This is a genomic window from Lentzea californiensis (genome assembly GCF_024648825.1).
GTDB lineage: Bacteria > Actinomycetota > Actinomycetes > Mycobacteriales > Pseudonocardiaceae > Lentzea > Lentzea californiensis.
The window spans coordinates 397,896-454,117 of the sequence record NZ_JANBBE010000007.1 but is presented as its reverse complement, the minus strand read 5'-3'; the positions used below and the strand labels follow the sequence as shown (position 1 = coordinate 454,117).

Below are 56,222 nucleotides of genomic sequence, written 5' to 3'. Positions count from 1 at the left end.
ACGCCCGCCGCTACTCCGGCCCCGCGATCACCGAGATCAAGGAGTTCCCGAACCGGCCGCACTTCGTCATGGGCACGGCGGGCTGGGAAGAGGTCGCCGACCACGCCCTGAACTGGGCCGAGAAGTTCTAGCTGTCGAGGTCCACCGGCTCGCCCCTGATCGCGGTCACGGAACCGCCGGTCTGCGCGGCGAGCCAGACCTCGAAGTCGTCCGGGTTCTTCGTCAGCACGGTGAAGGTGACGTCATGGCCGTACTCGGTGTCCGCGACGTGGTACCCGGCCGCGCGCAACGCGTTCTCCAGCTTCCCCGCCTGATCGTGGTCAACGGCCAGAAGCACGCTCTCGTGGCGTTCACGGGTGAGCGTGCCGAGCGCGTCGATGGCCTCCGACACGGCCCGTCCGTACGCCCGGACCAGGCCACCGGCGCCGAGCTTGATCCCGCCGTAGTAGCGGGTGACGACGACGGCGGTGTCGACCAGATCCCGGCGCGTCAGCACCTCCAGCATCGGCACACCGGCGGTCCCGGCGGGTTCGCCGTCATCGGACGAGCGCTGGGTGTCGCGAGTGCGGAACGCCGTGCAGTTGTGCGTGGCCTGCCAGTGCTCCTTGCGGATCCGGGCGAAGAACTCCGACGCGTCCTGGTCGGAGGTGACGCGGGCGACGTGGCACAGGAACCGCGACCGCTGGATCTCGATCTCGTGCGTGCCGTCCCGCTTGATCACCTTCACGACTCGATTGTGCGCCTGCGCTGCTCTGCTTCACCGAACAGGGCGTCCAGTTCGGCGGGTGGCACCTCTTCCAGCTGCTCGTACGTGCACTCCAGAGGCGTCTTGTCCGCACGGAACCGCACCAGGCGTGCCGTGTGCCGGAACCGTCCGCCCTGCACGTGCTCGTACCGCACCTCGGCCACGCGCGTCGGTTGGAGCAGCACGACCTGAAGCTGCTTCTCGGGGTTCCACCGGCTGTTCATACCAGGACCCTCGTACGTCGCCCACGCGCTCCACGGGTGCTCGGCCGGGTTCAGCAGCGGCTTCAGCTCCTCGACCAGTTCCCTCCGCCGCGCCGCGGTGAAGCTGCTGGCCACGCCCACGTTGTGCAGCTCGCCGTCCTGGTAGAGCCCGAGCACCAGCGACCCGACCGTCTCGCCGTCCTTGTGCCACCGGTAGCCCGCGACCACGCAGTCGGCCGTGCGCTCGTGCTTGACCTTGAACATCACGCGCTTGTCCGGCTCGTAGACGCCGTCCAGGGCCTTGACCATCACACCGTCGAACCCCGCGCCCTCGAACCGGGTGAACCAGTCCTGCGCCACCTCGGGGTCCGCTGTGGACGGTGTCAGGTAGACGCCGGGGACCTCGGTGACGACCTCCTCCAGCATCTTGCGGCGTTCTGCCAGCGAGAGCCCGGTGACGTCGTCATCACCGCAGGCCAGCAGGTCGAACGCGACGAAGCTCGCCGGCGTCTCGACGGAGAGCTTGCGGACGCGCGACGCCGCCGGGTGCAGTCGCAACTGGAGCGTGTCGAAGCTCAGCCCGGCGGGCGTGACCAGGATGATCTCGCCGTCCACCACGCACCGCGGCGGCAGCGCCTGCTTCAGCAGCTCGACGACCTCGGGGAAGTACCGGGTCAGCGGCTTGTCGTTGCGCGACCCCAGCTCCACCTCGTCGCCGTCGCGGAACACGATGCAGCGGAAACCGTCCCACTTGGGCTCGTACGCGAGTCCGTCCCCGCGCGGCAGCGAAGGCACGGACTTCGCGAGCATCGGTTTCACCGGCGGCATCACGGGCAGGTTCACATGGGGACCATAAGCTCAGCGGAGTGCCGCCGCGAGCTTTTCGAGTTCCCGCACGTCGGCGTCCATGCCGTCGTCCTCGGGGATCGCGAGCGCGATCGGCCGCCGCATCGTCACGGCCCCCGACCTGCGCGTCTCGAGCCCTGCCCGCAGCCGTTCGGACAGTGGCAGCTCGCCGGGCGTCTCCGCGACGTACGGGCTGATCCGCACCAGTCCGTCCCGGCACTCGATCACGCGCCGGTAGTAGCGCCGGTGCACGCCTCTCAACGACACCGCGTCACGGCGGGACGGCACGCGGTGCAGGGCGTCCTCGGGGAACGACTGGTGCAGCAACGTCCACAGTGGAGCGAGGCGGTGGTACGCGCGCAGGTGCCGCAGCCACAGCCTCGTCGCCGCGAACCGCATCGCGGCGATCGGGTAGATCACGCCGACGACGCACAGGAGAACGCCTGGCAGCAGGAACCACACGGCGGTGGTCAGCAGCCAGCGGGGGAGCGGTTCGCCGAAGTAGCGCGAGACGTTGGAGGACACGAAGATCGCGTCGGCGGGCACCAGCAGCGCGAGCCCGGTCGAGGTGATCAGCAGGCCGCGGCGCAACCGGGGCTCGGCGCCGCGGGCGTACCGCCGCGCCCACACGAACATCGTCGCGAAGCCGTAGAGCAGATAACCGTTGCCCAGCGCGTAGAACACCGTGATCGCGAGGACGCCGGTCGGGCCGCCGCCCAGCGAGTTCGGCACGCGCGCCGCCGCCACCCTCAGGTCGTCCGGGATCGCGAGCACCGCCCACGTCATGGCGCTGATGCACAGCGCGAGCGGTGCGAGCTGGAGCAGCGCCTGCCGCCGCGCGCCGGTGTCGTCGAGCGCGGAGAAGATGAAGAAGCAGATCAGGCCGTACACGCCGACCTGCAGCATCGAGTGCTGGATCAGCTGGCAGACCATCGGGTCGAGCCCGAGGAACCACCGGCCGGCGGCTGCCGAGCGCCCGAACGGGTAGCCGATCGCCCAGCCCGCCACCAGGACGGTGACGCTGCGCAGACGCGGGTCGGAAGGTCTGCGCGCCAGCAGGTAGAGCACGACCGCCAGCGCGGAGAACGCGACGATGCCCTGTGTTTCCTTGAGGTACTCCACCTACAACCACCCCAGACGGTCCGCGAGCGACTTCGACATGCGGCGTGCGGGGCCCTCTGAGGCCCGCGGCGCGACCTTGTCCAGCACCGACGCCCATTCCAGAATGATCGTCGCGACCGTCTCGGCCTCGCGCTCGTGGTCGGAGTCGTAGGAGGTGCGCCGCAACGCCCGCCGCACCGCGTCCGGTTCGAGGTCGGGGTAGAGGCCCGCGAGCAGGTCGTCGTCCTGCTGGTCGCTCGTGTGACCGGCCAGCAGGTGACCGAGCTCGTGCAGGATGATGTGGTTCTGGTGCGCCTTCGACGTCTCCTGCTGGTACAGGATGTAGTCGGCCTTGGAGGTGGCGATCCACACGCCGTACGGGCCGGGTACCGGGATCGGGTGCGCGATCAGCCGGATCGGCTTCCCGCGCTGGTCACCGACGCGGCGGCAGAGCTCCTCGACGTCGAGCGGCGGCTGGATGTCCAGCTCGTTCAGCAGGCGGCGGCACCGCTTGCGCAAATCTCGTTCGGCCACGAGTCATCCTTCGCCGCGCTCGGCCTGTTCCTGTCGGTAGACCACGTCGAGCAGTTCCATGACCAGGCGGCGGCGGTCCGGTGACAGTTCCCCCGCGCGCATCGCCATGAGCTGCGCGTCGCTGCCCGAGGCGATCTCGTTGAGGCGCGACTGCTCGTCCTGCAACGACTTCAGCTGCTCGTCGACCCGGTCGGTGACCTCGTCGTCGAAGAAGTAGCTCACGGGCACACCGAAGAAGCCTGCCAGTGCCTGCAGGTGCTTGAACGTCGGGTTGTCCTTCTTGGCCTTGCGCAGCTGCCAGATGTAGCTCTGGGAGATGGTCACGCCGGTCTCCGCGATGGCCGCCGCGACCTGTTCGTTGCTGTACTCCTGGCCTGACCTGGCGGTGTGCCGGGCGAAGAGGTGGTTGAGCTTGTCAGCCAGGGACCGTTCCCCCGCCATTGCCGCCTCCCCGTCGCACGCAGTGAGCGTCTCCACTCATGGAAAGGGCTATCTGGGTGAGTGGATTTTCACCAGTTGAAAGCCCTCCAATGGCCAACATAGACTCACGACCGTGCCTGCCTCAACTTCGGAGGATCTGGGAGATGGCGCTTGCTGAACGACAGGGGTCGTTCCACCGCTCGGTGATCGACGTCGTCTACAAGACCATGGACCAGCTCGCCCGGACCGACTCGCCTCACCAGGTCTTCGAACTGCGCGAGCAGCTTCGCGACGCCCTGCCGTGGTGGCGGGGGCTGCTGCGGATGCACGAGCCGAACGAGCGGAACCGGTGCAAGTCGTGCCGCGCCTGGTACGGGCGGCACCGCGCGTGGCCCTGCCCGGTGTGGCGGGACGCGGTGCAGGCCCTGCACCAGCTCAACGACATGTACGGGTTCCTCGGCGCGACGCACCCGACCGACCCGATGCCGGGGGAACGGGTGGTCGTGAGCGGTTCCGGCCGCCTCGACGACCAGAACCGCCCACGGTCCTCCTAGCCGATCGGCACGATCAGCCGATCTTGAAGCTCTGCGCCGCCGACCCGTTGCAGGTCGCCTGCACCAGCTGGACGCCGTCGGCGGAACCGGCCGGCGCCGACAGGCACTTGTCCGAGTGCCGGGCCGTGATCGTCGAGTAGCCGTCCGCGCCCGTGGTCACCCGCCACTGCTGGTTGGTGCCGCCGCCGTAGGCCCAGAGGTGGATCCCGGCGTTGTCGGCGGTGGACACGTTGCTCACGTCCAGCACCTTGGCCGAGTCGTTGCGGTACTCGACGCGGAAGTAGCCGTCGGTCGTCGCCACCGCGCGGAAGTTCTGCGCCGTGGTGCCGTTGCACGCGTACTGCTGGATGACGGTGCCGTTGTTCAGGCCCGCGGCCGCGGCGTCGACGCACTTGCCGTTGCCGCGGTTGACGACCGTCTTCCACTCGCCCTGCGGCGGCGGGGTGCCGCCACCGCCCAGCCACAGCAGGCTGTCGACGAGGAAGTTGTTCTGGGTGGCGCTCGCGAACGTGGACGACAGCGGCCGGTTCGCCGCGTAGTCCATGGCGTTGTGGCCGAAGTTCGCGTAGATCATCTTGTAGTTGTCGTTGGTCCACATGATCGGGTAGTAACCGCTGCGCCACGTCTGGTTCGGGTCGGTGCCGAGCGGGAAGCTCGACGGGTCGACGCTCGCCAGGATCTGGATGTCCGGGTTCTGCCGCAGGTCGCGGTCCCAGCTGTACCACTCGCTGACCGCCGACGTGAACTTCTCCGGCAGGCGCAGCGTCGAGGGGTGGGTGCGGGTCTCGACCTTCAGCACCGCGGTGGTCGGGCCCCACGTGTTGCTGACGAAGTTCCCCTTGGCCAGGAACGTGTTGTGGTACCACGGCCACTCGTTCGCGTTCTGGGTGAACGCGCTGACGTGGAAGCCGAAGAACCCGCCACCGGCCTCGACGTAGCGCTGGAAGCCGGTGCGTGCCGCGGCCCCGGTGGGCGCGTCGTCGAGGAAGACCACGACCTGCGCCTGGGCCGGGGTGAGGGTGGTGAGCCGGTTCCAGTCACGGGTCGACTCGTAGGTGAAGCCGTTCTCCTGGCCCGCGCGGGTGAGCCAGGGGTTCGCCTCGTTGACGAACGCGATGTGCGCCGCGTCCCAGGTCCCGTTGTAGAAGGCGAGGACTTTGAACGGTGCCGCCTGTGCCGTGCTCGTCGCCGTGACAGAGACCGGGACGAGCGTGGCGGCGAGCATTGCCAGCAATGCCAACAGTTTTCGAGCCATTCGGGTACACACCTCCGTATAGCAGGGGTTGCGCGCCCGAAGATCATCGTAGGGAAGGTCTAGACCTGTTGGGGACCGGGACGTTCACAGAATTCTTCTGCGCCACAACAGGAACCCGCCGAGCACGGCGAGGCCGCCCAGAGCGGCCACCACCGCCGATATCCCGAACCTGGTTGCGCTCGAAGGAGGTTGTTCGGCACTCGACGCAACGGGAACGGGTCGCGGGATGCTCGAGCTCGCGGCGGACGGCTTGGCCGACGGTGCCGCGGAACTGGTCCGGACCGGCGCTTTCGCAGGTGGCGCGGCGACGGCGGGTGCGGGCTGGGCCGCCGGTGGTGCGGGCTTCGCGAGTGCCGCGATCTCCACGTCCGTGCACGAGTAGTAGGTGTCGGGCGTGTCCGTGTTCTGCCAGACCGTGTAGATCAGATGGCGCCCGGTGCGGTTCTTCGGCAGCTGCACCTTGAACTCGTAGGAGCCGTTGACGAGCGGGGGAGAGGGCACGTTCAGGAACTGGTCCAGGTCCGCCCACCGCAACGGCCGGCTCGGCGTGTAACCGTCGCGCGTCACGTAGAACCGGAACGAGCCCTGGTGCGGGATCGTCGCCTTGTACGTGAAGTCCGTGCTCTTCAGCTTCGTCGCCGGCCAGTCGGCGGACGGCAGGTCCAGCCCGCCGTACCTCGCGAGGCCCGCGCTGCACAGAGCGCCGTCCGGAACCTTCTGCGCGTCCTGGCCGCGCACGTCCGGGAGCCGGATGTTGTCCCACTCCTTGGACGGCAACCCCGCCGCGATGGCGCTGCGGCAGGGCGGGGATGATGCTGTTGGCTGACCTGGCGAACACAGGAAAGCCCTGCTCGCGGGGTCGGTCGGCGCGCCATGGGCGTGCGCGGGAACCACAGAGAGCATCATGAGCAGCGATAGCACGCCCAAAAGGCGAAACACCGGTACCTCCCCTGTCCTTCTAGGGGTACGCGTGCCAGACCCAAGTCGTTCACGGAAGATGTATTGACATGTCCTTCGCTGATGAGGTGTCCGCGGCCGCAGCCCGGCTCGGTGGTGTCGCACGCACGACGCCGCTGGAGGTCAACCAGCGGTTGTCCGAGAGGACCGGCGCGCGCGTGTGGTTCAAACGCGAGGACCTCCAGGTAGGCCGCTCGTACAAGCTGCGAGGCGCGTTCAACCTGCTGTGCCAGACCGAGTTCGCGTTCGGCGGCGCGGTCTGCGCGTCGGCCGGCAACCACGGTCAGGGCATGGCGTACGCCTGCCGCCGCCTGGGCATCGAGGGCCGCGTGCACGTCCCGCGGACCACCCCGCGCCAGAAGCGCGACCGCATCCACGCCCTGGGCCAGGGCATGGTGCAGCTGGTCGTGGACGGCGACACCTACGACGACGCGGCCGCGCTGGCCAAGGAGTACGCGCAGAGCACGGGCGCGACCCTGGTCCCGGCCTTCGACGACCCCCGCACGGTCGCGGGCCAGGGCACCGTCGGCCTGGAGATCGTCCAGCAGCTCGGCGGCGCCCCCGACGTGGTCGTGGTGCCCATCGGCGGCGGCGGCCTGCTCTCCGGCGTCGGCACGTGGTTCAAGGAACGCTTCCCGCGCACCCGCATCATCGGCGTCGAGCCGGCCGGTGCCGCGAGCATGATCGCCGCCATCCAGGCGGGCGGCCCGGTGACGCTGCCCGAGGTCGACTCGTTCGTCGACGGCGCCGCGGTCCGCCGAGCCGGCGACGTGACGTTCCCGATGGTCCGCGACAGCGGCGCGGAACTGCTCACGGTGTCCGAGGGCGCGGTCTGCACGGAGATGCTGGAGCTGTACCAGATCGACGGCATCATCGCCGAGCCCGCGGGCGCCCTGGCCTCGGCCGCGCTGCTGGAGGAGATCTCCGTCGCGCCCGACTCGACGGTCGTCTGCCTGCTGTCCGGCGGCAACAACGACGTGTCGCGCTACGCCGAGATCGTCGAGCGTTCGATGATCCACCGCGGCCTGAAGCACTGGTTCCTCGTCGAGTTCCCGCAGGAGCCCGGTGCGCTGCGCCGGTTCCTCGACGACGTGCTCGGCAAGGACGACGACATCGTGCAGTTCGAGTACATGAAGCGGGACAACCGGGAGACCGGGGCCGCGCTGGTGTGCGTCGAGCTGGGGCGGCGTGAGGACTACGACCTGCTGTGGGGGCGGATGAAGGAGTCCCCGCTCAAGATCCAGCACGTGGAGCCGGGGTCCACGGCGTACCGCTTCCTGATCTAGGCGGTGCTCACGCGGTGCAGCACCGCGCCGGTCGCGACGTCGATGATCTCGACCAGGTGCGGTGACCGCTGCACCGCCACCCACGGCAGCTCGTGGTGCGGAACCAGCGGCCCGGCGAACTCGACGACTGTGCGCGCGGCCTCCGTGGTCCGTGCCCGGACGACGTCGCCTTCGCGGGTCAGCAGCGCCGGTCCACCAGCGATCTTCATGAGCTGCAGCACGTTCTCGCCCGGCGGGACGGGGATGAGCGTGTCGGCCCAGTCCGTTCCCGTCGCCTCCCACGCGCCGCCGCGGTCCCACGCACAGGAATGGCCCGGCCCGCGCAGGCCGAGGCCCGCACCGTCGAGCTTGGTGTGGAAGGTAAAGCGGTCAGGCTGGTGGAGCTTGGAGTTCGACGGTTCGAGCAGCACGTGGCCGGGCGACCAACGCAGCTCCCACCACTGGCCGGCGCGGCGGAAGTAGACGCGGACGTCCCAGAACTCCACCGAGTGGAGGTAGAGCGGCGACAGGTCGTGCTCCGCCTCGCCGGCGACGCTGAAGTCGATCGGAGTGCGCAACTCGACCAGGTCCGTGTGCCCGTCGCCGACGAGGTGCACCAGCAGTTCGCCGTCGGCCTCGATCAAGGCGATCAGTGCGTTCAGGTCTGACTCGGACACGTAGGTCGCGGCCAGCGGCTCCGTCCGAGTCCTCGGCCACGGTTGCGATGCGCTCGCGGGGCTGCTTCTCGCCCTTGAGGAAGGTGAAGCCGGGACAAGGCTCTTCCCGGGACAGCAGCCACCCGTGCTCCGGCAGGTACCCGGAATGGTTGGTGACCGGGACGGGGTGCACGCTCCTGCCCACTCGCTCCAGCGCGACGAGCACCGCCAGTCGCATCAGGTCCAGCCGCGCCGACGAGTCCGGCAGGGCGTCGAGGAACACCGGGACGTGCGGGTAGCGCGGCTTCGGGAGCACCGCGGCGATCGCGTCTACCGCCGCGTGGAACTCCGGTCCCAGGTCCACTCCGGACAGTGCGTGCAGCTTCATCGTCGTCCCCCCAGACGTCGTGAGGGACTGATCTTCCCAGAACAGGGGCGTGCCGGGCACCCCGTTCGCGGAATGCCCGGCACCTAGCGGGTACTACGACTTGGGCGGGTACTACGGCCTGGGAGGACAGACCTTCCACGCGAAGTGGTAGGTCGTCTCGATGGATCCGTCGGTCGAGTCCATCGCGATGAAGCTGGTGAGCTTCTTGTCGGACGTGCCCGCCATGACGCGCAGCTCCGTGTTGATGTTGAAGTTCCGCTTCTCGCCGCAGGGGTGGTAGACGATGGCGGCCACGTCGGTCGTGTCCGTCGCCTGCCAGTCGTCGCTGAACGGGCCCTTGTAGTTGTGCTGCTTGTACTCGGTCTGCGACATGCCCTGGAAGTAGTAGTTGGCCTTCTCCAGGGCCGTGGCGCCGCGTTCCAGGTGCGCGAAGCCGCGGTAGTCGGTGGACGCGATGCCGTAGGTGAAGCCGGACGGCACGTTGACGCGCAGGTTCAGCTGGCAGTTCTTGCGGAAGTCGGTCGGCAGGGCCTGGGGGCCGACCTGCGCCATGAACTCGCTGTAGGTGACGGTGAACGCCTTGTTGTCCGGGCTGACGGCGACCGCGGCCGTTCCCGCCCGGCAGCCAGAGCCGTTGATGGTCACGACGTCGATGGTGATGTTCTCCGGGGGCGGGGTGTCGCCGGGGGCGCCGCCGGGCGGAATGATGATCGTCGACATCGCGAGCGCGGCCGCGGCCAGTGTGTTGAGCATGGGGCACCTTTCCGTCTGGACTTCAACAAAACGAACGGGCGGCGGCAATCGGTGCCTGGGTCAGCAGCGCTTCCAGGAGAACTGGTACTTCGTGCTCACACTGCTGTCCGTGGAATCCATCGTCATGAAGCTGTTCGCCTTCGACGCGGTTCCCGCGTTCACGCGCAGTTCGGTGTTGATGTTCAGGTGCCGGACTTCTCCACACGGCGCGTAGACGATTTCCGAGACCGTCGCGCGGTCGGTGGCCTGCCAGTTGTCGCTCTTCGGGCCGGCGAACGTGTGGGTGCGGCTCGCACCCTGCGACATGCCCTGGAAGTAGTAGTTGCCCTTCTCCGTGCCCGTGGCGCCCTGCTGCAGGTTGGCGAAGCCGCGGTAGTCCGCCTGGGCGATGCCGAACGTGAAGCCCTGCGGGTAGCTCACTCTGATGTTGAGCTGGCAGTTCTTGCGGAAGTCGGTGGGGCCGGAGCCCTGTCCGGCCTGCGCGAGGTACTGGCTGTATGTCACCGTGAACGCCGTGCGGTCGTCTCCGGCCGCGACGGCCGCGGTGCCGGCGGGACAGCCGGAACCGTTCACGGTGACGACGTCGATCGTCACGAAATCAGGAACATCGGATGCTGCGTGGGCGGCCGGCGCGGTCAGGACCGCGGACAGCGCGAGGGCAGCAGCCGCCACCGTTTTCAGCATGGCCAGCCTTTCTAAACATGACTTCGGTAGCGGCGGCGGATTTCAGACGATATCGGAAACCCTGTGTGGTGACGGGCCGCCGATTGGGTGACTACATTCGCCGGGAGCGAATTAACGAATGCACGACCAATTGCACGGACGAAATCTTCGGCCGTGCGCGAACTATGCTCACCCACGGTGTGCTGAATTGACCTGACGATTGTCTGACGATCGCCATCGGCTGCTCCGGACGAGTGAGGGGTGCTTCTCCCCGGCCCGGGAAGAAGCACCCCTCGTCCAGCGTTGATACTGACGACCTCGTCCGAACCCTATGAGGAGTGCGCCTGATGGCTCCCGACCAGCTGACCGTCTACTCGACCTCGTGGTGCGGCTACTGCCGGATCCTGAAGAGCTCGCTCGACCGCGAAGGCATCGAGTACGTCGAGATCAACATCGAGGAGACGCCGGGCGCGGCGGACTTCGTGATGGAGGTGAACGGCGGCAACCGCACGGTGCCCACGGTCCACTTCCCGAACGGCGCGGCGCTCACCAACCCGTCGCTGGCCCAGGTGAAGGAACAGCTCGCCGCCTAGGGCGTGTCCCGTGAGTCCGTTCGATGAGAGTCACGGTCGAGAGACCCGGAGGCGGTGCCGCCGCGACGCCCTCATGCCGGGCGTATTCGGGCGTTGCGGCGGCACCGCCTCCGGGGCCCTCGGCCGCGACTATCGCGGACGAGGCTTACGGGACACGCCCTGGGGGCTACTCGTACAGGAACGCCGTGGTCGACTGACCGTCGAGCGTCTCGCGGAGGATGTCCGCGTGGCCCGCGTGCTGCGCGGTCTCCCGGATCAGGTGCAGCACGATCCGCCGGATCGACATGGGCTGCGGGTCCTGGTCCCAGGGCGCGGAAGGCAGCGGCACGAGCTTGTCGAGCGAGGCGGTGCGCACGGCCTCATCGGTCGTGCGCACCGCCTCGTCGTACGACGCGAGCAGTTCGCCGAAGTCCTCGCCCGTCCAGGTGTACTGGTCGAAGTCCAGCATTCCCGGCGGGGGCAGGGGCTGCTCGGTCAGGATGTGGGTCCAGCCGCGCTCACACCAGGTGAGGTGCTTGAGCAACCCACCCAGCGTGAGCTCGCTGACCGTCGTGCGCTTCTTGGCGTCCGCCTCCGACAAGCCTCTCATCGTGATGCGGAACGTCCTGCGCTGATCGTTCAGTTCGTGCAGCAGATCGTTGAGCTCCATGGTCATGAATTGAAGCTACGACCGAACTAGGACCACTCAAGTCCTAGTCAGGGCAACCACTAGCAGTAGAGGTTGGCGCCCGCCGGCACGCCGAGGATCGCGGCGAACTGCTGGTACTTCGACACACGGCTCTGGACCTGCGCCGGGTTGCGGCCGTCGCACTCCAGCGAACCGTTGATGCTGCGGATCGAGTGGCCGAACCCGGAGCCGTTGGTCATGGCCGCGTGTCCGGTCATCGAGCCGGGGCCGGACTGCGTGTTCCAGTACCAGAGGCCCGTCTTCCACGCGATCGGCGCCTGCTGCGCCACCCACTGCGGGTTGCCCAGCAGGTCGATGCCGAGGTAGTCGCCGGCCGCCTTGTAGTTGAAGTTCCACGACAGCTGGATCGGGCCGCGGCCGAAGTACTTCTGGGGCGAGGGGCAGCCGTACGGCTTGGTCTCGTCGCAGTAGTCGCCGCTCTGGTCGATCTCCTCGACGTACTTGAGGCCACCGGTCTCGTGCGAGACGTTCGCGAGGAACGCCGCGGCTTCCTGCTTCGACACCGTGTCACCGCCGGTCTTCGCGAAGGCCGGGAACGCGCTCATGGCCTCGACGAGACCGCTGTAGGTGTAGAAGGTGTTGCGGGTGCCTTGGAACATCTCGTTGAACTGGGTTTCGCTGACGACGAAGCTGCCGCCGCCACCGCCTCCGCCGCCGCAGTTGTGCGGCTCCCAGAACCACGTGGAGACCGTCGGGTCGTAACCGGGGTTGTCGTGCTCGGCGATGTAGTAGGAACCGTTGTACCGCACGATGTTGCCGGTCACGTACGCGCGGCCCGCCACCCAGTCCGTCGCGCTGTCGCAGGTGCCGCCGCCGCCACCTCCGCCACCGCCGTCACAGCTCGTGGGCTCCCAGAACCAGGTGGAGATGATCGGGTCGTAGCCCGGGTTCTCGTTCTTGGCGCGGTAGTACTGACCGTTGGTGTACTTCACGATCGAACCGACGGGGTACCACGTGCCCGCTGTCCAGTTGGTGAACGAACAGGCCTGTGCGGACACTTCGGCCTGTGATGACGCGGTCGGGGCGAGGACGGCCATGGTCGCCGCCATCGCCACCGCCGCAAGAGACGCCAGAATTCGTTTTCTCAGCAAGGTCACTCACTCCTGGAGTCTTGCGCCCGGAGGATCAGGTATGTGAACAACGCTGAGATTGGCATCGGTGGTCCAGACCAGTCAAGGGTCTAGACCTTTTTTCGTCACTGGCGGTACAGGTTCGATCCCGTTACGAGACCGGCCGAGGCGGTCGCCTGCCGTGTTACCGCTCTCACGTTGGCAGGCAAGGGACTCCGAGCACAAGAGGTGGTCTGTGCGTTTAGGTACGTGAACCGGTTCGTCAGGCGCCGGACCCGTACGGCCGGGTGATGATCTCCAGCGCGTGGCCGTCCGGATCGTTCCAGTAGACGCCACGGCCGCCGTCGTTGTGGTTGATCTGCTGCGGCTGGGAGTGGAACGGGTCGGCCCAGTGGTCCAGACCGCGTTCCTGGATGCGCCCGAAGATCTGGTCGAACTCCTCCTCGGTCACGAGGAACGCGTAGTGCTGCTCGGTGATCGGGCCCTGCGCGGTCAGGTAGTCGAGCGAGACGCCGTTCGCGACCTCGACGACGAGGAACGGGCCGTAGCGCACCGGGTGGGGCAGGCCGAGCAGTTCGGTGAGGAAGCGGGCGGAGTGGTTCTGGTCGCTGACGTGGACGATGGTGTGGTTGAGCTGTACGGGCATGGTTCCTGCTTACTCGCGTGTCAGTGAGTTGTCAGCGGAACGACGATGATCACCCGCATGAAGAGGGCGATCATCGGCATCGCGTTCGTGAAGCAGTTCGCCGGGCGCGGCTCGAACTACTCCTACGTCCAGCGGGACGACAACTTCACCGCGTTCTCCAGCAAGCGCTGCTAGTTCCAGGACAAAACGAGACAGGAATCGGCAACGCCACGGCCAAAGCGCGCATCGCCGAACCGCGGTGGGTGACGGGGCGGCGATGATCGAGCAATACTGCCTTCCATGCGGACACTGGTTGTAGCGGGGCTGTTACTGGGTCTGGCGGTCCCCGCGCACGCGGCACAGGTCGACGAGGACCCTTCGTCGTTGGTGAACCCCTTCGTGGGTACGCAGAACTTCGGCAACACCTTTCCCGGCGCCTCGGTGCCGTTCGGGATGGTGCAGGTCAGCCCTGACACGGGAGGTCAGGGCGGGTACGACTACAAGGCCACCTCCATCTACGGCTTCTCGCAGACACACCTGTCCGGCGTGGGCTGCGGCGTCATGGGCGAGCTGCCGGTGATGCCGACGGTCGGGTCCGTTGACAACGTTGACAGCAACGCCTACAAGTCGGACTTCAGCCATGCGGACGAAGCGGCGCAGCCCGGCTACTACCGGGTCGGGCTGCCGCGCTACGGCGTGAACGCCGAGCTCACGGCCACGCAGCGGACCGGCTGGCAGCGCTACACGTTCCCGTCCTCCGGCGCGGCGAACGTCCTGTTCAACACCGGGCGGTCGAACCAGACCGTGCTGGACTCGGAGATCCACGTCGTCGGAGACAGAACCATCGAGGGCCGGGTGCGCAACGGCCGGTTCTGCGCGGGCAAGGACGAGCACACCGTGTACTTCACGGCCACGTTCGACCGCCCGTTCGCCTCCTTCGGCGCATGGCGCGGGAGCGTTCCCACGCCGGGTGCCCGGGATGCCGCCGGAACCGGTGGGAACGGCGCGTGGGCCACGTTCGACGCGACCACCGACCGTGACGTCGTGCTGAAGGTCGGCCTGTCGTACACCGGCATCGAGGGTGCGCGGAAGAACCTCGCGGCCGAGGCTCCCTCCCACGACTTCGACGCCGCGGTGACGGCTGCCAAGGACGTGTGGAAGAAGCAACTGGACGCCGTGCGGGTGGCCGGCGGGCCGCGAGATCGGCAGGTCGCGTTCTACACCGCGCTCTACCACTCGGTGCTGCACCCGAACCTCGCCGGCGACGTCGACGGCAAGTACATGGGCTTCGACGGGAAGGTGCGCACGGCGTCGGGTTACACGCCGTACCAGAACTTCTCGCTGTGGGACACGTACCGGCCGCAGAACCAGTTGCTGCAGATCCTGGAACCGAAGGTCGCCCGTGACATCGCGCTGTCCGTCGTGGCCAGCGGGCGGGACGGCGGATGGCTGCCGCGCTGGGCCCTGGCGTCGTCCGAGACCAACATCATGACCGGCGACCCGGTGACACCGTTCCTCGTCGAGGCCTGGTCCAAGGGCTTGCTGAAGGGGTACGAGGAGGAGACGTACAAGCTGTTGCGCGCCAACGCCACGTCGCTGCCTCCGGCGGAGTCGCCCTACAACGGACGCTCCGGTGTCACCTACTACGCCGATCGCGGGTACATCCCGTCCGGCCTGGAGCTGGGCGAGGACTGCGCGCACAAGGGCGGCGACAACGACTGCGTGCACCCGGCGTCCGCGACCCTGGAGTACTCGGCGGCGGACGCGTCACTGGCGCTGATGGCCAAGGGACTGGGCAAGAAGGCCGACGCGCGCCTGTTCGCCGACCGGGGCCAGTGGTACCGCAACCTGTGGGACTCGTCGATCGGTCAGTTCCGGCCGCGCACCGCCGCCGGCACGTGGCTGACGCCGTACAACCCGATCGACGCGTCGCACCAGTTCCACGAGGGCGGCGCCTACCAGTACCAGTGGCTGGTGCCGCAGGACCCCGCCGGACTCGTGTCGCTGATGGGCGGCCGCCGGGAGACGGAGAAGCGGCTCGACTCGTTCTTCGCCTACGACAAGCTGCTGGTCGACCCGGCCGGCACCGCACGGCAGGACTGGATCACCGAGCCGTACGACTACTACGGCAAACCGACCTACAACCCGAACAACGAACCCGACCTGCTCGCGCCCTACATGTACCTGTGGTCGGGCACGCCGTCGAAGACCGCGACGGTCGTGCGGGCGGCGATGACGTTGTTCACGACCGGTCCGGACGGCATGACCGGCAACGACGACCTGGGCACGATGTCGGCCTGGTACGTCTTCTCGTCGCTGGGCATCTACCCGACGTTCAACGGCGCGGACTTCCTGGCGTTGTCCTCGCCGCAGTTCGAGTCGGCGACCGTCCGAATCGGACAGCACGGCTCGCAGGGCGGGACGCTGAACGTCTCGGCACGAGGTGTGTCGGACACCAACCGGTACATCAAGAGCGTGTCGTTCGGCGGCCGTGACGTCCGCAAGACCTGGCTGTCCTGGACCTCGTTGCAGCGCGGCGGAAACCTGACGCACGAGGTGTCGTCGAAGCCCTCGTCGTGGGGCACCGGGCGCGGGGACGAGCCGCCGTCGCTGAACGACGGGAACGAGGACTCGCGTCGTGCGTTGTCGGCGTCGTTGCGCAACTCCGAGATCGTGGTGCCGACGTCGGACTCGGCGCAGTCGCTGACGTTGCAGCTCGACGTGCTGGCGCAGTCGCCCGGCGCCACGTCCGTGCGGCCCGTCGTCACCGCTCCGGCCGGCTGGAAGGTGAGTGGTGCCAAGCCGTTCGTGATCGTGTCGCGGCACCTGCCGATGCAGAAGACGGTGCCGCTGACGCTGACGGTGCCCGCCGGGGTGGCCGCGGGTTCGTACGAGGTGTCGGTGCAGGTCGAGTCGGTGACGGTGAAGGCCGTCGTCGAGGTCAAACCGGCGGCCTTGTGCGCGTTCTCGTCGTGTTCGGTGGACGTGACGCCGGAGTTGAACCACGACGGCACGGCCACGGTCGCCGACTCCGCCTCGGGCAACTTCGACGGCGGCGGCTGGAGCTACGACGCGGCACTGCTGCCGCCGGCCGGGCCCGTGACGTGGGGCGGCATCACCTACCAGGCGCCTGACCCCACCGGCACGGCGCCGAACTTCGTGGAGTCACGCGGGCAGGCGCTCCTGCTGCCCAGCGGCCAGTTCTCGTGGCTGCACGTCGTGGGCTCGTCGCACAACGGACCCGTGTCGGCCGGCTTCACCGTCTGGTACACCGACGGCACCTCGGCCGAGGTCTCGGCGTCCATCTCGGACTGGGCGGGTGGCGGCCCGGCCGTGCTGGAGATGCCGCACCGCATCAAGGCGGGTCAGGGCGTGGACGGGCCGCCGGTCCGGTTGTTCGGCCAGTCGCTGAGGCTGGACGCCACCAAGACCGTCCGTTCGGTCACGCTGCCCGACGATCCGCGGGTGGAGCTGTACGCGCTGACGCTGGCGTGACCAGCGCTGGTCGGGGTGCCCCCTTCACGAGCCGTTCCGCGGGCACCTCGACCAGCCGGTACAGCAGCCACGCCACGAGCATCGACACCACGAACATCCCGAGCGCCGCGGCCAGCGGGAACGCGTGCACGTCGAGGAACTTCTCGCTCACCCGGATGACGATCTGGTGGACCATGTAGAACGCGAACGACACGGTGCCCAGCCACACCATCCACTTCGAGCGCCACGGTGAGGACCTGCCGGTGAGGTCGGCCACGGCGGCGGCCGGGATCAGCAGCGCGAGCGGGACGACGGTGCCCGCGACGTACGGGAACGACGCCGGCAGGTACCAGGAGCCGACGTACGCGACGACGAAGAACGCGGTCGCGGGCCAGAGCCCTACTCCGATCCACTTCCCTTGCTGGACCACTCGGGCCATTGCCATTCCCAGGACGAACTCCAGCGCGCGCACCGGCGGGAAGACGAAAACGAACCAGTATTCGAGCGGGCCTGGCATGGTTAGTGTGATTGCCGGAACGGTCATGATCGCGATCGTCGTCGCCGATGCGATCAACCACGGTCTGCGCATCCGCCACTTGATGAGCAACGGGAAAGCGAGGTAGAAAGCCAATTCACACGACAACGACCACGCGGGTGTGTTCAGGCTGAAGTAGACGTTCTCGCCCGGAAACCACGCCTGGACCAGCGACAGGTTCGCCAGCGCCGTCGCAGGGGTCACCGCGGCGGCCGCGAGCAGCACGACGAGCCAGGTCGCGACGTGGTTGGGGAAGATCTTCGCCGCCCGGCGCCGCCAGACGGTCGCCGGCGCGGTGCCCGGCCTGGCGGACCAGGTGAGCACGAATCCGGACAGGATGAAGAAGAAACTCACTCCGGTCGCACCCTGACGGAACGGCACGTCCAGATAAGGCCACAAGCCTGCCGCGTTGATGTGGAATCCGAAGACGATGAACGCCGCGATGAATCTCATCCCGGTCAGCGAGGGCAATCGCCTCAGGTTCGCTTCCGCCCCATGGTTCTGCACGACGGTGAATTCGACCGGTTATCTGCCGTTGTTACAGCATTGCGCCGAATGGAAGATTCGTTCGTGGCATATTCTCAATGGCTGTGGAATAGTCGTTTCCGTGCGGCGACTCAAGAGCGGCGAGCGGTCCCGTGTCTGGGCGGACGGGGACCGGATCATCAAGCAGGTGGTCGGCGACCAGGTGGCGTTCGAGCGCGAGGTCACCGCGCTCCGGCTCGCCGAGCACACCGGCGTGGTGCCGCGTGTCCTCGACGTCGACCACGAGAAGCGGACCGTGGTGCTCGAACGGCTGCGCTCCGACCCGTTCGGGGAGGACTGGGTGATCGCCTACGCCCGCGGCCTCGCCCGTCTGCACATGGCCACCGGACCGGAGCACGCCGGGCTGCTGCCACGCCAGGTGGTCCCGGACCCCGTCCCGTTCCTGCGGTTCGTGCGGGCGATGGAGGTGGAGATCGGGGGCGCCGAGGAGGAACTGGTGCTCGAGGACTCCGGGAAGTTCGACCTGCTGCACGGTGACCCGTGTCCCGGCAACGACATGTACTCACCGCGGGGAGCGAGGTTCGTCGACTTCGAAGGCGCGGCACTGGGCGACGGGCTGACCGAGGTCGTCTACCTCCGCATCGGCTTCCCGACCTGCGCGACCGTCAGCGAGACGCCCAGGGAGCTGCGGGAGGCCGCCGAGCAGGCCTACTTCGAGGAACGCGGCTTCACGGCCGGGCTCGAGGACGCGTGCGTGCGGTGGTTCGTGAGCGGTGACGCGCTGGTGCAGCGCGCCGAGCGGGACGGCACCGACCACCTCGCCAGGGTCGTCGACGAGGACTGGTTCTGGTACAGCACGACCGCACGCGGCCGGCTGATGTTCCGGGCGCGGGTCGTGGCGACGTTCACCGAGACCCATCCGGAGATGAGCGCGCTCGCCGCACGGTTGCTCGACCGGATGGGCCAGGTCTGGCAACCGCAGCCGATCGACACCCGCCGCACCCACGTGTCATGACCAGGCGGACAGCTTCAACCCCGAGGTGAACGACCGGTCGACGCCCGACACGGGGTCCTTGAACGACAACGTGTGGGCGAGCAGCTGCAGCGGCGAGGAGAAGTCGTCCAGCGGACGGTCCCGCAGCACCGGGTAGAAGTCGTCGTTCACGATCGGCACGCCGAGCCCGGACATGTGCAGGCGCAGCTGGTGCGTGCGGCCGGTCAGCGGTTTCAGGTGGTAGCGCCCCAGCGCGCCGCGATGCTCCACAAGGGACACATGTGTCTCGGCGTTGGGCTCGCCGTCGACCTCGAACGCGGTGATGACGCCGCGTTCCTTGATGATCCGGGAGCGCACGACGCGAGGGAGCTCCAGCTCGGGGTCGTACGGCGCGATCGCCTCGTACTCCTTGCGCACCAGCCGGTCGCGGAACATCGTCTGGTACTTGCCGCGCGTCTCCCGGCGCACCACGAACAGGACCAGCCCGGCCGTCACGCGGTCCAGCCGGTGCGCGGGCGACAGGTCCGGCAGGCCCAGCGAGTCGCGGAGCTTCACGAGCGCGGTCTGCATGATGTGCGCGCCGCGCGGGATCGTCGCGAGGAAGTGCGGCTTGTCCGCGACCACGATGTCGTCGTCCTGGTACACCACCCCGACCTCGAACGGCACCGGCACCTCCACCGGCAGGTCGCGGTGGAACCAGATGTAGGAGTCCGGCACGAACGGCGCGTCGGCGCCCAGCGGGCCGGCGACGCCCCAGATCCGTTCCTCGGCCAGCATCTCGTCGATGCGCTCGGCGGCCACTCGCGGCAGGCGTTCCACGAGGTGCTCGCGCAACGACGGCCAGGCGCCCTCGGAGGGCAGCTTCAGCCGGGCCGCGTCCAGGCCGTGGCGCTGGGGGAGAGGGGAGGAGGGTTTGCGTCTCATCGCACCGGCCAGTCTAAATGTTCGGAAAAACCGAACGATATCGCTCGCAGACGTTCGCTGTACTGAATGGACCTCGGAACCGAGACTGGGCGCATGGCGGTCTTCCTGGTCCTCGGCTCGGTCATCTTCCTGCAGTTCGGTGCGGCGTTCGCGAGCCAGCTCTTCGGGCAGATCGGCGCACCGGGTGCCACGGCGCTCCGGCTCGGCATCTCGGCGCTGATGCTGGCACTGGTCGCCAGGCCGAAGATCCGCCAGGAGACGATCGTGCTCGGGCTGACGCTGGCCGGCATGAACGGCACGTTCTACCTCGCGCTCGACCGGATCCCGCTCGGCGTGGCGGTCACGATCGAGTTCCTCGGGCCGCTCGGGCTCGCGGCGGTCCTGAGCAGGCGGCCCAGGGACTTCCTGTGGGTCGGACTGGCGCTCGTGGGCATCGTCGTGCTGGGCGTGCGCGAGTACACCGGCGCGAAGCTCGACCTGATCGGTGTGGCGCTCGCGTTGTTCGCGGCCGCGTTCTGGGCCTGCTACGTGCTGGCCGGCCGCAAGGTCGCGACCGCGGGGCTCGGCATCGGCGGTGTCGCCGGGGCCAGCCTGGTCGCGGCCGCGCTCACCCTGCCGTACGGGCTGTCGGCGGCCGGTGCCACGTTGTTCGAACCGAAAATCTTGCTGCTGGGCACCTTCGTGGCGCTGCTGGCGTCCGCGATCCCGTACGCGCTGGAGATCAAGGCGCTCAGGACGCTGGAGGCCGCGACGTTCGGCGTGGTGCTCGCGCTCGAACCCGCCGCGGCGGCGCTCGCCGGGGCGTTGCTGCTCGGCCAGCACCTGAGCCTGGTCTCGCTGGGCGGCATGGCGCTGGTGATCATCGCGGGGGTCGGAGCGGCGCTACGGACAGCGCCAGCGCCTCGCGGAACGCCCGCACAGCGGGATGCTGACCTCGTCCTGCCCGTGCCGCAGTGAACAGCAGCCGGGACATCGGCACCGGCAGCTCGTGCAGGTCGACCGTGATCTCCCGGTCGTACCAGACGAGATCCGGCAGCAACGCGACGGCGAGACCCCGTTCCACGAACCGCAGCTTCACCAGCACGTCGGTGGAGGAGAAGCGCACGTCCGGCTCGAAGCCGTTGTGCCGGCACCAGTTCACGTTGAAGATCCGCTGTGGGAAGCCGCCGGTCTCCATGATCCACGGGTAGGAGCCGATCTCGTCGACCGGCAGTCCACGCGGGACGGCCAGCCGGATCGGGTCCCGGCACAGTTCCCGGTACTCCAGCCCGCTGAGCCTGGCCTCCGGCTGGTCCGGCCACTCCTCCACGAACACGAGGTCGAAGTCCCTGGCGTGCAGGGCGGAAAGCGCTTCCGCAGGGTCGAGCACCTGGAACTCGATGCGCAGCGACGGGTGCTCGTCCCTCATGCGGGCCAGCGTCGCCGGGATCAACGCCAGCGCCGCCGTCTGGAACGTCGCGACCCGCAGCGTGCCGGTGATCTCGTGCAGCGACGCGGCGACCTCCGACTCGGCCTGGTCCAGCCGGGCGAGCACCTCTTCGGTGTGCCGCACCAGGATCTCGGCCTGCGGGGTGAGCTTCACCCGCCGCCCGACCGGCTCGAGCAGGGGCACCCCGACCTCGGTCTCCAGCAGCGAGAGCTGCTGCGACACCGACGACGGGCTGTAGTTCAACGCCTGCGCGACAGCGGCGAGCGTCCCCCTTTGGGAGAGCTCTCGCAGCAGTCGCAGCCGATGGAGGTCGAACATCCGATCATTATCGGCTACGCTCCCGCTACCGCCCCCTGAGAGAACGTGCTGTCCTCAGCACGTTTTGAGGAGGTATCGGTATGTCCAAACGACTCCGCAGCGTCGCGGGGATCGCGCTGGCGACCGGTCTGCTCGTGTCGGTCACACCGGCACGGGCTCAGGTCGAGACGGGTCCGTGGACCAGCTACTCGCCGTCGTTCACCGTTCAGGAACGCGGCTGCGGCACCGTCAGCAACCTGACTTTCCAGCTCACCTGCTCCACCGCGAGCGGTGACCAGCGTGCCGAGCGGCGTTACGCCACTTACACCGGCGGCACGCGCCAGTTCGAGGGGAGCTTCCGGATCACGAGTCTCGGCGGCACCCGCATCAGTCTCAAGCAGACGTTCCGGGAGGCCCCCAGCGCGGGACCGTTCTGGATGCTCGCCGTGGAACGCGGCGGCCGGCTGTACGCCGTGCACGGTGGTGCGACCATCGCCACCGGCGCGACCGTGGGTGCGACCGTGCGCGTGAACACCGTGCACAACACGGCCACGGAACACCGCACGTACATCAACGGCTCGCGTGCGCACACCTACGCGAGTTCGGGTACGAGCTTCTACGACAAGTTCGGCGCGTACAGGACCTCCAGCGGCCAAGGCCCCGCCACGGTCACCTGGAGCAACGTCCGGTTCTGGCGCAAGTGATCCGACGCCCGGCTGTGGTACTCCTGCTGTTCCTGGCTGCCTGTGGCCAGGAACAGCAGGACCCCGTGCTGAAGTCCGAGCTGACCTCGCCGGTCGACGTGACGCTGCACTGGCGTCCGGAGGCGGGGTCGGCCGGGCAGGTCGTGGAGTACGCGAACACCCGGGACGGGGACTACACGATCCTGGAGTTCGCCACACCGGCGAAGAACACCTACGAGCACCCGGACCTGATCCCGGAAACCGAGTTCTACTACCGGGTCCGGCCGTACAGCGGACCCGCTTCGGCCACTGTGGACGTCACGTTGCCCCTGGGTGACGAGGTGCCGGAGATCGAAGGGCCGGACTGGACCGCGCCGGTCGAGACCGGCGGGGGCGGGGCGCCTGTCGCCTCACCCGAGGCGGCTGCGGCGGATCTGAAGGCGGAGGTGAAACACGCCAACGGGATCCTGTTCACCTGGCGGGACCGGGCGTCGGACGAGGACGGCTACCTGATCGAGGTCAGGCCCGCGGGCGCGGCGGACTACCGCGTCGCCGTGCAACTCGACCCGGACACCACCTCGTACGGGGTGATCACACTTCCAGACGAGAAAACCGCGACCTATCGGGTGCGGGCGTTCCGGTTCGGGTCACCGTCGAACCTGACGCGTCAGACGACGGGAAAGGCCTGAGGGCCTGTCTGGCACTCCACGCGCTCGCGGTGAGGAGCAACGCCGCGAGCGCGTAGGGCCAGGTCGTTCTCTCCGTGACGGCCAGTGCGGCGTTGATCGCGGCGAGCAGGCCGAACACGCTGGTCAGGAGCCACCAGGTCAGCCGGTCCTCGTGAAAGTCGGTCGTCATTCGGGTGGGCTACCCGTTGTCGTCCTCTTTCACACCTTCTTCCTCTTCTTTTTTCTCGCCGCGGCGGCGCATGAACGAGAAGCCGGGGATGCCGAGGATCGCCTGGCGCATGTCGCTCGTGACCTCGAGCAGCTGGTGCACCTCGGGTCCGACCTTGTCCAGGGTCGCGAGGATCGGCAGGATGTCGCTGATCAGGTGCTCCGTCAGCACCGGCAGCTCGTCGACCAGCTTGATCGCGGCCTCGACCTCGTGCGGGGAGAGCTCGTCCACGAACCGCTTCGCCAGCGGCTGGGCCTGCTTGGCGAGCGGCTCGTACATGTCGATCAGCTCGTTGGCCGTGTTCGCGGTGTGGCCGGCCGACGTGACGACCAGCCCGGCCCGTTCGGCGACGTCGCTCGCGCTCGCCGTGATCGCGCGGACCTCGTCGACGGCCTTCTCCGCGTCCGCCACGACGTTGGCCGTGCGGTCCACCAGCGTGCCGGCCCTCGCGACGATGCCGTCGACGGAGTCGATCGTGCCGTTGACCTTGCGGACGAGCTGTTCGACCTCGCCGAGCAGGCTCAGCACGCGGGCCGGAACGGCCGCGACGGCCACCGTCGTGCCGAGGGCGGTGTCGAGCGCCTGCTTGGCAAGTCCCATGCCGGGGATCTCCATGCGTCCACTCTGCCTTACGCGTTGGTCGGGTTGGGGGAACGCCATTCGGTTTTCGAAACTGTCAGGCCTCGCCATCAGTGTTCCTGATGTCTGCCAGCCGGCTGACCGGGCGAACCGGGAACCATGCGCCGCCCGAAGTTGTCAGAGCCGGGGGTTAGCATGCCCGGCGGGCGAGGGGAGGGCGCGTTATGTCTTGGTGGCACCGGATCAGACGCATTATCTCCGGTGGAGGGCGGGAGTCGGCGAGTTTCGTCGCGGCTCTGCTGGGTGTTCTGGTGCTCGCGGGCGCCGCGCTCGGGCAGGGCATCTCCCGCACGTCGGTCGCGGTGTCGGACGGGCTCACCTGGCTCGGCGACGACCAGCGCGGTGAGGTCGTGCAGATCAACCCCGGTTCGGGCAAGCCGCAGACGCGGTTGCAGATCAGCGGCCCCGACTCGCAGCTGGAGATCGCGCAGGAGGACGGCCGGCTGATCGTCCTGAACCGGCGCACCGGCGAGATCACCGTCATCGACCTGGCCACCCTGCTCGCCTCCGGCCGCCGGCAGGCGCCGCCCGGTGCGGCGAGCAAGGTGCTGGTGGCGAACGGGATGGTGTTCGTCGTCGACCGCGCGACCGGCACCGTGCACACCGCCGACCCGCTCACGCTGGCCGACGTCGGGCAGACCTGGCAGGCCGGTCAGCCCCTCGCCGACGCCGTCGTGGACGAGCGCGGCGTGCTGTGGCTGGTCGACCACGGCGGCACGTTGCGGTCGCTCGACTGGTCGGACGACGAGGAGCGGTTCGAGGAGCGCTCGAAGCGCCAGGTCACCGGCGCCGGGCCCCGCACCGTCCTCGTGCCGCACGACCAGGGCGTCACGCTCATCGGTCTCGACGGCGGTGTCGTCGTGCGCGACGGCACGGGGCAGGACGTCGACTCGTCGACCGACCGCTCCGACGCCGAGGTGATCGCCGCGCAGTCCTCGCCGACCGACCTGGTGCCCGCGTCGGTGCCCTCGTCCTCGGTCGTCGTGCTGGTCGTCGGCCGTGACGTCCTGCGCGTCGACGTCGGTGCGATGGGCTGCCCGAAGCCGGGGCGGCCCGCGGTGTTCCGCGACAAGGTCTACGTGCCCTGCAAGGGCTCCGGCAAGGTCATCATCCTCGACCGGGGTGGCAGCCGCGGTGGCGACGACGTCCGCACGTCCGGTGGCGCCGACCCCGAGCTCGTGTTCGACGACGGCCGGTTGTTCGTGAACGTGCCGGGCTCGTCCACCGGCGTCCTGGTCGACGCGGACGGCGCGACGCGCTCGCTGACGATCCGCAGCCCCGAACTCCCGGTGAAGGACCCGGACCGCTCGCCGCCGCCGTCCGTGCCGCCGCCCCCGCCGCCGAACCCGAACGAGCCGCAGAAGCCGCCGCGCAACAACGGCAACGGGAACGGGCCGACGACCGAGGTCTCCCCGCCCCCGACGACTCCTTCCGCGCCGCCCTCCACCGGCGGCACGGCTCCGGCCGCACCCGCCGGGGTGACGGTGCGGGAGAAGTCGCGCAGTACGTCGGCTCTCGTCGTGACGGTGAGCTGGACCGCGGCCGCGTCGGCCGATCCGGTCGTGGGTTACACCGTCGCGGGCTCCGGTTCGTTCAGCGGTGGCTCGGTGTCGGCGCAGTCGGCCGGTACCTCCACCGATCTCTCGGTGCCGTGCGCGGGTTCCACGTTCTGCACGAGCGGAAGGCTCGACGTGACGGTGCGCGCCTCGACGGCGTCGACGGCCGGTGCCGCGGGCATGGCCGCGTTCACGGTGGTACCGCCGCCCCCGAACAACCCGCCGCCCAACAATCCGCCGCCGACCACGACCACCACGCCTCCGCCGCCGCCTCCTCCTCCGCCGGTCACGACGACGACCACACCTCCGCCCCCGCCGCCTCCTCCACCGCCGCCGCCGCCCTCGCTGCCGAGCGCGGGTGCCGTGGTGATCTCGTCGATCTCGGGTCTGCGCACGAACCCGACCCGCCGGGTCACCCTGGCGCCGCCCGCCGACTGGGCGAGCCACAACGGCCGCTGCGAGGTCGTGAACAAGACGTACGGGTACTCGGTCGGAATCCCGTGCAGCGCGACGTCGGCGTCCATCGACGTGGACGAGGGCAGCAACGCGATCGTGGTGCGGGCCTTCGCCGCCTCCGGAGCAGGCCAGGTCGACTCGGCGCAGAAGAACACGACCTTCACCTACGACGAGTGCGCGGGCAAGCCGAACTGCATCCCGCGGATGGCTCCTGCCGGAGTGGAGACCGCGCCGATGGGCGCGGGCGGACTGGGTCTGCTGGCGTGCGCGTTCCTGCTGCGCATCGGTGTGCGTCGTGGAGAAGAGGAAAAGTGATCGACACCGGTGAGGTCTCGGCCTTCCGCGACCTGCACACGCGCCTCGCGGACGCGGTCGAGAGCGCCGTGCGCGGCAAGCGCGACGTCGTCGACCTCGTGCTGGTGGCTATGTTCGCGGGTGGTCACGTGCTGCTCGAGGACGTGCCCGGCACGGGGAAGACGACGCTGGCGCGTGCCGTCGCGGGCGCGCTGGGCGGGGTGTCGCGGCGCGTGCAGTTCACGCCCGACCTGCTGCCGTCCGACGTCACGGGCACCTCGGTCTACGACCCGCAGACGGGCCAGATCCGGTTCCGGCCCGGTCCCGTGTTCGCGAACATCGTGCTGGCCGACGAGATCAACCGCGCGGCGGCCAAGACGCAGTCCGCGCTGCTCGAGGTCATGGAGGAGCGGACCGTCACGATCGACGGCGTCGGGCACGCGGTGCCCGACCCGTTCCTCGTGGTGGCCACGCAGAACCCGATCGACCTCGACGGCACGTACCGGCTGCCCGAGGCGCAGCTCGACCGCTTCATGCTGCGCACCTCCATCGGCTACCCGTCGGTGGAGGACGAGCTGGACGTGTTGCGTCCCGGCAGCGGCGCGGGCCGGATCGCCGACGTGCGCACGGTGTCGTCGCCGCGGGAGATCAGCGCGTTCAGCGGACGGCTGCAGCTGCTGCACGTCGCCGACCCGATCCTGCAGTACATCTCGGAGCTGGGCACGGGTACCCGCACCGACGAACGGCTGCGGCTCGGCACCTCGACGCGTGGCCTGCGGACGCTCGTGCGCTGCGCACAGGTGTACGCGGCGTCGAAGGGGCGGCACTTCGTGGTGCCGCAGGACGTGCAGGACATCGCGGACCCGGTGCTCGCACACCGGCTGGTGCTGACGCGCGAGAGCGTCTTGTCGGGCGTCACGACGTCCGAGGTGCTGGCCGACGTGCTCTCGCGCGTGGCCGTGCCCAAGCCCGCGACGCAATGAGACTCACCGTGCGCGGCACCGGAACCGCGGTGCTGGGCCTGCTGATGCTCGGTGTCGGTCTGGGGTGGCGGTACGCGGGCATGGCGGCGTTCGGACTGGCGCTGACCGCGCTGGTCGTCGCCTCGATCGTCTCCGTGCTGGTCGCGTCGCCGCTGTCGGTCTCGCGCACGGTCCGCCCGCGCACGGTGCCCCGGCTGGCGCGGTGCGGCGGCAGGCTGGAGCTGTCGTCCACCGGGCGCTGGCCGGTGGCGCTGGACGCCGTCGACGTGGTCGCGGGCTCGCCGATGGACGTCGGCGTGCCGTTGCTGGCACCCGGCGCGGTCGAGGCCGTCGACTACGTGATCCCGACCGAACGCCGCGGTGTGTTCGACGTGGGGCCGTTGACGTTGCGCCGCAAGGGTTTGGCTGGTCTGGCGCAGGCGCGCACCGTGCTGGGCGAGGTCGTCCAGGTGCGGGTGGTCCCGCGCGTGCTGCCGGTCCGCGGTCTGCCCTCCGGTGCCCGCCGGGGCCAGGTCGGCGCCGACGAACGCGTCGAGCGCGGCGGCACCGACCTGGTGGGGCTGCGGGAGTACGTGCCCGGTGACGACCTGAGGCGCCTGCACTGGGCGACGTCCGCGCGCACCGGCACGCTCATGATCCGCGAGGACGCCGACCCGGCCCGGCCGCACCTGGCCGTGCTGCTGGACGACAGCGCGTCCTCCTACGCGGAGGAACAACGCTTCGAGGAGGCCGTCGAGGTGGCGGCGTCGCTCGTCACGGCGGCCCTGGAACAGGGGCACCCGGTGCGGCTGCTGACGTCGTCGGGCGGCACCGACATCGAGGAGCAGCAGGACTCGGCGCCGATCCTGTCGGCGCTGGCGGACCTGGAGCTGCGGGACGTCGACGGCCGGCCGACCGTGCCGGTGCGCGACCTCGACGTGGTGGCCGTGGTCAGCGGGACCTCGGTGCCGGCACTGGTGCTGGAGGCGGGACGCGCCGCGTTCGGCGTCGTGCTGGTGGTGGACGAGAAGCGGCCGGTGACGGCCGCCGGGTCGGTGCTGGTGGTCAGCGGGGCGCGGGCGGAGGACCTGGTCGACTCGTGGAACGCGGTGGTGGCGCGGTGAACGGCTCCCTGCTGAAGTACGGCTGGGTCACCGCCGTCCTGCTCGTCGGCGCGCTCCAGCTCTCCCAGGCCTGGGACGGCGCCACCGTCTACTTCGGACTGGCCGCGCTCGCCGGGTTCGCCGCCCTGCCGCTGAAGCGGATCGTCCCGGGTGGACTCGCCGCCCTCGCGGTCATGGTGCTCGCGCTGACGGGCGGCTTCTTCCTCGCCCGCGGCGCGTCCCCGGACCGCGATCCCACGTGGGTGCTGCTCGACACCGTGCCGAGGCTGCTCACGGCGGCCCGTCCCGCGCCCGCGACACCCGAACTGCTCGTGCCCGGCCTGCTGCTGATCATCGGCGTCTCCACCGGCATGGTGCTCTCGGTGACCAAGCGCGGCACGGCGTTGTTCGTGCCGGCGCTCGGCGTGGCCACCCTGTACGTGTCGGCGGCGTTGCTCACCACCGGCCGCGCGGACCGGTACGGCCTCGTCGCACTCACGCTGGTCGTGGTGCTGGCACTGGGCTGGCTGATCATCGACCGGCGCGGGCCCGTGGTGCCCCCGGCGGTGCTCGCCACGGCCCTGGCCACACTCACGTTGCTCGCTTTCGTGTTGCCTTCCAACGGTTTCGAGCCGCGCAAGCTCGTCACGCCGCCGATCACCGACATCGCCATCTCGAACCCGCTGCCGCAGCTCGCCTCGTGGGCGGCGCAGGGGGACGCGGAGCTGTTCCGGATGCGCGGTCCCGAGGTGCCGGTGCGGCTGGTGACGCTGAGCCGGTACTCGGGCGCGTCGTGGGAGGCGGCCTCGACGTACGGGCCGCTGGGCGTGGTCGACGCGCCGGACCTGCCGACCGGCGGGAAGTTCCAGGACGCCAGCGTCGACCTGCGGATCACCGGGCTGCAGGGGGAGTGGCTGCCGGGCGTCGGCAAGCCGCAGGCGGTGTCGCTGAGCGACGCCATGGTCGATCCGGACACCGGCTCGCTGGTCGTGGCCGAAGGGCTGAAGGCCGGGCTGAGCTACACGGTGCGCGGCGTCGTCGAGACCCCGGCCGACACGGATCTCGCCGAGGCCCAGGTCCCCGCCGCCGCGACGAAGTACACGGCGTTGCCGCGGTTGCCGTTCACGCTGGCCGAGTACGCGCGGCAGGCGACGCAGAACGCGCGCACGCCGTACGAGAAGGCCGTGGCGCTGGAACAGGTCGTGCGGCTCAACCGCAGGCCGGACGCGGAAGCGCCGGTCGGCTCGTCCTACGCGCGGCTGGAGACGTTCCTGTTCGGCGCGGCGGGCGAGTCCGGTGCGGGGGCGGGGACGGCGGAGCAGTTTGCTTCGGCGTACGCGGTGCTCGCGCGCTCGGTCGGGTTGCCGACGCGGGTCGTGGTCGGGTTCCAGCCGGTGCCGGAGCAGAACGGTGAGCGCATCGTGCGGGCCGCGGACGCCACCGCGTGGCCGGAGGTCTACTTCAGCGGGTGGGGCTGGGTCGCGTTCGATCCCGTGTCCGGCAACGGAAGCGGGCCGAGCGCCGCCTCGAAGCGCGAGGTGCTGAACCGGCTCGCGTCGACCACCGCGAAGCCGGCGCCGACCTCGCTCGCGTCGGTGCCGCCGCTGGTGCAGCCGACCGCGGTCCGCGACGACCGGGCCGCCGCGCCGCAGGCGCCGAAGGGGTTCCCGTTCTGGGCGTTCACACCGTTGCTGGTGCTCGCCGCGCTGTTCGTGGCACGCACTTCGCGTCGTGTCAGGCTGCGTGCGGCCGGCCCGGTGGGAGCGTGGAACGAGGTGCTCGACTCGTTGCAACTCGCCGGGCTGCGGCCGAAGCCGAGCCGCACCGTGCCGGACGTCGGGGGCGAGTGGGGCGAAGCGGGCGCACGGCTGGCGGTCCTGGTCGACCAGGCCGCGTTCGCACCGTCGCCGGTCCAGCAGGAGAACAGCTGGCGGCTGGCCCGGCAGGTGAAGAAAGCGGTGCGGCGCAAGGCTTCCTGGTGGCGCAAGGTCGTGTGGGCGATCGACCCGCGGCCGTTGTTCCGGCGCTGACGGATCAGCGGACCACCTGTGCGGGGATGCAGTTCTTCCCGGTCACCTTGAACAGCGCCTCGCACAGCGCGGGCGCCGTGTCCGAGGGGAACGGGCCGAGCCAGATGAACTGCGTGAACCGCGAGTCCTCCGGAACGATGACCGGGCACACGTCGTCGCGTCTGCTCAGCAGCGCGGTTTGGCCGCGCAGAGCGGGGTTCGCGCTCTCACGGTGCCGCACCCACATCGTCTCGTAGTCCAGCAGCACCCTGACCTCCGACTGCGCCATCGCGCCCTCCAGCGAGTGCAGCACGAGGACGGACGAGCCCGGATCGCACGGCATGTCCGTGTATTCGAGCTGATCGGGCACAGCGGGCGACGGGATGGTGTCACCGGTGTTCTGAGGGGACTTCGACTGCAGGTTGCCGCCGATCAGCATCCCGATGCCGATGCCGACGACGAGCGGAACGGCCGCCCATACCACGAGTGTCCGGCGCTTTCGTCCACGAGCGAACATCGGTGGGCCGGCATAACGAGCGCTCTGCACCGGGGGACCGTACGCCAGTTCGTGCGCCCGCAACAACATCCGTCCGGAACTAGTGGTGCGACCCGGCCCATTCGCTCGGCAACGTCCGGGCCGCACCACTAGTTCCTGTTGGCACAGACCTTTGCGGAGCTGCCGCGTTCGCCGTGGGAGCCGAGGGCCGCGATCTGGAAGCAACGCCGGTCGCCACCACCGTCCTCGATGACGTGCTCGGTGCCTCCACCGGTCACCGTGATCACCGCGTACGGTTTGGCGCCGGTCACGTCCACCACCACGAACTGGGCCTGGCCGTCGCTCGGATCGGTCCACTCCAGCTCGATCGCCTTGCCGCGGTACTCGGCGCGCTTGAGGACCGGGACGAACTTCGGGTCGGTGTTCGGCGACGGTCCCGCGTCCGCGGAGTCCGAAGTCGGCACGGGCGGTGTCGTTGTCGTCACGGGTGGTTGAGCCTGCTGACCGCCGCCGTCCCGGTTGAGGAAGATGCCCGCGGCCAGGCCGCCCGTCACCGCGATCACGGCCAGCAACGCGAGCACACCGCCGCGCTTGCTCTTGCGGACCGGTGCCGTCATCGGTTCGACCGGAGGAAGTTCCACGCTCGGCAGCACCGCGACCGGAACAGGCCGCGGAGGCGGTGGCGGGACCAGGTCGTGCTGCCGGTACGTCAGGTCTTCGAGCCTGCCCTGCCACGAGTCGTCGCGCTCGGGCTCGGGTTCCGGTTCTGGTTCCGGTTCGGGCTTGAACCCGCGAGGACCGAAACCGGGCGCCTCGGTCGGGCCCTCCGGGTAGAAGTCGGGGCGTTCGCCCAGCATCGCCGTCGCGTCCGGGTCCACAGTGGACAGCGCGGTGCCGGAGTTCGCCGCCATCAGCGCGTCGCGCAACTCCAGTGCCGAACCGAAGCGCTCCGCCCTGTCCTTGCGCAGGCAGCGGCCGATCACGGCGACCAGCCACGCCGGCACGTCGAACCGGGTGAGTGGCCGGGGTTCACCGTTGCTGACGCGGCCGACGTAGGACAGCAGCGTGTCCTCGTCCGGGTTGTCCGAGGCGAACGGCGGCTTGCCCTCGAGTAGCGTGAACAGCGTCGAGCCGAGCGACCAGACGTCGTCGGCGAACGACGGGGTGGCGCCCTCCAGCATCTGCGGGGCGGCGTGCCGGTAGCTGACCATCTGCAGTGACGCGGAATGCCCCGCGTCGGCGCCGCGGGCGATGCCGAAGTCGGCCAGCACGTACGAGGTCGGGAGCACCAGGACGTTCTGCGGTTTCACGTCCCGGTGCAGGATGCCCTGGCCGTGCGCGAACGCCAGCGCGTCCGCCACCGCGATGCCCGCCGCCACCACGTCCTGCACGGGCAGCGGGCCCATGGCGCGCAAACGGTCGTGCAGCGAGCCTCGTTCGTAGAACTCCATGACGATGCACGGGCGGCCGTCCGGCAGCGTGCCCGTGTCGAGCACCGTGACGATGTGCGGGTGCTGGCGGCCCAGTTCGACGGTGATCGCCAGTTCGCGGCGGAAGCGCGCGACCGTGGCCGGGTCCGTCACCTGCAGCACCTTGACCGCGACGTCCCTGCCCAGGCCGTCCTGGCGGGCGCGGTGGATCGTGCCCTCGCCGCCCTGCGCGATCACGCGGAAGGCGCTGAAACCGGGCAACGCGATCTCAGGCGCCTGCGCGGCGTCCCGCGCGGGCGCCCAGGCCATCAGATCGTCTTCCACCGGCGGATCCTATCCCGGAGCGAGTGGGTCACCGCTGGACGTTCGCAGGGATCGGCCAGGAGGTTCAGTCGGTGCTCACCTTCACCTGGAACCCCAGTGACTGCAACATTCCCGTCAACATCACACGGGTGTTGTCCTCGGCCCGCTTGAGGATCTCCGACTTCTGCGCGGCCTCGCTGAGCTTGGCCTCCGCCGCGACGTAGAACCGTTGCTGGTCGGGCGGTCCGGCGAGGGCCTGCAGGTCGTTGATCAGGCCGCGTTCCTGGCTGAAGACGTACGACCTGTCGTGGTGCAGGTTCGGTTTGTCGAGCTGCGGCTTCGGCACGCGCAGCTCGACGGTCTTGCCGTCCGGCGACAGGACCAGCCCGTCGTCCTTCAGCGTGCCCAGGTCCACGAAGGCGTTGACGGACCCCGCCGCGACGAACAGCGTGCGCTCGCCCGCCAGCGCGGCCGGCACCCACTTGACGTCGTTCTCGATGTCCAGCACGACCTGGAACTCGCCCGCCGCGGCGTGGTACTGGCTCATGTCCCGCACCGACTTGAGCATCGCGGGCTGGCTGCGGTCGATCGATTCGTCACCGAAAGGTTTCATCTGCCCGAAGGCGAACACCGCCGCCCCGAGGAGAATGAGGACGGCCGCGACCAATGCTCCACGCGTCACCCAGCGCCTATACACCGTGTTGGAGTACCCGTGAGGTGATGCGCGCACACGGGCCGTATGGGCTAATCGACCCGTGCGGAATCAGTTCCGCGTGCACGTGGTTGGCTTGGACGAGACGAGAGCGATTGATCAGGAGGCGTGCGGTGGACCCGGAGAACCTGTACGAGGTGGACTCGGAGGTCCCGGACCTCACGGGTGCGGTGCTGCTGCACCACTTCGAGGGCTTCATGGACGCCGGCGCCGCGGGCCGTCTGCTCACCGAACACCTGCTGGAGACGCTGGAGAGCCGCGTCGTCGCGCGTTTCGACGTCGACGGCCTGATCGACTACCGCTCGCGCCGCCCGCTGATGACCTACGCGACCGACCACTGGGAGGACTACGCCGCCCCCGAACTGGTCGTGCACCTGCTCTGGGACAGCGCGGGCCACCCGTTCCTGCTGCTCACCGGCCCGGAGCCGGACCGCCGCTGGGAGGCGTTCATCCAGGCCGTGCGTTCTCTCATCGACCGTTGGGGCGTGCGTCTGACGATGGGCTTCCACGGCATCCCGATGGGCGTGCCGCACACACGGCCGTTGAACGTCATCGGCCACGCCACGCGCCCCGAGCTGGTCTCGGAGTACCAGCCCTTCTTCAACCGCGTGCAGGTGCCGGGCAACGTCTCCGGCCTGCTGGAGTTCCGCCTCGGCCAGGCGGGCCACGACGCGATGGGCTTCGCCGCCCAGGTGCCGCACTACCTGGCGCAGTCGCAGTACCCGACCGCCGCCGTGACCCTGCTCGACGCCCTGGCCCGCGCCACCGGCCTGGCGCTGCCCATCGGCGGCCTGGCCGACGCCGCCCAGGCCGCCGACGCCGAGATCCACCGCCAGGTCGCGGAGTCGGAGGAGGTCGCCCAGGTCGTGGAGGCGCTCGAGCGGCAGTACGACGCGTTCATCCAGACTGTCGGCAACACCGACCTCCCCAGCGCGGACGAACTGGGCGCCGAGTTCGAACGGTTCCTGGCCGAGCAGCAGCGTCCGCCGGACCACCTGTAGGAGCTTGTGATGGCCACCTGGGACGACGTGCACAGGATCGCCACCTCCATGCCCGACGTGACGGAGCGGGTGCGGGAGGGCGTCGTCGACTGGAGGGTCGAGGACAAGCTGTTCGTCTGGGAACGGCCGCTGCGCAAGACGGACCTGTCGGCGCTGGGCGCCGCGGCACCGTCCGGACCGATCCTGGCGGCCCGCGTGCCGGATCTGGGCGCCAAGGAGGCGTTGCTGGCCTCGGACCACTCGGTCTACTTCACGACACCGCACTTCCACGGGTATCCGGCGATCCTGGTGCGGCTGGAACACATCGAGGTGGGGGAATTGGAAGAGTTGATCGTGGAGGCATGGCACGCCAGGGCACGGCGCCGGTGACGCTGACGAAGTGGATCCGCGAGGTCGCGGACGAGCCGTTGCTGCTGAAAGGCGATCTCCTCGCCCAGGCGGAGGAGAACACCTGGGCGCTGGGCAGGGCCCGCGGGGAGACACCCGTGGCGGCGGAGGTGGTCGCCGCGTTCGAGGAGACCGCGCGACGGCTCGGCGAGCGCGTGACCGCGATGGAGCGGACAGCGACCTTCTACGTCTGGTTCGACGCGCAGGCGGGGCACTTGAAGTGCTCGACGAGCTCGGCGAAGAAGGACGCGCTGCCGTTCGACGTCAAGGTCGATCCGGACGCGACGCTCGCGGCCGTCGTCGGCGGTTACCTGGCCGGCGCCTCGCCGGGAACGGGCGAGGACGTCGTCCTTCCCGTGTGGACCGCCGAGGTCGGGCTCTAGTGGAGTTCCTCTGCTACCACCGGGATCGGCCCGGTTCGACGCCGCTGCGCTCGCGGCTGATCGAGGAGCACTGGGCCTACATGGACGGGTTCTCGCTCATCGCCCGCGGCCCGACGTTCCTGGACGGCGTGCTCACCGGAAGCGTGCACGTCGTCGACGTGCCGGACGCGGCGGCGGCCCGTGCGTTCGCGTTCGAGGAGCCCGTCTACCAGGCCGGCGGCTACCGGGACGTGCTGGTGCGCCGGTGGCGCAACGTGCTCGGGCGCACCATGTGGGACTTCGCCGGAGGCCGTGAAGGCGGAGGGCACCTCGTGCTCGGCTTCGGGGCGGGGGAGGCCGCCGACCTCGTGCCGGCGCGGCCCGAGGAGCTGATCGCTTACGGGCCGTTGCTGTCCGACGACGGCGCCGCGTGGCTGGGCACGGCGGCGCTGGTCAGGACGGCCGACCCGGCGGCGGTGCTGACTCACGACCGCTACGACGCGGTCGAGGTGCACGAGTGGGAGTTCGGCGGCCGGCGCTAGGGCGTGTATCGAAGTCTGGTCCGCGATAGCCGGGCCCGAGGCGGCCCCTGGCGGCACGGCCGGACGACCCACGTACAACAGCGGTATGCGGGCCGTCCGGCCGCACCACCAGGAACCACCTCAAGTGCGACTCTCATCGAACCAGACTTCGATACACGCCCTAGTAGCTGACGAACCGGTAGTGCAGGCCGCTGCTCGACTCCAGCCACTCGCCGACGCCGACCGGCTCACGATCCACGGCGGGGGCGAACGTGTCGCCCTCGAACGACTCGCGGATCTCGGTCACCTCGACGCGGTCGGCGAACGGCAGCGTCGCCGCGTACACCGCCGACCCGCCCATCACCCACAGGTCACCGGTGACGTCCGCCAGAGCCTTCTCCAGGCTGTCGAACGTCTCCGCGCCTTCCCGGGGAGTGCGCGACAGCACCAGGTTGCGGCGGCCCGGCAGCGGGCGGAAACGCGGCGGCAGCGACTCCCAGGTGCGGCGTCCCATGAGGACGGCCGAGCCCGCGGTGATCTCGCGGAAGTGCTTCATGTCCTCGGGGATGCGCCAGGGGATGGCGTTGTCGCGGCCGATCACGCCGTTCGCGGACTGCGCCCAGATCAGGCCGATCACACCGCCACCGGAGCCTTGATGCCGGGATGCGGGTCGTAGCCCTCGATCGTGAAGTCCTCGTACTCGTAGTCGAACAGGGACGCCGCCGGGGCCATCTTCAGCGCGGGGAACTCGCGTGCGTCACGGCTGAGCTGCAGCTCGACCTGCTCGACGTGGTTGTCGTAGATGTGGCAGTCGCCGCCGGTCCAGATGAAGTCGCCGACGCCGAGGCCCGTCTGCGCCGCGATCATGTGCGTCAGCAGCGCGTAGGAGGCGATGTTGAACGGCACGCCGAGGAACAGGTCCGCGCTGCGCTGGTAGAGCTGGCAGGAGAGCTTGCCGTCCGCCACGTAGAACTGGAAGAACGCGTGGCACGGCGGCAGCGCCATCTGCGCGATCTCGCCGACGTTCCAGGCGGAGACGATGATCCGGCGCGAGTCCGGGTTCGTCCGCAAGGTCTTCAGCGCCTCGGCGATCTGGTCGACGTGCCCGCCGTCCGGGGTGGGCCACGAGCGCCACTGCACGCCGTAGACCGGGCCGAGCTCGCCTTCGGGCGACGCCCACTCGTCCCAGATGGACACACCGTGCTCCTGCAACCACTTCACGTTGCTGTCGCCCCGAAGGAACCACAGCAGCTCGTACGCGATCGACTTGAAGTGCACGCGCTTCGTCGTGATCAGCGGGAAGCCCGCGGCGAGCGGGTAGCGCAGCTGGTGGCCGAAGATGGACCGCGTGCCGGTGCCGGTGCGGTCCTCCTTGCGCACGCCCTCTTTCAGGACGTGGCGGAGCAGGTCTTCGTACTGCGTGTCGGGCATGGAAGCACCCTAACTAACTCCAGCGGTCGAACGACGTCACCTCCGCCACGTCGCGCCGCACGGCCACGGCGAACTTCTCCGCGGGGTGTCCGAGCGGCACCATCGCGGCGATCTCCCACCGGTCCGGCACGCCGAGCAGCTCCAGCGCCTCGGCGTGGTGCACCCTGATGACCGTGGTCAGCGTGGTGCCGAGCCCCAGCGCGCGGGCGGCCAGGCAGAAGTTCTGCACGGCCGGGTAGACCGACGCGTGCACCGGTCCGATGTCGATGCCCTCGACCAGCGACGGCAGGCGGGGCATGAGGAAGAACACGATCACCGGCACGGAGGCCAGGGTGTCGGCGAGGTGGTTCGCGGACCGGCCGATCCGCAGGCCGGCGGCGTCGGTGCGTTCGGGTGCCGCCTCGGAGTAGCGGGTGAACGCGCTGCGGTAGAGCCTGCCCAGTTCGGCGCGCACGTCCGGATCGGTGACGACCAGGTACCGCGTGGGCTGGACGTTGCCGCCGGACGGCCCCTGCTGGGCCGCGCGCAGGCACGTCCACACGTCGTCCTCGGCGACGGGCTCGCCGGTGAAGCGGCGGATCGCCCGCGTGGTCATGATCGCTTCGAGGGCGTCCATCAGAACCTCGTCATGTCCGGGCCGAGCCCCAGCTTGAGCATCGAGTACGTCTCCAGCATCCGGCGCGACACCACCGTGTGCTGGGCGGCCACGTGCGCGTCGCGCAGGCAGCGTTGCAGGGCGGACGACTCGAACACCGAGCTGCCGCCGCCCGCCGCGAACGCCTTCTGCGTCACGTCCGCGGCCTCACCGGAGGCGAACGAGCAGGCCAGCCGCAGCCGTGCCTTCACCGGGTCCGGCGTGGCCTCGCCGTTCAGCGCGTGGTCCCAGGCCGCGCTCAGCGCGTCGTGCAGGAACGCCGTCGCGGACGACAGCCGGGCCTCCATCAGCGCGAGCTCGACCTGCACGCCGGTCTGCTCGGCGAGGCGGGTCGCCGCGTACTGCGGGGTCTTCTCGACGGCCAGCGCCTCGATCTCGTCGATCGCGCGGCGGGCGACGCCTAGGCACACGGACGCGACGCCCACGGCCAGGAAGCTGAAGTACGGGAACACCGTGATCGGGCCCTCGATGCCGGGCGTGCCGCCGATCGGCCACACCGCGCGCCTGGACGGCAAGAAGGCGTCCGTGAGAGAGAACTCGTGCGAACTGGTCGCACGCAGGCCGGCGGCATGCCACGTGTCGTGGATCGTCACGTCCGAACGCGGATACACGGCGAGACGCGGACCAATTGGCGTGAAGGTGCCGCCGATGACCCACGACGCGTGGGTGACAGCGCTGCCCCAGCCCCAACGGCCGGTGACGCGGTAACCGCCGTCGGTCTCCACGGCCTTGCCCAACGGCGCCGCGGTGCCCGCGATCAACGCGCGCGGGTCGCCGAACACCTCGTCGGCGGCCTCCACCGGCAGGTACCAGGCCAGGGACGACGAGATCGTGGTCGTCATCGCGGTCCAGCCGGTCGAGGCGTCCGCTCGCGACAGCTCCTGGACCTCCCGGCACCACTGCGGCAGGCCGAGTTCGGCGCCGCCGTAGCGCTTCGGGGCGATCAGGCGGTGCACGCCGTGGTCGACGAGCGCGGTCAGCACCGGTTCGGTGAGGGCGCGCTGCTGCTCGGCCAACGGCGCCTCGGCGCGGATCAGGGCGTGGAGATCCATGCGCGTGATCTTGCTCCAGCGGCTACAGCTTGGCGAGCGCCTCAACGAGTGGCTTGAGCTCCGGGACGTCCCCGGCTTCCGACAGCGACTCGGAGAGCACCTCGTCGTGCGTGGGACGGGCGAGCGCGAGCAGCTCGTGGCCCTTCCCGGTGACCTCGGTGTAGATGCCGCGCCGGTCGGTCGGGCAGAGGTAGCGCGCGAGCAGGCCCCGGTCCTCCAGGCGGGTGACCAGGCGCGTCGTGGCCGACTGGCTGAGCACCACGGCGTTGGAGAGCTGGTTCATCCGAAGGTGGAAGCCGTCCTGGCGGTTGAGGACGTCCAGAACGGTGTACTCGCTGACGGAGAGGGAGTGCGCCTTCTGCAGCGCCCTCTCGAGACGGTCCTCGATGCGCGCGTGCAGCGCCGCGAGTGTGCGCCAGCCCTGTGCGCGTGCCTGGACGGCGTCGTCGTCCAGTGACATAGGTCAACCTCTCTCGAATAGACAGCGTCTGCAACTATTGCGTACGCTTGTAATCGTCTTCAGCAAGTCTACCGGGGAGAGACATGGATCTGTCGGGACGCACGGCACTTGTGACGGGCTCCACCGCGGGCATCGGCTTCGCCTCGGCGGAGAGCCTGCTCAAGGCGGGTGCCACCGTCGTCATCACCGGCCGCACCGAGGAGCGGGTGGCCGAGGCGGTCGGCAAGCTCAGCGCCGGCGGTGACGTGCGCGGCGTCGCGGCGGACCTCGCGACCGCCGAGGGCGCGGCCGACCTGGTCGCCCAGGTGCCGGACGTGGACGTGCTGGTCAACAACCTGGGGATCTACGGCGCGAAGCCGGTCTTCGAGATCGACGACGCCGAGTGGCAGCGCTACTTCGACACCAACATCATGTCCGGCGTCCGGCTGGCCCGGCACTACACGCCGCGCATGGTCGAGCGCGGCTGGGGCCGGGTGATCTTCGTGAGCAGCGAGTCCGGCGTCTTCACGCCCACCGAGATGGTCCATTACGGCATGACGAAGACCGCGCAGATCGCGATCTCGCGGGGCATGGCCCAGGAGGTCAAGGGCACCGGCGTCACCGTGAACTCGGTGCTGCCCGGCCCGACGCTGACGCCCGGCGTCGAGGAGTTCATCCGCGAGCGCGTCGGCGAGGGCGGCGAGGCCGAGTTCGTCCGCACCGAGCGCCCGACGTTGCTGCTGGGCCGCCTGATCCGCCCGCACGAGGTCGCGAACCTCATCACCTACGTCGCGTCGGACCTGTCGTCCGCGACGACCGGAGCCGCGTTGCGCGTCGACGGCGGCACCGCACCGACGCTCATTCCCTGACCACAGTGAGGATTTCCGCTTTGAACACCGTGAAGCTCGACAACGGCGTCACCATGCCCCAGCTCGGCTTCGGCGTCTGGCAGGTGCCCGACGCGGAGGCCACCCCGGCCGTCGCCGAGGCGCTGAAGGCCGGTTACCGCAGCATCGACACCGCCGCCGCCTACGGCAACGAGGCCGGCACGGGCGCGGCCATCGCGCAGTCCGGCCTGAACCGCGACGACGTCTTCGTCACCACCAAGCTCTGGAACGACGACCACGGCTACGACGCCACGAAGCGCGCGTTCGACGAGTCGCTGCGCAAGCTCGGCCTCGACGTCCTCGACCTCTACCTGATCCACTGGCCGACCCCGGCCCGCGACAACTACGTCGACACCTGGAAGGCGTTCGTCGAACTGCAGAAGGAGGGCCGCGTCCGCGCGATCGGCGTCTCCAACTTCCAGCCCGCGCACCTGCGCCGGCTGATCGACGAGACCGGCGTCGTGCCGGCGGTCAACCAGATCGAGCTGCACCCGTACTTCCAGCAGGAAGAACTGCGCGCGTTCCACGCCGAGCACGGCATCCAGACCGAGGCCTGGTCCCCGCTCGGCCAGGGCGGCGAGCTGCTCAGCGACCCCGTCGTGCAGAAGATCGCGCTCGCGCACGGCAAGTCGCCCGCACAGATCGTGCTGCGCTGGCACCTGCAGATCGGCAACGTCGTGATCCCGAAGTCCGTGACGCCGTCCCGGATCCAGGAGAACATCGACGTGTTCGACTTCGAGCTCCCGCAGGCCGAGCTCGAGCTGCTGTCCACTCTGGACCGTGGCGGCCGCATCGGGCCGAACCCGGACGAGCTCAACTAGTTCGCGGAAAATACGAAGCCCCGGCCCGCGTCAAGCGGTCCGGGGCTTCGCCGGCAACGGGCCAGGGAGTGCTGTGGCCGCCGACCTTCACCGCGTGTTCCGGCGCTCAGCAGGACACCTCGCGACACCGGCCCCGCGCCCCCATATGCCCGATATGAGGGCGCGGGGCCGGCGCCGCGATGCGCCCGTCTGACCGTCGAAACACGGGGCAAAGGCCGGCGGCCACAGCACTCAGGCCCGCATGACTGTGGCGATCGGGATCCGCGCCGCCCGGATGGCCGGGATGAGCCCGCCGAGCACACCGGCGACGAGACCCGCGATCACGCCCGCGACACCCGCCTCCCAGGGGAAAGCGGTGCCCTGCAACGACGGGAACCTGCTACCGAACATCATCAGCGCCACCTGCAACCCACCGACGCCCGCGCCGATGGCCAGTGCGGCGGTCAGCAGGCCCGTCAGCAACGTCTCCGCGAGCACGATGCCCGCGAGCAGCAGGCGCGACATGCCGACCGCGCGGCGCAGCGCGAACTCCTCGACGCGCTCGCCGACGGTGGCGAGGCCGACGTTCAGGATTCCCGCGACGCCGATGAGCAGCACCAGGAACGCCATGCCGAGGAAGATCAGGCGCATGATCTTCAGCTGGGACTCCATGCGCTCCTTGGAGTTCACCGTCTGGAAGTGCATCTGGTTCTGTTCCAGGCCCGCGCCGGTGAGCTTCGCCTTGATCAGCTGCTGCAGGTCGTCGGTGCCCGGCTGCAGGTAGAGCTCCAGCTGGGTGCCGCCGCCGCGGAACCTGTCCACCTCGGTGGTCGCGGCGGCCGCCGGCATCCACGTGCGCAGCTCGTCGAGGCGCATGTAGACGCGCGGTTGCGAGGAGCCGTCCTGCACGACGCCGATGATCTGCGGTGACACGTGGTGGGTGGCGCCGTCGATCATCATCTCGCCGGGGACGCGGTACTGCTTGAGGCCCTTGGCGGCTTCCTCGTTCAGCACGATGCGAGGCGCCAGCGACGGCGCGGTGCCGAAGTCCAGCCAGGTGCCGGAGACGGAGCGGAACGGCTTGAACGGGCGGATGTCGCCGGTCAGCGCGACCATGCTGACCTCGATCGCCTGGCCGTCCGGCTTGCGCTCTTCCTTCTTCTGTTCGGTGCAGGTGCCGTTGGCGTCGCAGTAGACCATCGGGCCGGAGTAGTCGCCGCCCCTGTTCGCGTACTCGAACGGCATGCCGCCCTCGTTGATCGGCCGCACGCCCGGCTCGCCGATGATCGCGCGAGAGCTGATCATCGCGACCGCGTCGGTGCGGCCCTTCAGCGTCGACTCGACGATGCCCGGCGCGCCCTTCTCGCCGGGGACATAGCCCATGATCGTGCCGTCCTTGCCGGACTGGAGCTCGACGTCGGTGAGCATCGCGCGCTCGGCGATCTCGGACCCCGCCTGCACGGCCACGACGGCGAGGACGCCGAGGAACAGCGAGACCATCGAGAGGAACGTGCGCAGTTTTCGGGCGCGGATGCCCTGTCCGCCGATGACCAGGGCGGACCGGAACTTGCCGGAAAGCATCAGTTGAACCGCCCGTCGCGCAGCTCCATCACGCGGCCCATCTTGCGCGCGTGGTCGTGGTCGTGCGTGACCAGCACGAGGCCGCAGCCCTGCCTGGTCGTGTTGAGCAGCACCTCGACGACGAGGTTGCCGGTCTCGGTGTCGAGCGCGCCCGTGGGTTCGTCGGCGAGGATGATGCGCGGCTGGCGGACGAGTGCGCGGGCGATCGCCACGCGCTGCTGCTCACCGCCGGAAAGCCTGGTGGGCTTGGATTTCGCGAGGTGCGCGATGCCGACCTGCTCCAGCGCCTCCATCACCTGCTGCTTGCGCTTGCGCCGTGCCGACCAGCCCTGGCCGTTCACCAGCGCCATCGCCACGTTCTGCGCCGCGGTGAGGTGCTTGAGCAGGAAGAAGCGCTGGAACACGAACCCGAACTCCGCGCTGCGCAACGCCGCCGCCCTGCGTTCGGGGAGCTTCGTGATGTCGTTGCCGTGCAGGAAGTACTTGCCCTCGTCGGCGCGGTCGAACAGGCCGATCAGCGACAGCAGCGTCGACTTGCCGGAACCGGAACGGCCGAGGATCGCCACACTCTGTCCAGGGTGGACGGTGAAGTCCACACCGGACAGGATCGTGCGCGGTTCCCCTTGCCCCTTCAGGACTTTCGTGATGCCGTTGAGCTGGAGCAGCGGTGCCTGGACCTGCACCGTGGGTTGTTCGAAGGACTGCGTCATCACGGTCCCGTCGGCTTGGACTGGTCGCCGCCCTGCTGCTGACCCTCTGGCAGGTTCGGGCCCGGCACGGCGAGCTCCTCGTCACCGGTGAGACCGGACTTGACCTCGATGACCTTGCCGTCGGTCAGGCCCAGCACCACGTCGACCGTGCGGCGCGAGCCGTCGGGCTGGATGACGTCGACCTTGCCCTTGCCCTGCTGACCCGCCACGGCCTCGACCGGGACGACCATCGCCTGCGCCGACTTGCCGGTGGTGACCTCGATCGACGCGGTGGCGCCGTTGATCATCTGCACGTCCGCGGGCGCGGTGCACACGATGCGCAGGCCGGTGGAGGCACTCGGCTGCTGCGGCTGCTGCTGGGGTTGCGGCTGCTGCTGCGGCTGGTCCTTCTTCTCGTCCTTGGTGTCCGGCGTGACCGGCGGCTTCTCCGGGACGGTGCCCTGCGGCAGCGCGGCGATCGTGCCGAGCACGGTGCACGGGAACGGGCCGGGCCCGTTCTTGATCTGCACCACGACGTCGGTGAGCGCGCCGTTGATCTTGTAAGCCTGCTGGCCGTCGATGTCGCCGACGATCGCGTAACCGACGTGCTTGGCCGACGCGACCGGCATGCCCGCCGTCACCGTCGCCTTGTCGTCGACGAGCCTGCCGGTGAACGTGGAACCCGCCGGCGCCTCCACGTAGTTCGGCTGCTGGTCCTTCCACACCGTCGCGACCCGGATGGGCTTCGTCGGAGTGCCGTTCGGAGCCGCGACGTCGAAGTACCGCACCTGTCCCGCGACCGGCGCGACGAGCCCGAACGTCGGGTTCATCTCGACCTTGCCGGAGATGCTGAGCTTGGTGGTCAGGTCCTGCCTGGTGGGCTTGACCTTGGTCATCGGTGTGCCGCGCGGCGCCAGCTCCGGATTGGTCGGTTCCGGACCTGACGGACTGCACGCCGCCACGGCTACCGTGATCAGCGCGCACAGCGGCGCGAGAACAATTTTGCGCACGAACGTCCCCCATGTCGTTTCGACCAACCTACCGATAAGGACACCTGATGGGCCCCTGAGGTTGCATCAGTCTTTCGGCCGATGCACCTCGACGTTTCGGTCAAGACCGAAACGTCAACGTCCCAAGGCCGCGGCGTAGGTGGAAAGCGCTTCACGGTCGGGCTGGCCGGTCTTCGCGATGAGCGACGCGACGTGCTTTTCCACCGTGCGCGGCGAGATGTGCAGCCGCGTGCCGATCGCCTTGTTGCCCATCCGGTCAGCCAGCAGCACGAACACCTCGAACTCGCGGACCGTCACGCCGTGCCCGCGCAGCTGCCGCGGCACCTGGTCGGTGCCGCTGCGCCGTTGCTGCACCGGTGCTCCCGCCTGCCGCAACAGGCCCCGGCACGCCGACGCCACCGCCGGGATCGTGGCCTGGTGGAAGTACTCCTCGGCGGAACGCAGCCAGGACACCGGATCGCCCCATCCCGCCGCCTCCTGCGCGACGAGCCGCCGGCCGAGGTGACGGGCCAGCGGATACGGTTCCGCGGCCTCCTGGGCGCGCTGGAAGGCTTCCAGGGCTTCGGTGCAACGGGTGTCCCGGCCGAGCAGCACGGCGTGCGCCAGCTCGGTGAACTGCCGGTTCCACCGCATTCCCGACGCGGACGTCGCCGCCAGCGCGTGGTAGTCCGGCCAGCCGAACCGGCCGTCGAGCACGCCGAGCAGCACTCGCATGCCGTGCGTGCCGGACAGGTGGAACGTCGTTGGGTTCTGCGATTCCAGGTCGAGCGCGCGGTCGAGCTCCGTCATCGCCAGCGCGTGGTTCTCCTCCAGCAGCGCGCAGAACGCGCGGGCGAGCCCGAAGCACAGCGGGTACTCCTGCGCCCCGTTCTTCGCGACCGCCTCGAACTCGCTGATGGCGTCCTCGGTCTCGGCGCGGTTGCCCCGGTGTGCGGCGAGCACCGCCTTCGTCATCAGCAGGTAGCGGGTGAGCGCGTGGAACCGCAGGCGCGTCGTGGTGCGCAGGCACCGCTCGATCTCCTCGGTGGCCACGGCGTGGTCACCAGTCAGCACCGACTGCAGCGCCAGGATCGCGTCCACGTTGTGCGCCACCGTGATCGCGCCCGCCCGGCACGCCTCGGCGTGCGTCCGGCCCAGGGACGCGGTGCTGCCGTGCTGCAGCCATTCGTTGCCCGCCAAGCGGACCAGCGCGTAGACGTGCTGGATCGGCATCTGGTGCGTGCCCGCGAGAGCGAGCGCCTTGCTGAAGCAGGCGTTCGCCTCGTCGATGTCCTGCTCGCGCGCGATGATCCCGAGCAGCTGCCACGCCTCGCACGCCACCGCCGGCAGTCGCGCCCGGTCCGCCGCCAGTGCCGCCTGCCGGGCGAGGCCCGCCGCGGACGCGATCCGGCCGGCGCTCGGGATGTTCAGCGTGAGGTACGCGGAGTTGACGTCCAGCTGCGCGGCCAGTTCGTCCGGTGCGTCCGGCCCGAGCAGCGCCCGCGCGATGCGCACCTGTTCCACGCCTTCGGTGAACCAGCCGGCGAGGTAGGCCACTCGGGACAGTCGCGTGTGGAGCTTCGCGCGCAGCGACGCGTCCAGCCCGTGGAGGTCGTTCACCTCCAGGGCGAAGGCGCGTTCGAAGTCCCCCGTCTCGGCCAGTGCCGGCAGCAGCGTGTCGAGCACCTCGGCACGGGCCACCGCGTCGTCGGTGAGCAGGCCCTGCGCGCGGTCGAGCAGCGTGACCGCCGACTCCGCCGCCCCGCCCGACAACGCCCGCCTGCCCGCCTCGGCGAACAGAAGTCCCGCCCTCGTGCGGGATCCGGCGTCGAACCGCAGCTTCGCGACGAGCGGGCACCAGTCGCCGGGCAGGCCGGGGTGCAGGTCCTCGGCCGCGTCCGCCGTGCGCGACGACAGGTCCACGCGTTCGGCCGGGGTCAGCTGGGCCAGCAACGCGTCGGCGGTGAGCGGGTGCCGGAACGCGTACCAGTCGGGGGCGGGCTCGTCCGGGGTCACGAGCTGCGCGGCCACTCCCGCGTGCAGGTGGCTGAGCAGTTCGCGGTCGTCGATGCCGGTGACCTTCTGCACCACGGAAAGCGGGAACCGGTGGCCCAGCACCGCCGCGATGGACAGCACCTCACGGCCCTGCGGCCCCAGCCTGTCCGTGCGGTGCGCGACGCTGCGCACGAACGCGGCCGGCACGGGCAGCTTGAGCTCGCCCAGCACCTGCCAGCCGTCCGCACCGGCCACGAGCAGGCCGCCGCTCACCATGCCGTGCAGCAGTTCCTCGATGACGAACGGGTTTCCGGCGCTGTCCGTCCACAAGCGATCGACGAGCTCCGCCGGGGCAGGCGCGCTGTCCAGGCAGGCGGCCGTCATCTGGCCCACCTCGTCCTGCGAGAGCCGGTGCAGCTCCACCAGCCTGCCGGAGCCGCGTTGCACCATCCGGTGCACGAGCTCGAGCGCGTGGCCGGGTTCGGTGCGGATCGTGGCCAGCAGCAGAACCGGCTGGTCCTCCAGGTTGTCCGCCAGGTACTCCACGACCGCGAGCGTCTCCGCGTCCGCCTCGTGCAGGTCTTCCAGCACGAGCAGGCACGGCGTCTTGCGCGCGACGGACGCGAGCAGCCGCAGCACCGCCTCCGCCAGCACGACGACCGATTCCTTCGTGGACCGGTGGTCGTGCCACTCGGGGATCAGCGTGCCCAGCACCGGTTTGTACGGCCCGAGCGCGGAGTCGTCCGGCGGTTCGCCGCGGAACAGGCCCAGGAGTGCTTCCGCGATGGGACGGAACGGCACCATCGGACCGATGGTGGTGCCGCGTCCTTTGAGCACCCGCATGCCGTCGTCGTACGCCTGGCCCGCCGCGTAACGGGCGAGCCTGGACTTGCCGATCCCCGCCTCCCCGGTGAGGAAGACGGCGCCACCACGGGACTGGCGGGTGCGCGCCAGTGCCCCCGTGACGGCCGTGATCTCGCGATCACGGCCGACCACTTGGGGCGCTCGGGTCTGCATGTCTGGACCCTAACGGTCCCGGTCGGGCTTCCGTATCGGCTGCCCAGGCGTATTCGGGGAGAAATTCACTTACTGGACGCTCACCGTGGTGTCCGAGAGCGCCGGTGTGATCGCCGCGAACGCGCTCATCGCCATGGTCACACCCATCAACGCACGTGCCCGCGCACCCGCGAAGGTCTTCGGTGCGAGCTCCATCTCCCCGATCGCGTGCTCGGCCGGTCCGGGCTGGTCGGCCGTGCGGTGCAGGGACTCGTTCATCGAGTGGACTCCTCTGTTTCGGGTGACGCTTGCAGTAGCAGGACTGACGGGATCGAGAACCCGTGCCGTAGCAGGCCGTGACCGATGCCGGCCAGGCCCGTGAGCAGCCCGGGGGAGGGAACGCCGCCCGGTGTGGCGCACCGGGCGCCGTGTTCCTCCAGGGCTCCCAGCAACAACGCCACGCGGCGGGTCGCGGCGCTGGGGTGGTGGGCGGCCAGCGCCTCGACGACGCCCAGTTCGCCGTGGCAGAGACTCATGTCCCGCAACGGTTCTCCGGACGCCAGCACACCGGCCGGCCGCTCGTCGTCACGGGCCAGCGCGACACCGGCCAGACCCGAGCACCAGCCGGTGTCGGTCGGGTCGGCGCCGTCGCTGTCCAGGAACGTCCGTGCGGCCACGTCAGTTAACTCGTTCCGAACCGTTGCCGCGTAACGCCTCAGCGCCCATCCAATTCCCGCACGGCCGCGAGCGAACCCGTTCGCGGAGCAGAGGGAGCCACGCAGAGCAGAGGCGTAGTGGTCGGCGAGCGCAAGTGCCTCAGGCGTGCCCACGGAGAGCATCGCGGCCAACGAGCCGGCCACGCCGTCCGCGACGGTGAGCGACGAATCTTCCCGGGGCATCAGCCGTACGGCCTGCGTGAGCAGGTCGCGGTCGAGTTCGAGCAGGTGCGTGAGGCGGGCGAGCCCGTGACAAATGCCGCCGAGACCGTGGATCCCGCCACCGACGGCCGCGACCAGTTCCGGTTCCTCGGCGAACATCTCCAGCAGCGACGGCAACGGCCGCAACGCGTCGCGGGCGAAGTCGACGTACCGCGCGGCGCCGGTCAACGCGCCCAGTTCGGCGAGGAACAGCGCGACACCCGTGTAGCCGTTGGACAGGCCGGCGCCGAGCGGCTGCACCGACCAGTGCCGGTCGTCGACCAGCTCGAGGCCGAGCCAGTTGACCCGGTCCTGCCCGGTGACGGCGTGCGCGAGGATCTGGTCGGCGATCCCGCACGCGGCGACCAGCAGCCGGGCCGGGTCCGGGTCGACCGGCGCGACGTGACCGGGCACCACGACACCGCTGTGGTGCGACACGGGTCTCGGCCGCGACGCCAGCAGTGCCGTGATCACCCACTGCTGGTCGTGCCGGTCGACCTCGCTCATCCCCAGGACCTTGCGCGTCACGGCGTGCAGCCCGGGCTCCGGCAGCATCCCCGGCAGCCGGAGCCCGGACGCGGTCCACAGGTCGGTCGACCCGGGCCGGCACGTGAACAGCGGCACGTCACCGCGCCACAGGTCGGACACCTCGAACGGCACCAGCCGGTCGAGCAGCGGGTCGTCCACCACGAGCACACCGAACGCCAGGTCGCGGTCCAGCGCGTCGGCCAGCACGGACGGATGCGTCGACTCGTCCAGCAACCGCGCGTACTGCCGCGTCGCGCGCGCTATGAACCGCACTTCCTCGTTGACGCACTTCCGGACGAGCTGCAGCAGCTCGTTCCTGTGCGCCACTATCGCGTCGTAGCCCGCGCGGAACCCGGCCAGCAGGGGATCCTGGTAGTCGGCGGGTTCGGCGGGAACGCCGCCGAGCAGCGGCCTGTTCGACGCCCCCGGCGACTTCTTGGGGCGCCTGACCAGCCGCATCCGGTCGGTGCCCGCGTCGGCCCAGTCGACCGCGTTCAACGGTGACAGCGCGCCGTGGTCGCCGCCAACCCCGGACACGTCCACGGCCCCGTTGTCGCCCATCAGCACGTGGGGGAGCAGGGCCGTGCGGTGCACCGAGTTCACGAGTGCGAGCGTGGCCGGGTCCGCGTCGGGTGGTGTCAACGTAGGGTGGAACAGCGTCTCGACGTCCACGAGGACCGGCTGGTCGCCGCACGCGATGAGGTTCTCGTAGTGCATGTCGGTGCCGTCGACCGCGTAGAGCAGCGCGAGCAACGCGCCGAGCCGCTGGTAGAAGTCGGCGACCCCGGCCACGTCCGCGCACGGCTCGTGACCGATGTGCTCGATCCACCCGTAGCCGTCGCGCGGCAGGAGCCTCGGCGTCCGGAACTCGATCCCGGTTCGCGTGGCGAGCCAGGCGAGCTGTTCGGCGAACCGCACGTGCAACCCGAGCGGCCGAGGCCGGTAGACGAGCCTCCGGCCGGACTCGAAGGTCAGGACCGCGACGGTCCGGCCCTGCTGGTGCGCGTCGCCCTGGCCCATCTCGATGGAGGTCAACGCGCCGGGGTCCTCGCCCGCGAAGATCGTCCGGACGATCTTCGCCCGGTCGCGGGTGAACCGCGACGACAGTTCGTGGTGCGTGGACACCGCCTGCTCACAGGCCTGCGCGAGCAACCTGGCCAGCACCGGGTAGCGGTTGAAGATCGACGAGAGGTTCAGCGTGCGCGTGAACTCGGTGAACCGCTCGGCGCTCGTGGGGCTGGTCAGCGTGTCGCGCGCCTCGTGCAGCTCCAGCACGAGCGTTCGTGCCGCGATCGCCACGAGCCGCCGCCCCAGTTGCTCGGCGAAGGACGCGTCGAACGGTGGCGCGACCTCCGTGCGGGACGCGTCGATCAGCGGGCGCAGGGCGTGGGCGAAAGCCGCTGTCCAGCTCTCACCGGTGCTGGTCTCGGCCGCGGAGGTCACGCGGCCAACCTCGCACGCGCGGACGGGCGGCACATGGGGACCATTCCCCCAGATTTACGCGCGGAGGTGAATATGGGGGGTCGCCACCCATGTTTCGCCGCCCGATCACCCCGACACTCGGAGGCCGAGGAGGGGACGGGCATGAGGGAGTTCGGAGAACTGCTGCGCACGCACCGCATCGGCGCGGGCCTGACCCAGCAACAGCTGGCTGACTTCGCGATGGTGAGCGTGCGGGCCATCCGCGACCTGGAGTGCGGTCGCACCCGCTCACCGCGCGCGGAGACGGTGCGCCTGCTCGCGGACGGGCTGCGGCTCGACGAGGAGAACCGCGCGGACCTGCAGCAGGCGGGTGGTCGTGCCGCGGGCCGGTCCGCGGTGGCGCCGCCCGCACCGGCCGGGCCCGCCGGCCTGATCGTCGGGCGGGAGGCGGAGGCGGCGGCGCTGGCGGCGTTGCTCACCGAGGGACGGCCGGGCACCGGTCCCGCGGGGCTGGTCACCGTCACCGGGGTCAGCGGCGTCGGCAAGACCCGGCTGGCCCTGGAGGTCGCAGGCGTTCTGCACTTCCGGCACGGCTGGTCGGTCCTGTGGCACCCGTCCCACACGACCCCGTCGATCGACGACGACCAGGACACCGTCCTCGTCACCGACCGCCGCCCCGACCCGCGCCTGCTGGAGGCGCACCCGCGGCTGCGGATCATCGTCACGGCGCTGGCGCCGATCGGGCTGCCCGGCGAGCAGGTGTTCCCGCTGGGCCCGCTGGCCGACGACCCCGCGGTGCGGTTGCTGCTCACGCACGTGCACCGGGTGCGGCCCGCGTTCAAAGCGGAGCCCGCGAACCAGGCCGCGCTGATGGGCCTCGTGCACGAGCTGGACGGGCTGCCGTCGGCGCTGGAGTTCGCGGCCGGGTGGTTCATGGTCTACTCGCCGCAGCACCTGCTCGAACGGCTGCGGTCCAACCCCCTCGACCCCACCTCGGCACACCTGCGCGACTCACTGCGCCGCTCGCTGTCCACATTGGACGCCGACGGGCGCGAGCTGCTGGTGCGGATGGCCGAGGGAGAGGATCCCGGGCACAGCCCGTACGCCAGGGAACTGTGCGTGCGCGGGCTCGTTCGTCGCGCCGGACCCCGATACGAGGTGCTGAGCCTCGTGCGCGCGGCGGTGCTGGAACCGGTGTCAGGGCCGCACCTCGCGGGAGGTGTGGCCCTGACCTGGCCGGTCTAGCGGCTTAGAACGCCGCGGTCAGGCACGCGAGGCGGTCACCGGCGGTGCCCGCCTTGCCGTGCTCGGTGCTGGTGTGCGCGGCGTGCACGACGACCGAGTTCGCCTCGGCCTTGCGGAACTCCCACCGCACCGTCGCCCTGCCGGTCGCGGCACCCTGCGCGTCGGTGGTGAAGTCCAGCCAGATCTCGTTCTGCGCGTTGGCGAACTGCGGGTCGACGCTCGGCGACACCGGGTCCTTCGCGTTCTGGTAGTGCGGGCCCGAGTCGGCCGGCTTGGCGCCGCACGGCTTGGTGTGCACGTGCGAGCCGTACTTGGTGTCCGGCAGCAGGCCGGACACCTTCAGCTCCACCGTCGTCCGTCCATTCTCGACGGACGAGCCGGTGGAGAGCTTGGCGCCCACGGGGATCCGCGCGACGTCGTACGTGATGCCCTTCGGCTGGTCACCGGAGGACGCGGGCGCGGCCACATCGGTGTCCGCCAGCGGTTTGACGGCCGGCGAGGAGGGCGGGGCCTCGCTCGAACAAGCGGCCGGCCCTCCGGCGAGCAGTACGGCACCCACGAGGGTCGCCACAGTCGTGCGCATGTTTCTCCTTGGGTCAACTGCGTTCCAGGTTCCCATCCCCTCCACGTCCACGATCGGGTGACCGGTTCAGCTCGAGCGAGACGAGGTCCGTGAACGCGTCCCGGTAGGCCGCGCACAGGTGGTAGTCGCCGTGGGTCTCCACCTTGTCCGGTGACCCGTCCGTCTCGTTGGCGCGGCGGTCGAGAGCGTTGTCCTCCCAGCCGTGCACAGGGAAACCCAGGTAGTCGGTGCGGCGCCACAGGTTGATCCAGTGCGGGCCCAGCAACGACGCCAGCCCGCGCTCCGGCACGTCGCCGGGCTCCCGGCGCCACGGATCGCACGAGAACAACGCGCCCGCTCGCACCGGAGGTGTGCCCAGCACGGCGGGCCCCAGCAGTTCGGGGAAGATCCGCCCGAAGTAGGGCCGCAACTGCACGCCGTACGTCAGCAGCTGAACGCGTTCCAGGTACCCGGAGGGCAACGCGTACAGCGCCGCCACGGCCAGCACGGCACCCAGGCTGTGCGCGGACAGCACCACGCGATGATCGGGCGACTCGTCCAGGAACTCACGCGAGCGATCGGCGATCTCCGGCACCGCGCGCTCGGCGTAGCAGGGCGGCGCGAACGGGTGGGCGGTGCGCGGCAGGAAGCACATCAGGTCCCACAGCAGCCCGAGCGGCCGCCGGTTCGTCAGCATCCCGGCGCCGACGAACGACCCGACCACCGCGACGCCGGCGAGCCCTGTCACCCAGTCGCCCTTGCCCACCACCCAGGCGACGGCGGGGGACTGACCCCAGTCCGGCGAGGCGAACGTCAGGTAGCAGGTCAGCAGCAACGCGAGCACGCCCAGCACCGACAGCACCCCGGCCACGTTCTCGGCCCGGTGCGTCACCGCGACCACGTGCCGCGCCCGCACGACGAGCACCTCGCCCTCGTCGTCCAGCACCGCGGGCGTGATCAACCGCGACAGCAACACGAAGGCCTGCGAGAGGACCAGCAACAGCAGCGGGACCAGCGCGACGGCGAAGGCCGCGCTGAACCACGAGTAGAAGACCGGTGCCCGCAGGCCGGTGCCGACCCAGCCCCGGAACGTCAGCACCAGCACGGTCGCCATCATCACCGACGACACGAGCGACAACCCCAGCAGCACTCCGGGTCCGGCGCCGCGCCAGGCCTGGAACTCGTCACCGGCACGCGGCCGTGCCCTCCACGCCAGCACCCCGCCGAACAGGACGGCACCGGTCCAGGCGAGCGGAACCCAGTACGTGGCGACCATGCACGTTACGAACAGCACGAGCAGGACCAGCGGCCCCTTGGCGTCGTTGCGCCGCCAGGACCACGCCGCCAGCACCGACCCGAGCAACGCCGCGGTCACCACCGGCGGCCCCCACGCCGTCAGCCACAACGGCCCGTCGAACACCGGCGCGATCGCGTACAGCCCGAACCCGTGCGCCACCAGCACGACCACCGACGAGATCATCAGCAGCCACGACCACAGGCCGCCCTGCTCGGTCGACGGCACGTCCGGGCAGTCGGTGGCCGTCACCACCACCCGTGCCATCACCACGGCCAGGACTCCGGCCGCGAGCACGGTCAGTGCCAGGAAGAACACGTGCTGCCACAACTGCGTGCTCGTCGCCAGCACCACCACGCAACACCCCGCGGAGAGGTGCAGCCGCGTGAGCCGGCGGATCCGCGGGCTGCCCTCCCACATCGACGCCCGGCTCAGCATCACGCCCGCACGCCGCTGTGGCGTGCGGGCGGACGTCATCTCGTACCTGCTGCGCGACAACGAGGTCAGCGCCATCAACCCGAGCAGCAGCAACACCGGCACGGCGGACGCGGCCAGCACCCGGACGTGGCGGGCCGGATCGCCCAGCACGTCCAGGAAGTCCGGCAGCCGCCTGCACGTGGTGCCCGGCAGCGAACACTGGACCGCGTACACGTCGATCGCCACCTCGCACACCGCGAGCACCAGCAACACCGTCAGCCCCAGCCCGAACAGCCGCGTCGAGGCCGCGCCCCGCCCGGCGTTCCACCACACCATCCGCCGCGTCGAGGGGACCGAGTCGTCGGGCAGTTTCCGCGACCAGTACGCGACGTTCGCGAGCCCGAACGGCAGCAGCAACGCCCATCCGATGCGCCCCAGCACGTTCGCGAGCACCGACGGCACCCCACTGCCCGGCACACCGGGGCTGCTGCGTGCCATGCCGCCCCACGAGTACGCCTCGCGCCGCACGTCCGCGGGCACCTGCCCGGGGTGATCCGGTGGCAGCTCGGCGAGCTTGTCCGGCCTCGGGCGCCAGAAGCTGCCGAAGCGGTCGCCGCGGAACTGTTCGACGGCGTGGTCGGGAAGAGCCAGCATCGCGTCCGGCGGCGTGTTGTTGACGCCGTGGATGCGCAGTTCGAGAACGGGTGGACTCATCGCCGGCCTCCCTTTACTCCAGTTGTCGGCGGGAAAACTGCTCCAGTTAGCGGCCGAACGGGTGAAACAGGTGTATCCAGGCGCCCTGGAAAGTCTCTACTGAACAAGGAGGCCCCACCATGACCACAACCGCTCACCCGAACGTCGCAAATTCCGTCGGACTCGCCGAGTTCCTGGCCACCGCGGGAACGCTCACCCTGGCGCAGCGCAAGCTCATCGTCGACCAGGCGCTGATCGTGCTGGAGCAGAACTACGCGCACCTGCCTCTCAAAGTCGCGATGCACGCGGTGAATCCCGTGCAAAGACTCAGAGTCCTGAGAGCCAGACTCGAACGGCAGACCGACGCCACCGCCGAGCCCGAGTGGCAGTTCCACCGCGAACTGTCGAGCACCTTCCACTCGGTGCGCGACCTGCACACGAACTACCTGCTGCCGGCGCCGTTCGCGGGCAAGATCGCCTTCCTGCCGTTCCAGCTGGAACGCTGCTTCGGCGAGGACGGCACCGAGCAGTACCTCGTCGCCCGCACGGTCGCCGGGTTCGACGGCCTCGCGGCAGGTGCCGAGGTGACGCACTGGAACGGCACGCCGATCGCCCGCGCGGTCGCGTTGAACGGCGCGATCTTCGCCGGCAGCAACACCGCCGCGAACCTCGCCCGCGGCCTCGAGTCGCTCACGTTGCGCCCCTTGGTGATCCAGCTCCCGCCCGACGAGGACTGGGTGGTCGTGAGCTACCGCGACGAGACCGGTGCCGCCGGGGAGATCCGCGTCGACTGGCAGGTCACGGAGAACCTGCCGCCCATGACGGACGTCGACGAGCTTTCACCGGCGGCGGCCGCCCAGGGCGTCGACCTGGACTCCGACGAGAAGGCCCGCGCCAAGAAACTGTTGCACGCGCCCAAGGTCGTGCAGGCCGAAGCCTCCGGTGGCGCTGTCGCGATGGCCGTGCAGGACGTGCCGACGACGCTGCCCGGCGTGTTCCGCGCCCGCCCCGTCGTCACGCCGTCCGGCACGTTCGGGCACCTGCGGATCTTCACGTTCAGCGTGGACGACCCGGACGCGTTCCTCACCGAGTTCGTGCGGCTCGCGGCGCTGCTGCCGCAGAGCGGGCTCATCGTCGACGTGCGCGACAACGGCGGCGGCCACATCTTCGCCGCGGAGTTCCTGCTGCAGACGATGACGCCGCGGCCCGTCGCGCCGGAGCCCGTGCAGTTCCTGAGCACGCCGCTGAACCTGCGGATCTGCCGCCGCCACGCGGAGGACCCGACCGGCCAGATCAACCTCGGCCCGTGGTTCCCGTCGCTCGACAGCTCCACCGAGACGGGACAGGCGTTCTCCTGCTCGCACACGATCACGCCGGTCGGCGGGGCGAACGCCGTGGGCCAGACCTACCACGGCCCGGTCGTGCTGATCACCGACGCGCGCTGCTACTCGGCCACCGACATCTTCGCCGCGGGCTGGGCCGACCACGAGCTGGGCCCGATCCTCGGCGTGGACGACAACACCGGCGCGGGCGGCGCCAACGTGTGGACGCACGGGCTGCTGTCGACGCTGCTGAGGATCCCGGCGCCGGTCGACGCGGAGTCGCCGTACAAGGCGTTGCCCAACAAGGCGAACATGCGCGTGTCGATCCGCCGCACGTTGCGCGTGGGCAAGCTCGCCGGCACACCGGTGGAGGACCTGGGCGTGCGCCCGACGCACCAGCACAAGGTCACGCGCGCGGACCTGTTGCAGGGCAACGTGGATCTCCTCGCGCGAGCGGGAGAGCTGTTGAAGGAGCAGCCGGTCCGGCGGCTCGGAGTGGTGGTCGAGGGACCGACCGTCTCACTGGACACCGTGAACCTCGACCGGGTGGACGTCTACGTCGACGGCCGCCCGTCGACCTCGCTGGACGTGACCGACGGCGCGCACACCGCGACGTTGACCGCGACCGGGCGCGAGGTGCGCGTCGAGGGTTTCGCGGACGGGCAGCTGGTGGCCGCGCGCAAGGTCGCCAGTTGACCGAGCGGGCGCTTCCGGTGACTCCATGACCGGAAGCGCCCGCTCACTCTTCGTACTAGCGGGTGAACGTGAAGGCGCGGTCGGTGGCCAGGACCGCCAGCTGCGCCTCGGTGCCCGGCGTCCAGGTCTGGACCCAGACCACCTCACCGTTGCGGCGGAAGTTCCGCGCCTCGGTGATGCCGAACTGCTCGTTCTTGGAGAACACGACCAGCCCGCCCCGGTGGTCGCTGACCTGGGCGGTGCACGCGGCGTACTTCTCGCAGTACTCCGTCGGTGACCACGCGTGCTGGCCAGGAGCGTTGACCTGCGTGTACGTCGTGACGTGCTGGCCGTTGTAGGTGAAGCC

The 56,222-nt window shown here is 69.9% G+C and carries 55 protein-coding genes (2 of these 55 cut by a window edge); 21 read left to right on the top strand and 34 right to left on the bottom strand.

The window, feature by feature from the left end; all coding sequences use genetic code 11:
- Positions 1-131 carry the 3' end of an alpha/beta hydrolase gene (locus tag LX88_RS26610; RefSeq protein WP_258950523.1) on the top strand. Its footprint begins 649 nt before the window's first position, so only the last 131 of its 780 coding nucleotides appear in the window; its start codon lies off the left edge, out of view; the stop codon is at positions 129-131.
- Here LX88_RS26610 and LX88_RS26605 read toward each other — a convergent pair.
- From LX88_RS26605 to LX88_RS26585, 5 genes are read right to left on the bottom strand one after another with little or no spacing between them, the layout of a single operon-like run.
- A complete protein-coding gene (locus LX88_RS26605) occupies positions 128-727 on the bottom strand; it encodes a YigZ family protein (protein ID WP_258950522.1) in 600 nt (199 codons plus the stop codon). The two genes, LX88_RS26610 and LX88_RS26605, sit on opposite strands and share 4 nt — an antisense overlap.
- On the bottom strand, positions 724-1,791 hold the full coding sequence (locus tag LX88_RS26600; protein ID WP_258950521.1) for an ATP-dependent DNA ligase: 1,068 nt from the start codon (positions 1,789-1,791) through the stop codon (positions 724-726). The genes LX88_RS26605 and LX88_RS26600 overlap by 4 nt, the downstream gene beginning before the upstream one ends.
- Positions 1,792-1,806: 15 nt before the next feature.
- Positions 1,807-2,916 (bottom strand): MAB_1171c family putative transporter, encoded by a 1,110-nt coding sequence (locus tag LX88_RS26595; protein WP_258950520.1) that lies wholly within the window; start codon positions 2,914-2,916, stop codon positions 1,807-1,809.
- A complete protein-coding gene (locus LX88_RS26590) occupies positions 2,917-3,429 on the bottom strand; it encodes an ImmA/IrrE family metallo-endopeptidase (RefSeq protein ID WP_258950519.1) in 513 nt (170 codons plus the stop codon).
- 3 nt (positions 3,430-3,432) lie between these two features.
- Positions 3,433-3,870 (bottom strand): helix-turn-helix domain-containing protein, encoded by a 438-nt coding sequence (locus LX88_RS26585; protein WP_258950518.1) that lies wholly within the window; start codon positions 3,868-3,870, stop codon positions 3,433-3,435.
- Positions 3,871-4,013: 143 nt separating this feature from the next.
- Between LX88_RS26585 and LX88_RS26580 the strand changes: the two genes are divergently transcribed.
- Complete coding sequence (locus tag LX88_RS26580) at positions 4,014-4,403, top strand: hypothetical protein (RefSeq protein WP_258950517.1); 390 nt, start codon at positions 4,014-4,016, stop codon at positions 4,401-4,403.
- A 13-nt stretch (positions 4,404-4,416) separates the two neighbouring features.
- Here LX88_RS26580 and LX88_RS26575 read toward each other — a convergent pair whose 3' ends face one another.
- Both LX88_RS26575 and LX88_RS26570 read right to left on the bottom strand, forming a co-directional pair.
- On the bottom strand, positions 4,417-5,658 hold the full coding sequence (locus LX88_RS26575; RefSeq protein ID WP_258950516.1) for a ThuA domain-containing protein: 1,242 nt from the start codon (positions 5,656-5,658) through the stop codon (positions 4,417-4,419).
- A gap of 84 nt (positions 5,659-5,742) precedes the next feature.
- Positions 5,743-6,579 (bottom strand): lytic polysaccharide monooxygenase auxiliary activity family 9 protein, encoded by an 837-nt coding sequence (locus LX88_RS26570; protein ID WP_258950515.1) that lies wholly within the window; start codon positions 6,577-6,579, stop codon positions 5,743-5,745.
- Positions 6,580-6,665: 86 nt separating this feature from the next.
- On the opposite strand from LX88_RS26570, the gene ilvA reads away from it, so the two are divergent.
- A complete protein-coding gene (ilvA, locus tag LX88_RS26565; protein WP_258950514.1) occupies positions 6,666-7,901 on the top strand; it encodes a threonine ammonia-lyase IlvA in 1,236 nt (411 codons plus the stop codon).
- On the opposite strand, the gene LX88_RS26560 is transcribed toward ilvA, so the two are convergent.
- The 3 genes from LX88_RS26560 to LX88_RS26550 form a co-directional block, all read right to left on the bottom strand.
- On the bottom strand, positions 7,898-8,557 hold the full coding sequence (locus LX88_RS26560; protein WP_258950513.1) for a hypothetical protein: 660 nt from the start codon (positions 8,555-8,557) through the stop codon (positions 7,898-7,900). The genes ilvA and LX88_RS26560 overlap by 4 nt on opposite strands.
- 478 nt (positions 8,558-9,035) lie before the next feature.
- The gene (locus LX88_RS26555) at positions 9,036-9,644 is read right to left on the bottom strand and encodes a DUF4360 domain-containing protein (protein WP_372511425.1); all 609 of its coding nucleotides are present in this window, start codon (positions 9,642-9,644) and stop codon (positions 9,036-9,038) included.
- A 93-nt stretch (positions 9,645-9,737) separates the two neighbouring features.
- The gene (locus LX88_RS26550; RefSeq protein ID WP_258950512.1) at positions 9,738-10,361 is read right to left on the bottom strand and encodes a DUF4360 domain-containing protein; all 624 of its coding nucleotides are present in this window, start codon (positions 10,359-10,361) and stop codon (positions 9,738-9,740) included.
- Between the two features lie 326 nt (positions 10,362-10,687).
- On the opposite strand from LX88_RS26550, the gene LX88_RS26545 reads away from it, so the two are divergent.
- Complete coding sequence (locus tag LX88_RS26545) at positions 10,688-10,933, top strand: mycoredoxin (RefSeq protein ID WP_090069138.1); 246 nt, start codon at positions 10,688-10,690, stop codon at positions 10,931-10,933.
- 166 nt (positions 10,934-11,099) lie between these two features.
- Here the strand turns inward: LX88_RS26545 and LX88_RS26540 are convergent, their stop codons facing one another.
- The 3 genes from LX88_RS26540 to LX88_RS26530 form a co-directional block, all read right to left on the bottom strand.
- Positions 11,100-11,588 (bottom strand): DinB family protein, encoded by a 489-nt coding sequence (locus LX88_RS26540; RefSeq protein WP_258950511.1) that lies wholly within the window; start codon positions 11,586-11,588, stop codon positions 11,100-11,102.
- Positions 11,589-11,641: 53 nt separating this feature from the next.
- Entirely contained in the window at positions 11,642-12,718 is a 1,077-nt protein-coding gene (locus tag LX88_RS26535) for a glycoside hydrolase family 19 protein (protein WP_372511422.1), read from the bottom strand.
- Positions 12,719-12,953: 235 nt separating this feature from the next.
- Positions 12,954-13,337, bottom strand: coding sequence for a VOC family protein (locus tag LX88_RS26530; protein ID WP_258950510.1), 384 nt, complete (start codon positions 13,335-13,337; stop codon positions 12,954-12,956).
- A gap of 267 nt (positions 13,338-13,604) precedes the next feature.
- On the opposite strand from LX88_RS26530, the gene LX88_RS26525 reads away from it, so the two are divergent.
- The gene (locus LX88_RS26525; RefSeq protein WP_308203461.1) at positions 13,605-16,811 is read left to right on the top strand and encodes a GH92 family glycosyl hydrolase; all 3,207 of its coding nucleotides are present in this window, start codon (positions 13,605-13,607) and stop codon (positions 16,809-16,811) included.
- Here LX88_RS26525 and LX88_RS26520 read toward each other — a convergent pair.
- Entirely contained in the window at positions 16,759-17,778 is a 1,020-nt protein-coding gene (locus LX88_RS26520; RefSeq protein ID WP_372511421.1) for an acyltransferase family protein, read from the bottom strand. The genes LX88_RS26525 and LX88_RS26520 overlap by 53 nt on opposite strands.
- Before the next feature lie 154 nt (positions 17,779-17,932).
- Here LX88_RS26520 and LX88_RS26515 point away from each other — a divergent pair, with 154 nt between their 5' ends.
- Positions 17,933-18,826, top strand: a complete 894-nt coding sequence (locus LX88_RS26515) for a phosphotransferase family protein (RefSeq protein ID WP_258950508.1) — start codon at positions 17,933-17,935, stop codon at positions 18,824-18,826.
- On the opposite strand, the gene LX88_RS26510 is transcribed toward LX88_RS26515, so the two are convergent.
- Positions 18,821-19,729 carry an RluA family pseudouridine synthase gene (locus LX88_RS26510; RefSeq protein WP_258950507.1) on the bottom strand — a complete coding sequence of 303 codons (909 nt, stop codon included), beginning with the start codon at positions 19,727-19,729 and terminating at the stop codon, positions 18,821-18,823. The two genes, LX88_RS26515 and LX88_RS26510, sit on opposite strands and share 6 nt — an antisense overlap.
- 93 nt (positions 19,730-19,822) lie before the next feature.
- Between LX88_RS26510 and LX88_RS26505 the strand changes: the two genes are divergently transcribed.
- The gene (locus LX88_RS26505; protein ID WP_258950506.1) at positions 19,823-20,686 is read left to right on the top strand and encodes an EamA family transporter; all 864 of its coding nucleotides are present in this window, start codon (positions 19,823-19,825) and stop codon (positions 20,684-20,686) included.
- Here the strand turns inward: LX88_RS26505 and LX88_RS26500 are convergent.
- On the bottom strand, positions 20,589-21,476 hold the full coding sequence (locus LX88_RS26500; protein ID WP_258950505.1) for a LysR family transcriptional regulator: 888 nt from the start codon (positions 21,474-21,476) through the stop codon (positions 20,589-20,591). The genes LX88_RS26505 and LX88_RS26500 overlap by 98 nt on opposite strands.
- A gap of 80 nt (positions 21,477-21,556) precedes the next feature.
- On the opposite strand from LX88_RS26500, the gene LX88_RS26495 reads away from it, so the two are divergent.
- Together LX88_RS26495 and LX88_RS26490 are read left to right on the top strand one after the other, a co-directional pair.
- Entirely contained in the window at positions 21,557-22,159 is a 603-nt protein-coding gene (locus tag LX88_RS26495; RefSeq protein WP_258950504.1) for a hypothetical protein, read from the top strand.
- The gene (locus LX88_RS26490) at positions 22,156-22,827 is read left to right on the top strand and encodes a fibronectin type III domain-containing protein (RefSeq protein WP_258950503.1); all 672 of its coding nucleotides are present in this window, start codon (positions 22,156-22,158) and stop codon (positions 22,825-22,827) included. Before LX88_RS26495 ends, LX88_RS26490 begins: the two co-directional genes overlap by 4 nt.
- Positions 22,828-23,005: 178 nt before the next feature.
- Here the strand turns inward: LX88_RS26490 and LX88_RS26485 are convergent, their stop codons facing one another.
- Positions 23,006-23,650 (bottom strand): hypothetical protein, encoded by a 645-nt coding sequence (locus LX88_RS26485; RefSeq protein ID WP_258950502.1) that lies wholly within the window; start codon positions 23,648-23,650, stop codon positions 23,006-23,008.
- 188 nt (positions 23,651-23,838) lie between these two features.
- On the opposite strand from LX88_RS26485, the gene LX88_RS26480 reads away from it, so the two are divergent.
- From LX88_RS26480 to LX88_RS26465, 4 genes are read left to right on the top strand one after another with little or no spacing between them, the layout of a single operon-like run.
- The gene (locus tag LX88_RS26480; RefSeq protein WP_258950501.1) at positions 23,839-26,001 is read left to right on the top strand and encodes an NHL repeat-containing protein; all 2,163 of its coding nucleotides are present in this window, start codon (positions 23,839-23,841) and stop codon (positions 25,999-26,001) included.
- Positions 25,998-26,963: an AAA family ATPase gene (locus LX88_RS26475; RefSeq protein WP_090068804.1), complete on the top strand. Its 966-nt coding sequence runs from the start codon at positions 25,998-26,000 to the stop codon at positions 26,961-26,963. The genes LX88_RS26480 and LX88_RS26475 overlap by 4 nt, the downstream gene beginning before the upstream one ends.
- An 8-nt stretch (positions 26,964-26,971) precedes the next feature.
- On the top strand, positions 26,972-28,066 hold the full coding sequence (locus tag LX88_RS26470; protein ID WP_258950500.1) for a DUF58 domain-containing protein: 1,095 nt from the start codon (positions 26,972-26,974) through the stop codon (positions 28,064-28,066).
- Positions 28,063-30,075, top strand: a complete 2,013-nt coding sequence (locus LX88_RS26465) for a transglutaminase TgpA family protein (RefSeq protein ID WP_258950499.1) — start codon at positions 28,063-28,065, stop codon at positions 30,073-30,075. Before LX88_RS26470 ends, LX88_RS26465 begins: the two co-directional genes overlap by 4 nt.
- Positions 30,076-30,079: 4 nt before the next feature.
- On the opposite strand, the gene LX88_RS26460 is transcribed toward LX88_RS26465, so the two are convergent.
- From LX88_RS26460 to LX88_RS26450, 3 genes are all read right to left on the bottom strand, one after another.
- Complete coding sequence (locus LX88_RS26460) at positions 30,080-30,538, bottom strand: hypothetical protein (protein ID WP_258950498.1); 459 nt, start codon at positions 30,536-30,538, stop codon at positions 30,080-30,082.
- A 161-nt stretch (positions 30,539-30,699) separates the two neighbouring features.
- On the bottom strand, positions 30,700-32,304 hold the full coding sequence (locus LX88_RS26455; protein ID WP_258950497.1) for a serine/threonine-protein kinase: 1,605 nt from the start codon (positions 32,302-32,304) through the stop codon (positions 30,700-30,702).
- 64 nt (positions 32,305-32,368) lie between these two features.
- A complete protein-coding gene (locus LX88_RS26450; RefSeq protein WP_258950496.1) occupies positions 32,369-32,965 on the bottom strand; it encodes a DUF4230 domain-containing protein in 597 nt (198 codons plus the stop codon).
- 143 nt (positions 32,966-33,108) lie between these two features.
- Between LX88_RS26450 and LX88_RS26445 the strand changes: the two genes are divergently transcribed.
- From LX88_RS26445 to LX88_RS26430, 4 genes are read left to right on the top strand one after another with little or no spacing between them, the layout of a single operon-like run.
- Positions 33,109-33,996 (top strand): proteasome assembly chaperone family protein, encoded by an 888-nt coding sequence (locus LX88_RS26445; protein WP_258950495.1) that lies wholly within the window; start codon positions 33,109-33,111, stop codon positions 33,994-33,996.
- 9 nt (positions 33,997-34,005) lie between these two features.
- Positions 34,006-34,365: an MmcQ/YjbR family DNA-binding protein gene (locus tag LX88_RS26440; RefSeq protein WP_090068812.1), complete on the top strand. Its 360-nt coding sequence runs from the start codon at positions 34,006-34,008 to the stop codon at positions 34,363-34,365.
- Positions 34,338-34,766, top strand: coding sequence for a hypothetical protein (locus LX88_RS26435; protein WP_258950494.1), 429 nt, complete (start codon positions 34,338-34,340; stop codon positions 34,764-34,766). The genes LX88_RS26440 and LX88_RS26435 overlap by 28 nt, the downstream gene beginning before the upstream one ends.
- Positions 34,766-35,287, top strand: a complete 522-nt coding sequence (locus LX88_RS26430) for a YciI family protein (protein ID WP_258950493.1) — start codon at positions 34,766-34,768, stop codon at positions 35,285-35,287. The genes LX88_RS26435 and LX88_RS26430 overlap by 1 nt, the downstream gene beginning before the upstream one ends.
- A gap of 160 nt (positions 35,288-35,447) precedes the next feature.
- Here the strand turns inward: LX88_RS26430 and LX88_RS26425 are convergent, their stop codons facing one another.
- From LX88_RS26425 to LX88_RS26405, 5 genes are read right to left on the bottom strand one after another with little or no spacing between them, the layout of a single operon-like run.
- Positions 35,448-35,903, bottom strand: coding sequence for a dihydrofolate reductase (locus LX88_RS26425; RefSeq protein WP_258950492.1), 456 nt, complete (start codon positions 35,901-35,903; stop codon positions 35,448-35,450).
- Positions 35,900-36,697, bottom strand: a complete 798-nt coding sequence (locus LX88_RS26420) for a thymidylate synthase (protein ID WP_258950491.1) — start codon at positions 36,695-36,697, stop codon at positions 35,900-35,902. Before LX88_RS26420 ends, LX88_RS26425 begins: the two co-directional genes overlap by 4 nt.
- 13 nt (positions 36,698-36,710) lie before the next feature.
- Positions 36,711-37,313: a nitroreductase family protein gene (locus LX88_RS26415; RefSeq protein WP_258950490.1), complete on the bottom strand. Its 603-nt coding sequence runs from the start codon at positions 37,311-37,313 to the stop codon at positions 36,711-36,713.
- Positions 37,313-38,404 (bottom strand): acyl-CoA dehydrogenase family protein, encoded by a 1,092-nt coding sequence (locus LX88_RS26410; protein WP_258950489.1) that lies wholly within the window; start codon positions 38,402-38,404, stop codon positions 37,313-37,315. Before LX88_RS26410 ends, LX88_RS26415 begins: the two co-directional genes overlap by 1 nt.
- Positions 38,405-38,426: 22 nt before the next feature.
- Positions 38,427-38,864, bottom strand: coding sequence for a MarR family winged helix-turn-helix transcriptional regulator (locus LX88_RS26405; RefSeq protein WP_090068826.1), 438 nt, complete (start codon positions 38,862-38,864; stop codon positions 38,427-38,429).
- An 83-nt stretch (positions 38,865-38,947) separates the two neighbouring features.
- Here LX88_RS26405 and LX88_RS26400 point away from each other — a divergent pair, with 83 nt between their 5' ends.
- A complete protein-coding gene (locus LX88_RS26400; RefSeq protein WP_090068828.1) occupies positions 38,948-39,712 on the top strand; it encodes an SDR family NAD(P)-dependent oxidoreductase in 765 nt (254 codons plus the stop codon).
- Positions 39,713-39,765: 53 nt separating this feature from the next.
- Positions 39,766-40,551 (top strand): aldo/keto reductase, encoded by a 786-nt coding sequence (locus LX88_RS26395; protein WP_258950560.1) that lies wholly within the window; start codon positions 39,766-39,768, stop codon positions 40,549-40,551.
- Positions 40,552-40,782: 231 nt separating this feature from the next.
- Here LX88_RS26395 and LX88_RS26390 read toward each other — a convergent pair whose 3' ends face one another.
- The 6 genes from LX88_RS26390 to LX88_RS26365 all read right to left on the bottom strand — a co-directional run bounded on the left by LX88_RS26390 (position 40,783) and on the right by LX88_RS26365 (position 49,668).
- The gene (locus LX88_RS26390) at positions 40,783-42,111 is read right to left on the bottom strand and encodes an ABC transporter permease (protein ID WP_258950488.1); all 1,329 of its coding nucleotides are present in this window, start codon (positions 42,109-42,111) and stop codon (positions 40,783-40,785) included.
- The gene (locus LX88_RS26385; protein ID WP_090068832.1) at positions 42,111-42,821 is read right to left on the bottom strand and encodes an ABC transporter ATP-binding protein; all 711 of its coding nucleotides are present in this window, start codon (positions 42,819-42,821) and stop codon (positions 42,111-42,113) included. The genes LX88_RS26390 and LX88_RS26385 overlap by 1 nt, the downstream gene beginning before the upstream one ends.
- Positions 42,821-43,810, bottom strand: a complete 990-nt coding sequence (locus LX88_RS26380) for an efflux RND transporter periplasmic adaptor subunit (RefSeq protein ID WP_258950487.1) — start codon at positions 43,808-43,810, stop codon at positions 42,821-42,823. Before LX88_RS26380 ends, LX88_RS26385 begins: the two co-directional genes overlap by 1 nt.
- A gap of 114 nt (positions 43,811-43,924) precedes the next feature.
- The gene (locus LX88_RS26375; protein ID WP_258950486.1) at positions 43,925-46,801 is read right to left on the bottom strand and encodes a LuxR family transcriptional regulator; all 2,877 of its coding nucleotides are present in this window, start codon (positions 46,799-46,801) and stop codon (positions 43,925-43,927) included.
- A gap of 69 nt (positions 46,802-46,870) precedes the next feature.
- Entirely contained in the window at positions 46,871-47,059 is a 189-nt protein-coding gene (locus LX88_RS26370; RefSeq protein WP_258950485.1) for a hypothetical protein, read from the bottom strand.
- Positions 47,056-49,668 carry a type 2 lanthipeptide synthetase LanM family protein gene (locus LX88_RS26365; protein ID WP_258950484.1) on the bottom strand — a complete coding sequence of 871 codons (2,613 nt, stop codon included), beginning with the start codon at positions 49,666-49,668 and terminating at the stop codon, positions 47,056-47,058. The genes LX88_RS26370 and LX88_RS26365 overlap by 4 nt, the downstream gene beginning before the upstream one ends.
- A gap of 141 nt (positions 49,669-49,809) precedes the next feature.
- Between LX88_RS26365 and LX88_RS26360 the strand changes: the two genes are divergently transcribed.
- On the top strand, positions 49,810-50,892 hold the full coding sequence (locus LX88_RS26360; protein ID WP_258950483.1) for a helix-turn-helix domain-containing protein: 1,083 nt from the start codon (positions 49,810-49,812) through the stop codon (positions 50,890-50,892).
- 4 nt (positions 50,893-50,896) lie between these two features.
- Here the strand turns inward: LX88_RS26360 and LX88_RS26355 are convergent, their stop codons facing one another.
- Both LX88_RS26355 and LX88_RS26350 read right to left on the bottom strand, forming a co-directional pair.
- A complete protein-coding gene (locus tag LX88_RS26355; protein WP_258950482.1) occupies positions 50,897-51,475 on the bottom strand; it encodes a superoxide dismutase family protein in 579 nt (192 codons plus the stop codon).
- 13 nt (positions 51,476-51,488) lie between these two features.
- Positions 51,489-53,879: a DUF2339 domain-containing protein gene (locus tag LX88_RS26350; RefSeq protein WP_258950481.1), complete on the bottom strand. Its 2,391-nt coding sequence runs from the start codon at positions 53,877-53,879 to the stop codon at positions 51,489-51,491.
- Positions 53,880-53,998: 119 nt separating this feature from the next.
- Here LX88_RS26350 and LX88_RS26345 point away from each other — a divergent pair, with 119 nt between their 5' ends.
- Positions 53,999-55,876, top strand: a complete 1,878-nt coding sequence (locus tag LX88_RS26345) for a S41 family peptidase (RefSeq protein ID WP_258950480.1) — start codon at positions 53,999-54,001, stop codon at positions 55,874-55,876.
- Positions 55,877-55,931: 55 nt separating this feature from the next.
- On the opposite strand, the gene LX88_RS26340 is transcribed toward LX88_RS26345, so the two are convergent.
- On the bottom strand, positions 55,932-56,222 hold the 3' end of the coding sequence (locus LX88_RS26340; RefSeq protein WP_258950479.1) for a hypothetical protein. The gene runs 294 nt beyond the window's last position; only the last 291 of its 585 coding nucleotides appear in the window; its start codon lies off the right edge, out of view; it ends in the stop codon at positions 55,932-55,934.

What these genes read in the sequence shown, in the direction of transcription:
- LX88_RS26585 (WP_258950518.1), bottom strand. Translation starts at nt 3,870, where the DNA reads ATGGCGGGGGAACGGTCCCTGGCTGACAAGCTCAACCACCTCTTCGCC.
- LX88_RS26435 (WP_258950494.1), top strand. Translation starts at nt 34,338, where the DNA reads ATGGCACGCCAGGGCACGGCGCCGGTGACGCTGACGAAGTGGATCCGC.
- LX88_RS26385 (WP_090068832.1), bottom strand. Translation starts at nt 42,821, where the DNA reads ATGACGCAGTCCTTCGAACAACCCACGGTGCAGGTCCAGGCACCGCTG.
- LX88_RS26530 (WP_258950510.1), bottom strand. Translation starts at nt 13,337, where the DNA reads ATGCCCGTACAGCTCAACCACACCATCGTCCACGTCAGCGACCAGAAC.
- LX88_RS26345 (WP_258950480.1), top strand. Translation starts at nt 53,999, where the DNA reads ATGACCACAACCGCTCACCCGAACGTCGCAAATTCCGTCGGACTCGCC.
- LX88_RS26370 (WP_258950485.1), bottom strand. Translation starts at nt 47,059, where the DNA reads ATGAACGAGTCCCTGCACCGCACGGCCGACCAGCCCGGACCGGCCGAG.
- LX88_RS26575 (WP_258950516.1), bottom strand. Translation starts at nt 5,658, where the DNA reads ATGGCTCGAAAACTGTTGGCATTGCTGGCAATGCTCGCCGCCACGCTC.
- LX88_RS26400 (WP_090068828.1), top strand. Translation starts at nt 38,948, where the DNA reads ATGGATCTGTCGGGACGCACGGCACTTGTGACGGGCTCCACCGCGGGC.
- LX88_RS26545 (WP_090069138.1), top strand. Translation starts at nt 10,688, where the DNA reads ATGGCTCCCGACCAGCTGACCGTCTACTCGACCTCGTGGTGCGGCTAC.
- LX88_RS26480 (WP_258950501.1), top strand. Translation starts at nt 23,839, where the DNA reads ATGTCTTGGTGGCACCGGATCAGACGCATTATCTCCGGTGGAGGGCGG.
- ilvA (WP_258950514.1), top strand. Translation starts at nt 6,666, where the DNA reads ATGTCCTTCGCTGATGAGGTGTCCGCGGCCGCAGCCCGGCTCGGTGGT.
- LX88_RS26405 (WP_090068826.1), bottom strand. Translation starts at nt 38,864, where the DNA reads ATGTCACTGGACGACGACGCCGTCCAGGCACGCGCACAGGGCTGGCGC.
- LX88_RS26415 (WP_258950490.1), bottom strand. Translation starts at nt 37,313, where the DNA reads ATGGACGCCCTCGAAGCGATCATGACCACGCGGGCGATCCGCCGCTTC.
- LX88_RS26440 (WP_090068812.1), top strand. Translation starts at nt 34,006, where the DNA reads ATGGCCACCTGGGACGACGTGCACAGGATCGCCACCTCCATGCCCGAC.
- LX88_RS26360 (WP_258950483.1), top strand. Translation starts at nt 49,810, where the DNA reads ATGAGGGAGTTCGGAGAACTGCTGCGCACGCACCGCATCGGCGCGGGC.
- LX88_RS26540 (WP_258950511.1), bottom strand. Translation starts at nt 11,588, where the DNA reads ATGACCATGGAGCTCAACGATCTGCTGCACGAACTGAACGATCAGCGC.
- LX88_RS26355 (WP_258950482.1), bottom strand. Translation starts at nt 51,475, where the DNA reads ATGCGCACGACTGTGGCGACCCTCGTGGGTGCCGTACTGCTCGCCGGA.
- LX88_RS26520 (WP_372511421.1), bottom strand. Translation starts at nt 17,778, where the DNA reads ATGAGATTCATCGCGGCGTTCATCGTCTTCGGATTCCACATCAACGCG.
- LX88_RS26495 (WP_258950504.1), top strand. Translation starts at nt 21,557, where the DNA reads ATGTCCAAACGACTCCGCAGCGTCGCGGGGATCGCGCTGGCGACCGGT.
- LX88_RS26510 (WP_258950507.1), bottom strand. Translation starts at nt 19,729, where the DNA reads ATGAGACGCAAACCCTCCTCCCCTCTCCCCCAGCGCCACGGCCTGGAC.
- LX88_RS26580 (WP_258950517.1), top strand. Translation starts at nt 4,014, where the DNA reads ATGGCGCTTGCTGAACGACAGGGGTCGTTCCACCGCTCGGTGATCGAC.
- LX88_RS26500 (WP_258950505.1), bottom strand. Translation starts at nt 21,476, where the DNA reads ATGTTCGACCTCCATCGGCTGCGACTGCTGCGAGAGCTCTCCCAAAGG.
- LX88_RS26550 (WP_258950512.1), bottom strand. Translation starts at nt 10,361, where the DNA reads ATGCTGAAAACGGTGGCGGCTGCTGCCCTCGCGCTGTCCGCGGTCCTG.
- LX88_RS26350 (WP_258950481.1), bottom strand. Translation starts at nt 53,879, where the DNA reads ATGAGTCCACCCGTTCTCGAACTGCGCATCCACGGCGTCAACAACACG.
- LX88_RS26375 (WP_258950486.1), bottom strand. Translation starts at nt 46,801, where the DNA reads ATGCAGACCCGAGCGCCCCAAGTGGTCGGCCGTGATCGCGAGATCACG.
- LX88_RS26390 (WP_258950488.1), bottom strand. Translation starts at nt 42,111, where the DNA reads ATGCTTTCCGGCAAGTTCCGGTCCGCCCTGGTCATCGGCGGACAGGGC.
- LX88_RS26485 (WP_258950502.1), bottom strand. Translation starts at nt 23,650, where the DNA reads ATGGAGATCCCCGGCATGGGACTTGCCAAGCAGGCGCTCGACACCGCC.
- LX88_RS26505 (WP_258950506.1), top strand. Translation starts at nt 19,823, where the DNA reads ATGGCGGTCTTCCTGGTCCTCGGCTCGGTCATCTTCCTGCAGTTCGGT.
- LX88_RS26420 (WP_258950491.1), bottom strand. Translation starts at nt 36,697, where the DNA reads ATGCCCGACACGCAGTACGAAGACCTGCTCCGCCACGTCCTGAAAGAG.
- LX88_RS26410 (WP_258950489.1), bottom strand. Translation starts at nt 38,404, where the DNA reads ATGGATCTCCACGCCCTGATCCGCGCCGAGGCGCCGTTGGCCGAGCAG.
- LX88_RS26555 (WP_372511425.1), bottom strand. Translation starts at nt 9,644, where the DNA reads ATGTCGACGATCATCATTCCGCCCGGCGGCGCCCCCGGCGACACCCCG.
- LX88_RS26395 (WP_258950560.1), top strand. Translation starts at nt 39,766, where the DNA reads ATGCCCCAGCTCGGCTTCGGCGTCTGGCAGGTGCCCGACGCGGAGGCC.